The following is a 56,247-nucleotide window of genomic DNA, read 5'->3' on the forward strand; positions in this document are numbered from 1 at the left end:
CGGTGCGCGGTCTCGACGGCGTGGTCGCGGGCGCGGTCGCGGCGGTCGAGGAGCTCGCCGGCCTGGCGGGCGTGGCGGTCGGCGACCTCGTCGGCGTCGGCCTGGGCCTGCCGGGCGTCGTCGACGTGGCCGCGGGGACCGTCGAGCACGCGGTCAACCTCGGCATCGACCAGCGCGTCGCTCTCGCGGCCCTGGTCGCCGACCGCCTGAGACCCGTCCCGGTGCGGCTTGAGAACGACCTCAACGCCGCGGTCGTCGGCGCGGCGCGGTTCGTCGAGCCGCACGCCGACGGTGCGCAGCACGACCTCGCGTTCCTCGCGCTCGGCACGGGCCTGGCGGCGGGCCTGCTGCTCGACGGGCGGCTGCGCCGGGGGTCGCAGGGCGCGGCGGGGGAGATCGGGCACCTGACGTTCGTGCCCGACGGCCTGCCGTGCAAGTGCGGCCAGACGGGCTGCCTCGAGCAGTACGCGTCGGGCTCGGCGCTCGACGCCGCCTGGCCGAGCCGGACCGGCGCCCCGGCACCCGCCGAGGTCTTCGCCGCGGCCGCCGCGGGCGACCCCGAGGCGGTCGCGCTGCGCGACCAGTTCGCGGCCGCCGTCGCCGCGGGAGTGCGTGTGCTCGTCCTCACGTGCGACGTGCGGCACGTCGTGATCGGCGGGGGCGTGAGCGCTGTCGGGGCGCCGCTGCTCGACGCGGTGCGCGGCGTGCTCGACGCGGCCGCCGGCACGTCGCCGTTCCTGGCCTCGATGCGCCTGGCCGACCGCGTGACGCTGGCGCCCGAGGGCGTCCCGGTCGGGGCCGTCGGCGCGGCGCTCGTCGGGCGCGGCGAGTACGACGCATGATCGGCCGCGGCGCAGTCCCGGCCCGACAGGAGGAGTGCTGATGGAGGTCGTCATCGCCCCCGCGGCGGAGCTCGCGCGGATCGCGGCCGACGCGGTCGAGCGGCTGCTCCGGGCGCGCCCGACGGCGGTGCTCGGGCTCGCGACGGGGTCCAGCCCGCTCGCGGTCTACGACGAGCTCGCCCGGCGACACGCGCAGGACGGGCTGTCGTTCGCGCACGCGCGGGCGTTCATGCTGGACGAGTACGTGGGCCTGCCCGCGGACCACCCGGAGCGGTACCGCAACGTCATCGAGAAGGAGATCGCGTCGCGCGTCGACTTCGCCGAGGGCGCGGTGCAAGGCCCCGACGGTCTGGCCGACGACGTGCCCGCGGCGTGCGCGGCGTACGAGCAGGCGATCGCGGACGCGGGCGGCGTGGACCTGCAGATCCTCGGGATCGGCACCGACGGGCACGTCGCGTTCAACGAGCCCGGCTCGTCGCTCGCGTCCCGGACCCGGATCAAGACGCTCACGCGCCAGACGCGCGAGGACAACGCGCGGTTCTTCGGCGGCGACGTCGACCAGGTCCCGACGCACTGCCTCACGCAGGGGCTCGCGACGATCATGGCGGCGCGGCACCTGGTGCTGCTGGCGACCGGTCGGGGCAAGGCCGAGGCGGTGCACCAGCTCGCCGAGGGGCCGGTCAGCGCGATGTGGCCGGCGACCGTCCTGCAGCACCACCCGCACGTGACGGTGCTCGTCGACGACGCCGCCGCGTCCCGCCTGCAGCTCGCGGACTACTACCGCGAGACGTACGCCGCGAAGCCGGGCTGGCAGGGCCTCTGACGCGTGCCCGTGCCGTGCGTCACGGCAGCAGCGCCCGCAGGAGCGCGAAGAACGCGGCGGCGACCGCGGCCATGGCCGGCAGCAGCCACGCGAGCGCGATCCCGGCGCGCACGTTGCGGCGACGCTCGTCGCGCGGGTCCGACCCCGGCGCGACGACCACCGTGTGCTCGGGCCGGCGCACCGCGATCCAGGTCTGCCACCCTGCCTCGGCCAGCAGCAGCACGGCGCCGACGACCGCGGCGACGGCGGCTGTCGTTGTGACGAGAGGCGCGGTCGCGACGCGGTCGAGGACGACGAGCGCGACCAGCAGCGCGGCCACGGTGCCCGCGAGCGCGAGGCGGCTGCGCACCGCGACCTGGACGGTGGCGACCGCGCCGCCGACGAGCACGAGCGGCAGCAGGACGCGGCCGACTGTCACGTCGAGCGTCGGTCCGTCGGCGCCGACGGCCCACAGCAGGAGCAGCAGCCCGACGACGCCGACGGCGGCGGGGACGAGCTCGCGCCCGACCCCGGCGAACCGCGGCGCGTGGGTGTCGACGCGGCTCGCGGCGTAGGTGCGCGCGTCGCCGAACGCGTCGGCCGCGGTCTGGCCGCTGTCGGCGCAGAACTGCTCGACCTCCGCGAGCGCCTCGCCGACGGCGCGACCGTCGGCGCCGCGGTCGCGCAGCTCGAGCACGAACGTGGTGCGCCAGTGCTCGGGGACCAGCGTGGACGTGGGCGCCGACGGGTCGGTCATGCGCGTGCCTCCTCGGGGCGGTCGCGGCGGTCGGCCGCGGACGTGAGCTCGACGGTGAGCGTGGCGAAGGTCCGCCACGCGTCGGCGCGCGCGGCGAGCGCGGTGCGTCCCGCCGCCGTGAGCGCGAAGTACTTCCGGCCGGGGCCGCCCTCGCCGGGCTCCCAGCGCGTGGTGACGTGCCCGGCCTGCTCGAGGCGGGCGAGCAGCGGGTAGAGCGTGCCGCCCTTGATCGTGCCGACGCCGAGCTCGTCGAGCCGGGCAGCGAGCGCGTACCCGTAGGTCTCGCCCTCGGCGAGGACGGCGAGGACGCACAGGTCGAGGACGCCGCGCAGCCACTCGCCGGGCCAGGGGGTCGTCGTCACGAACTAGACAGTACGACTATCTAGTCAGCGTGTCTATCTAGTCGGCGCGGTGGTGTCGCACTCGGGAGCGTGGGTGCCGCGACGTAGACTCCTGCGCATGACCGAACCCCTCCCGCCGACCGGCCCCGCCGACCCGAACGACCCGGGCCAGGGCACGTCGACGAGCGTGCTCGAGCGCCAGGAGACGCACGAGCAGGTCGAGCCGGGCGATCACGAGCGCTTCGCGCACTACGTGCGCAAGGAGAAGATCATGGAGTCCGCGATGAGCGGCAAGCCCGTGGTCGCGCTCTGCGGCAAGGTCTGGGTGCCGGGCCGGGACCCGAACAAGTTCCCGGTGTGCCCCGTGTGCAAGGAGATCTACGAGGGGCTGCGCGAGCCGCAGGACGGTGAGGGTGCGTCCGGCGACGGTGGCTCCGAGGGCTCGGGCGGGGGTCGTCGCTGGGGCTTCGGCCGCGGCGGCAAGTGAGCGCGGCCGCACGCCCGTCCTCCACCACGTCCCACGCCTCCACGTCGGCGGCCTCCCACCTGCCGCCGGCGTTCCCCGGGCGTGCGCCGTGGGGGACCGCGGGCAAGCTGCGTGCGTGGCAGGCCGAGGCGCTCGACCTGTACCGGGAGCGCGCGCCGCGTGACTTCCTCGCGGTCGCGACGCCGGGAGCGGGCAAGACGACGTTCGCGCTCCGCATCGCGACCGAGCTGCTCGAGGCGCGCGCCGTGCGCCGCGTCACGGTCGTGGCGCCGACCGAGCACCTGAAGAAGCAGTGGGCGGACGCCGCGGCGCGCGTCGGGATCCGGCTCGACCCGAACTTCTCGAACGCGCAGGGCCGCCACGGCCACGGGTTCGACGGGGTCGCCGTCACGTACGCGCAGGTCGCGTCCAAGCCCGCGCTGCACGCGGCGCGGACGACCGCCGAGCGCACGCTCGTCATCCTCGACGAGGTGCACCACGGCGGCGACGCGCTCTCGTGGGGCGACGCGGTCCGGGAGGCCTTCGAGGACGCGACCCGACGCCTCGCGCTCACGGGCACGCCCTTCCGGTCCGACACCGCGGCGATCCCGTTCGTGCAGTACGCGCGGGACCACGAGGGGATCCGCCGGAGCGTCGCGGACTACACGTACGGTTACGGCGACGCGCTGCGCGACCACGTCGTGCGGCCCGTGATCTTCCTGTCCTACAGCGGCTCGATGCGCTGGCGCACGCGCGCGGGCGACGAGGTGAGCGCGCGCCTCGGCGAGCCGCTGACCAAGGACATGACCGCCCAGGCGTGGCGGACCGCGCTCGACCCGAACGGCGAGTGGATCCCGAGCGTGCTCGCCGCGGCCGACCGGCGCCTCACCGAGGTGCGGCGGGCGGTGCCCGACGCGGGCGCGATGATCATCGCGACCGACCAGACCGACGCGCGCGCGTACGCCGGCCACCTGGCGCGGCTCACGGGGGAGTCGCCGACGGTCGTGCTGTCCGACGACGACGGCGCGAGCGACCGCATCGACGAGTTCTCCGCGGGCGACTCGCGCTGGCTCGTCGCGGTCCGCATGGTGTCCGAGGGCGTCGACGTGCCGCGTCTCGCGGTCGGCGTCTACGCGACGAGCACCGCGACGCCCCTGTTCTTCGCGCAGGCCGTGGGGCGGTTCGTGCGGGCCCGCAAGCGGGGCGAGACGGCGTCGGTGTTCCTCCCGTCCGTCCCGCAGCTCCTCGCGCTCGCGAGCAGCCTCGAGCTCGAGCGCGACCACGCCCTCGACCGGCCGCAGACGGCCGAGGAGCAGGGCGTCGACTTCAACCCCGAGGACGCGCTGCTCGCGGCGGCGAACGCCGAGCAGAACGGCCCCGACGCGGTCGGGCCGGACGGCAAGCAGGGCACGTTCGAGGCGCTCGAGGCGCAGGCGTCGTTCGACCGCGTGCTGTTCGACGGCGGCGAGTTCGGCACCGAGGCCGCGGTCGGCTCGGACGAGGAGCTCGACTTCCTCGGCCTGCCCGGCCTGCTGGACGCCGACCAGGTGTCGGCGCTGCTGCGGCAGCGGCAGGCCGACCAGCTCAAGGGCAAGCGCCGCCCGGCGGCGGCCGAGCCGGCGCCCGAGATGGACCACCGCAAGCAGGCGGAGCTGCGCAAGGAGCTCGCGCAGCTGGTCGGGGCGTGGTCGCGGCGGAGCGGGCAGCCGCACGGCGCGGTGCACGCGGAGCTGCGCCGACGGTGCGGGGGACCGGAGGTCGCGCTCGCGGACCCGGCGCAGCTGACGGCGCGTGTCGCGATGCTGCGCGGCTGGTTCGTCGGCAAGAAGTGACGCGCGATACGCCTCGGTAGCGCGACCAGGCAATCCCCGTCTCACCATGTGGGACAGTGACAATTCCCTCATATGCCCAGGTCAGAGCGCTGGACGCGCGACCACATAGCAGCGTCGCTTCGTCGTGCAACTCGTCCTCTCGGCGTGCGGAGCCCTCGCGGGTTCGGCAACGTCTTCCTCGTGCTTCACGGCGCCGGGTTCCCCCGGACGCTCACGGTGACCACGAAGAAAGGGGTCGCACCATGCCCAGCTGGCTCATCCTCGTCCTCGTCGGAGCGGTTCTCCTCATCCTCGGCTTCGCCGGGGTCGGTGAGTTCCTCCTGTGGATCGGTATCGCCGTCCTGGTCGTCAGCCTGATCCTCGGCCTGGTCGGCCGCGGTCGCGGCCGCGCCCGGATCTGACCGGGCCGCGGCGCGGGCGGCGGGGGTCTAGCCCCCCTGTACCCCCGCCCCGCGTCCGCGGCCTGGTCCTCGCGCAGCGGTCTGGCCGGACGGTCCCTCAGTCCCGTCCGGCCAGCCGCAGTGTCACGGTCGGCACCGCGGCCTCGTCGGCCGACAGCCGTCGCGCACCGCGCGGCAGCTCGTCCCGCGAGGCGCGGTGCCGATCCCGTGCCCGGCGCACACCCTCGGGACCCGTCCACGACGGGTCCACCTCGCCGCCGGTCACGAGGGGCACGTGCAGCGCCCGCAGCTCGCCGCCCTCGGGCTCCCACGCCGCGACCGCCGCGTCGGGACCCGTGACCAGCACCTCCTCGACGGCCCGCCCGTCCGGCCCCCGCCGTCGCGCCGCCGTCTTGCGGCCCCCGACGCTCGTCTTCGCCGACGACCTCTTCTCGACCGGCGCGAGCGCACCGTCACGGCCCTCGCGGGCCACGAGCTTGTAGACCATGCCGCACGTCGGCGCCCCCGAGCCGGTCACGACCGACGTCCCGACGCCGTAGACGTCCACCGGTGCGGCCGCGAGCGCCGCGATCGCGTACTCGTCGAGGTCCGACGTCACCACGATCCGCGTGTCGTGCGCGCCGGCGGCGTCGAGCTGCGCGCGCACCTCCTGCGCGAGCACCCCGAGGTCACCCGAGTCGAGCCGCACCGCGCCGAGACCCGTGCCGGCCGCGGCGAGCGCGCGCTCGACCCCGCGCTTCACGTCGTAGGTGTCGACCAGGAGCGTCGTGCCCGGCCCCTGGGCCGCGACCTGCGCCGCGAACGCCGCCTCCTCGTCGTCGTGCAGCAGCGTGAACGCGTGCGCCGCGGTCCCGATCGTGTCGAGGCCGTAGCGGCGCCCCGCCTCGAGGTTCGACGTCGCCGCGAACCCCGCGACGACCGCGGCGCGGGCCGCCGACACCGCGGCCTCCTCGTGCGCGCGCCGTGCGCCCATCTCCAGCACCGGCCGGTCGACCGCGGCGCTCGTCATGCGCGACGCCGCCGACGCGACCGCGGAGTCGTAGTTGAGGATCGACAGCGCGAGCGTCTCCAGCAGCACCGCCTCGGCGAACGTGCCCTCGACGACCAGCAGCGGCGACTGCGGGAAGAAGACCTCGCCCTCGGCGTACCCGCGGATCGACCCGGTGAAGCGGTACGCGGACAGGAACTCGAGCGTCGCGTCGTCGACCACGCCCTCGTCGGAGAGCCAGTCGAGCTCGCGCGACGTGAACCGGAACGCGGGGAGCGCCTCGAGCAGCCGGCCCGTGCCCGCGACCACCCCGTACCGACGGCCGGGCGGCAACCGGCGCGTGAACACCTCGAACACGCAGCGGCGGTGCGCGGTGCCGTCGGCGAGCGCCGCCTGCAGCATCGTGAGCTCGTAGCGGTCGGTGAGCAGCGAGGTCACGGGGACGGCGGCGGGCTGCGGGTGCGTCATGCGGCCAACGTAGGGCGCCCGGGGACAGGCGGCGCGCCCGGCGCGCACGGGCACCTACAGTGGTCGGGTGCCCGTCCAGACCGCGCCCGACGAACGCGTCGAGGCCGCCGAGCAGGCGGCCGTCGCCGACCCGTGGGTCACCATCGTGTGGAACGACCCCGTGAACCTCATGTCCTACGTGACCTACGTGTTCGAGACGTACTTCGGCCACCCGCACGAGAAGGCCGAGAAGCTCATGCGCCAGGTGCACGAGGAGGGGCGGGCCGTGGTGTCGAGCGGGTCCCTCGAGGGCATGGAGGTCGACGTGCAGGCGATGCACGGGTTCGGCCTGTGGGCGACCCTGCAGCGCAGCGGGGTCTGATGCGCGCGTTCACCGAGAAGCACGGTGCATTCGTCGCACGGCTCGACGCCTCCGAGCGCGAGGTCGTCGCCGCGCTCGTCGCGGACGTCGCGCAGCTGCTGGGGGCGCCGCGGTTCGACGAGGTCGGTCCGGGTGCGGCGCCCGAGGTTCCGCTGCTCCGCACCGAGGACGTCGCCCCGCCGCAGGACCCGGCCGTGCGTCGGCTGCTGCCCGACGCCTCGCAGGACGACCCGGACGTCGCCGCCGAGTTCCGCCGCCTGACCGAGGACGACCTGCGCGCCCGTAAGGTCGCGCGCCTCGGGGTGATGTGGACGCTGCTGACGACGCCCGGCGACGGCCGACGTCAGGACCTCCTGACGGTCGCCCCGAAGGACGCCCCCGAGCTCGCGGCGGCCATCACCGACCTGCGGCTCGTGCTCGCCGAGCGCCTCGACGTGCGCACGGACCAGGACGCCGAGCAGCTGTACGACGTGCTCGCCGACGACGCACAGGGTCAGGACGTCGACGTCCGGCGCTACCTCGTGTCGCTCTACGGCGCGCTCAGCTGGCTGCAGGAGTCGCTGGTCGGGCTCATGCTCGAGCACGCGCGGCGCGGCGGTGCGTCCGGCGGCCCGTCGCACGAGGGTTAGGCTCTCGCCCGTGAACGACGCCCCGATCGGCATCTTCGACTCCGGCGTCGGCGGTCTCACGGTGGCACGGTCCATCCTCGACCAGCTGCCGCACGAGTCGACCCTCTACATCGGCGACACGCTCAACACCCCGTACGGGCCCAAGCCGCTCGCCGCGGTGCGCGCGCACGCGCTCGAGGTCATGGACGACCTGGTCGACGCGGGCGTGAAGCTGCTGGTCATCGCGTGCAACACCGCGTCGGCCGCGATGCTGCGGGACGCGCGCGAGCGGTACACGCTGCGCCGCGGCATCCCCGTCGTCGAGGTCATCCTCCCCGCGGCCCGCCGTGCGGTCGCCGCGACCCGCACCGGCCGGATCGGCGTCATCGGCACGCGCGCGACCGTCGAGTCGCGCGCCTACGACGACGCGTTCGCCGTCGCCCCGGGCGTCACGCTCACCACGCAGGCGTGCCCGCGCTTCGTGGAGCTCGTCGAGGCCGGCATCACGTCGGGGCCCGAGGTGCTGGCCGTCGCGCGCGAGTACCTGGAGCCCGTCAAGGAGGCGGGCGTGGACACGCTCGTCCTCGGCTGCACGCACTACCCGCTGCTGACCGGCGCGATCTCGTACGTCATGGGTGACGAGGTCACGCTCGTCTCGAGCGCCGAGGAGACCGCGAAGGACGTGTACCGCACGCTCGTCGCGCACGACCTCGAGCGTGACCCGGTCGCGGGCCCACCGTCGCACCGGTTCCTCGCGACGGGCGACCCGGACGCGTTCCAGTCGCTCGCGCGCCGGTTCCTCGGCCCCGAGGTCGAGTCCGTCGAGTCGCGGATGGCGCTGCGATGAGGCTCGTCGTCGTGGGCAGCGCGGGCTCGTTCCCCGGTCCCGACGCGGCCGCGTCCGGCTACCTCGTGCAGGCCGACGACGCCGACGGGCGCAGGTGGACCGTCCTGCTGGACCTGGGCAACGGCGCGCTGGGGCCGCTCCAGCGGTACGGCGACCCGACGCGGCTCGACGCGATCGGCCTCTCCCACCTGCATGCGGACCACGTCGCCGACATGGTCGTGCTCAACGTGCTCCTGCGGTACCACCCGGACGGTGCCCTGCCGCCCGTCGACGTGCACGGCCCCGGGGGCACGGCGCAGCGGCTCACGCAGATCGCGGGCGGCGACCCGGCGACCGACGTGGGCAAGCAGTTCACGTTCCACGCGTGGGACCCCGAGGCGCCCGTCGTCGTCGGCCCGCTGACGCTGACGCCGGTGCCGGTCGAGCACCCGATCCCCGCCTTCGGGATCCGGGTCACCGGTCCGTCCGAGGCCGACCCGTCGGCGACCGTGACGCTCGCGTACACCGGTGACACCGACGCGTGCGCGGGCCTCGACGCGCTCGCCGACGGCGTCGACCTGCTGCTCGCGGAGGCCGCGTTCGTCGAGGGGCGCGACGACGCGGTGCGCGGCGTGCACCTCACCGGCAGGCGCGCCGGCGAGGCCGCCGCCCGCGGCGGTGCCCGGCAGCTCGTGCTCACGCACATCCCCGCGTGGAACGACCCGCAGGTCGCGGTCGCGGAGGCGCGCGCGGTCTACGACGGACCCGTGGCGCTCGCCCGGCCGGGCGACGTGCACACCCTCTGACGCGACACCCGCGGACGCGCCCCAGCGACGACGGGCCCGGCTGGCACGCTGTGCGGTCATGCGCACCCGTACCGCCCGCCCGCCCGCGGGTCCGTCGTTCGACGTCGCCGTCCGATGGGCGCCCCGGTGGGCCCGGGTGTTCCGCCGGTTGCGCCGGTCGCACCGCCGCAGCCGGGAGGGGGCGGACGTCGCGCTCGACGGAGTGGGGGAGCTCGCGGGCGGCCTCGACGACCTCGGCGGGGTGGTCGCGTGGATCGTCGGCGCGGTCGCATTCGTGCTCGGCGTGCTGCTCGTGTGGCTCTTCCTGGTGCCGCTGCTGCTCGTCGTGCTGGACCTCCTCGTCGTGGTCGTCGTCCTGGTCCTCGCGTTCGTCGGGCGGCTGCTCCTGCGCCGCCCCTGGGCCGTCGCGGTGACGCCCGCGGGCGACGACGACGCGCCCGCCGTCGCGGTCGCCGACGTCATGGGCTGGCGTCGTGCGCTGCGCGTCCGCGACGCGATCGGTGCGCGGCTGGCCGCCGGTGCGCCGCCCGAGCAGGCGGTGCTCGACGTCGCGCTCGGCGACCCGGCGGTGACCCCGCGTGCGGTCGTCCCGTCAGTGCCGACCGCACCGGAGGCGTGAGCGGGCAGCGACCCGCCGACGCGCGGGCCGCGGTCGGACGCCCGGCCGGGGTGTCGCGCCGCGCGGTTAGGCTCGTCCGCATGACCGCCACCACCCCCGCGCTCCGCGCCGACGGGCGTCGCCCCGACGAGCTGCGCCCCGTCACGCTCACCCGCCGCTTCCTCGACGCGGGGGAGGGCAGCGTCCTCGTCGAGTTCGGCGGGACCAAGGTGCTGTGCGTGGCGTCGTTCACCGAGGGTGTGCCGCGCTGGCGCAAGGGCTCGGGCGAGGGCTGGGTCACCGCCGAGTACGCGATGCTGCCGCGTGCCACCACCACCCGGTCGGACCGCGAGTCGGTCAAGGGCCGCGTCGGCGGCCGTACGCAGGAGATCTCGCGCCTCATCGGCCGCTCGCTGCGCGCCGTCGTCGACGTGTCGGCGCTCGGCGAGAACACGATCGTCCTCGACTGCGACGTCCTCCAGGCCGACGGCGGTACCCGGACCGCGGCGATCACGGGCGCCTACGTCGCGCTGGCCGACGCGGTCGCGTGGGCGACACAGCAGCGCATCGTCAAGCCCGGCCGCACGGTGCTGCGCGACTCGGTCGCCGCGGTGTCCGTCGGCATCGTCGACGGCGTCCCGGTGCTCGACCTGCCGTACGTCGAGGACGTCCGCGCCGAGACCGACATGAACGTCGTCGTCACCGGCTCGGGCGCGTTCGTCGAGGTGCAGGGCACGGCGGAGCACGCGCCGTTCGACCGGCGCGAGCTCGACGCGCTGCTCGACCTCGCGGTCGCCGGTGGTGCGCAGCTCACCGCGCTGCAGGCCGCGGCGCTCGCGTCCGCGCCCGGCGACGGCACCGCGACGCGCCTCGTCACGGGGGTCGACGCGGTGGACGTGGACGAGGTGGGCGCGTGACCGTGCCCGCCGGCGCGCGGCTCGTCCTCGCGACCCACAACGCGCACAAGATCGGCGAGCTCCGCGCGATCCTGTCCCCGTCGCTGCCCGGCCTCGACGCCGCGGCGGTGGTCGGCGCGGGCGCCGTCGGCGCGCCCGAGCCCGTCGAGGACGGCGTGACGTTCGCCGAGAACGCGCTGCTCAAGGCGCGTGCGCTCGCCGCGTTCACCGGCCTGCCCGCGGTCGCCGACGACTCCGGGCTCGCGGTCGACGTGCTCGGCGGCGCGCCCGGCATCTTCTCCGCGCGCTGGGCCGGCCGGCACGGCGACGACGCCGCGAACCTCGACCTGCTGCTCGCGCAGCTCCGCGACGTCAAGCCCGAGCACCGGGGCGCACGCTTCGTGTGCGCCGCCGCGCTCGTCACGCCCGACGGGTTCGAGCACGTCGAGACGGGCGCGCTCGTCGGCACGCTCGCCGCCGCACCCCGGGGCGCGCACGGCTTCGGCTACGACCCGGTGCTCGTCCCGCTCGGCGAGGAGCGCACGTGCGCCGAGCTCGACCCGGCCGAGAAGAACGCGATCAGCCACCGCGGCCAGGCGTTCCGCGCGCTCGCCCCGACGCTGGTGCGGGTGCTGGGCGGATGACGCTGCCCGCCCGGCGGGACGTGCACGCGGTCGTCGACCACGTGCACGTCGCCGCCGACGCGGTGACGTTCGCCTACGGGGAGCAGGTCGTCCTCGACGCCGTCGACCTCGTCGTGTCCGCGGGTGACCGTGTGGGGCTCGTCGGGGAGAACGGCGCGGGCAAGACGACGCTGCTGCGGCTGCTCGCGGGCGACCTCGCGCCGCTGTCCGGGTCCGTGCGTCGCGCGGGCACGCTCGCGGTCGTCGAGCAGGAGCTCGACGAGCCCGCGGGGACCACGGTCGGGTCGCTCGTCGAGCGGGCGCTCGCGGCCGTGCGGGCCGCGTCGGCCGAGCTCGAGGCCGCGATCGAGGGTTTCGACCACGAGTCCGGCGACCTGACCCGGCTGACGGCCGCGATGACGCGGTACGAGCACCTCGCCGCGTGGGACGCCGACCGGCGCGTCGACGAGGCGCTCACGCGGTTCGGCGCGCCGCGCGACCGCGACCGGGCGCTCGACCGGCTCAGCGTGGGGGAGCGGTACCGGGTGCGGCTCGCGTGCCGGATCGGCGAGCGCGCGGACGTGCTGCTGCTCGACGAGCCGACCAACCACCTCGACGCCGCCGGGGTCGACTACCTGACGGCCCAGCTGCGGGACTGGCCGGGGGCGGTCGTCATCGTCACGCACGACCGGCGGCTGCTCGACGACGTCATGACGGCCATCCTCGACCTCGACCCGTCGATGGACGGCCGCCCGGCGCTGTACGGCGCGACGCGCTACGCCGACTACCGGTTCGCGAAGGACCAGATGCTGCGGCGCTGGCGGGCCCGGTACCGCGCGGAGCGCAAGCGCGCGCAGGCGCTGGCCGAGCGGCTCGACACCGCCTACGAGGGGCTGTCCGACGAGTGGCGCCCGCCCAAGGGGTCGCAGAAGCACCGCCGTGGCACGCGCGCCCGCATCCACGTGAAGGCCGCCGACCGGCTGATCCAGCGCCTGGAGGCCGACGCCGTCGAGGTGCCCGTGCCGCCGCCCGCGCTCGCGTTCCCCGACCTGCCGTCGGTGCCCAAGCCGCTCGCGGGTGACCGCGGCGGCGGCGGACCGCTGCTGGAGCTGCGCGCGCCGCGCGTCGACGGCGGCCCCGGCGGGCGTCCCCGGCTCGACCTGCCCGGGCGGCGCATCGAGGTCCCGCCGTGCGGCCGGCTGCTCGTCACGGGCCCGAACGGGTCCGGCAAGTCGACGCTGCTCGCGGCGCTGGCGGGCACGGTCGCGCTCGACCGCGGGACGCGCGCGCTCGCGCCGGGGGCCCGGCTCGGGGTGCTCGCGCAGGAGGGTCCGACCGAGCACGCCGCCCCGGCGGCCGCCGACGGGTCGTCGCCAAGCGCGTTCGACGCGTACGCGCGGCACGCGCTCGACCTGCTCGACGCCGGCCGCATCGACCCCGAGCAGCTCGTGCCCGTCGCGGCGCTCGGGCTGCTGAGCGAGGAGGACCTCGAGCGGCCGTTGCGCGAGCTCTCCGTCGGTCAGCGCCGCCGGTTCGACCTCGCGTGCGCGCTTCTCGCCGCGCCGCACCTGCTGATCCTCGACGAGCCCACGAACCACCTGTCCGTCGGGCTGGTCGACGAGCTCACCGACGCGCTGCGGCTCACGTCAGCGGCGGTCGTCGTCGCGACGCACGACCGCAGGATGCGCGCCGACCTGGCGGACTGGCCGGAGCTCACGCTCGGCTGAGCGACGGACGCACCGGCGGGCGCGCCCGTCGCGTCGTCACGTCAGGGTCAGGGCAGGCGGCCGACGTGCGCCATCGCCTGGCGCAGCAGCAGCCCCTGGCCGCCGTTCATCTCGACCTGCACCTGCTCGGCGCACGCCTCCTCGGGCGTGAGCCACGCGAGGTCGATCGCGTCCTGCTGCGGGCGGCAGTCGCCCGACACGGGCACGACGTACGCGAGCGAGACCGCGTGCTGGCGGGGGTCGTGGTACGGCGTCACGCCGGGCGTGGGGAAGTACTCGGCGACGGTGAACGGCTGCGGCGACGCGGGGATCTGCGGGAGCGCGACGGGCCCGAGGTCCTTCTCGACGTGCCGCACGAGCGCGTCGCGCACCCGCTCGTGGTACATGACCCGGCCGCTGACCAGCGCGCGCGACATCACGCCCTCGGGCGTGACGCGCAGCAGCAGCCCGACGGCGACCACGTCGCCCGAGTCGTCGACGCGCACGGGCACGGCGTCGACGTAGAGGATCGGGATCTGCGAGCGGACCTTGGCGATGCGCTCGGGGCTGAGCCAGCCCGCGGGGCGCTCGGGTCCGGGTGGGAACTCGGCGGTGTCGGTCACGGTGCAGTTCTACCGCGAGCCGCGGGCGGTCGCGGCCAGGCGCGCGTGCCCGGGTGCTCACAGCGGCCGCGGGAATATCGGCCGGGGCGCGTGCGCTCTACGTGGCGGACCTGACAACCAGGAGGTGCCACGTGGCGACGACCACGCTGACGGCCGAGACGATCGGCCAGGTCATCAACGAGAACGACATCGTGCTCATCGACTTCTGGGCCGAGTGGTGCGGACCGTGCAAGATGTTCGGCCCCATCTTCGAGAAGTCGTCGGAGGAGCACCCCGACGTGGTGTTCGGCAAGGTCGACACCGAGGCCGAGCAGCTCATCGCGGCCCAGCTCCAGATCTCCGCGATCCCGACGATCATGGCCTTCCGCGAGGGCGTGCCGGTCTACCGGCAGTCCGGCGCCCTGCCGGGCCCGATGCTGGAGAAGGTCGTGGCCGCGGTGAAGGATCTCGACATGGACGAGGTGCGCGAGAAGATCGCCGCCGCCGAGCAGTCGGCGACCGCCGAGGCCTGACGCGTGCGGCGTCGCGCGACCCGCACGGGTCGGCGCGGCGCTGACGAGCCAGGACGTGCATGACGGCCCGGCCGCAGGGGTTCCGCCCCCGCGGCCGGGCCGTCGTCGTACCCGGCGTGCCGCTGCCAGACCCCCGGGTTACGGTTTCCTGACACCGCTCTCACACCGAGCGCGTCCAGAGGGGGCCGCGCGGGGAGCGGTGCGGTGGGCCGCAACGAGGCGGCCGGCCGATCACGCAGGGGCTGCCGCACGACGTCGTGCCGCTCACCCCTGCCCAGAGGGGCTGACATGAGCACATCACCATCCCGGCGTCGTCCGGGAACGACCGCACTGGTCCTCATCGCCGCCGGCCTGCTGGCCGGTTCCGTCGTCGTCGCACCGGCCGCCACCGCGGCGGACACGGTGCCCGTGGGGCGGGGGAGCTATCTCACGTCGCCGCCCGGGCCGACGCCGGAGGGCTGCGACGCCCTGGAGGCGGACCCGCGCGCGTACCTCACGGACGACGCGCCCGCCGGGCCGCTGCCGACGAACGACTGGTGGTCCTCGCTGCTGTTCAAGCGGTGGAACTGCACGGCGTCCGAGCCGCTGCACGCCCACCCGGTGTCGTACCAGCCGACGGAGTCCGGCCTCGGGCTCTCGGTGACACGTGACACCGTGGTGTCCGGCACCCCCGGCGGGGTCGGCGAGTTCCACTACCCGTACAGCCAGGACGTGCTCGTCGGCGTCGCCGGCCTGCGCGCACCGGTCGTCGAGGTCGCCGACTGGAGCGACTGGACCGTGACGCCGTCGTGGGAGAGCGGCGGCAAGCGGCTGCGCGCCACGATCGGGCACGGCCTGCCGATCAGCTGGTACCACCTCACCGGCGGTGACGCCGTGCTGACCGCGGCGGACGACCTGCGCGTCTGGCTGCGCGACGGCTCGACCCTGGGCTTCACGGCGGGCGGCAGCGACTACGTCGCCTACGCGCCGAGCGGCGCGTCCTGGACGGTCTCCGGCACGACGCTCACGAGCGGGCTCGCGGGTCGCGGCTTCCTCGCCGTCGCGGCGCTCACGACCGCGTCGGGATCGACCGACGCGCAGCGCACCACCGAGGCCCGGGCGCTCGCGCCCTACGCGTTCGACGAGGTCACCGACTCACGCGTGTCGTGGACGTACGACGAGGGCGCGTCCCGCGTCCGCACGACGTACGCGCTCACGACGACCGCGCTGCAGGGGAAGTCGCGCGGCACGGTCGTCGCGCTCTACCCGCACCAGCAGCGGTACGTGGCGGACACGGAGGGCCCGGGGACGACCAGCGAGCTCGGCACCTACGTGTCACCGCGCGGCACGATGACGGCCTACGCCGGCGCCACGTCGTTCACCACGACGACGCCGTTCACGGGCATCCTCCCCGAGGTGCCGGCCGTCGCGACGTCGACCGGCCCCGCGCGCGACCGGCTCGACGCCCTGCTCGACGAGGCCGCGACCGACGACCTCGGGGTCCTGCGCGCCGACACCTACTGGACGGGCAAGGCGCTCGGGCGGGCCGCCCGCATCGCCGAGATCGCCGACCAGCTCGGCCGCACCGACGTGCGCGACCGCACGCTGACCGCGATGCGCACCACGCTCACCGACTGGTTCACCGCGACCGGCGGCAAGACCGAGCGCGTGTTCGCCTACGACGCGCGCTGGGGCACGCTCATCGGATACCCCGCGTCGTACGGCTCCGACACCGAGCTCAACGACCACCACTTCCACTACGGCTACTACGTGGCCGCCGCGGCGACGCTCGCGCGGTTCGACCCGCAGTGGGCCGCCGACTACGGCGGCATGGTCGACGTGCTCGTGCGCGACGCCAACGGCTACGACCGGTCCGAGAAGCGGTTCCCGTTCCTGCGCGACTTCGACCCGTACGCCGGGCACGACTGGGCGTCCGGCCACGGGGCCTTCGCCGCCGGCAACAACCAGGAGTCGAGCTCCGAGGGCATGAACTTCGCCGCTGCGCTCGTCCAGTGGGGAGAGGCGACGGGGCGGCAGTCCGTCCGCGACGCGGGCGCCTACCTCTACGCGACGCAGGCCGCCGCGATCCAGGAGTACTGGTTCGACCGCGCCGAGGCCATCCCCGACGGCTTCGGGCACAGCACCGTCGGCATGATCTGGGGCGACGGCGGGGCGTACGCGACGTGGTTCAGCGGCGAGGCCGAGATGATCCAGGGCATCAACACCCTGCCGATCACGGGCGGGCACCTCTACCTCGGGCTGCGTCCCGACGACGTGCGCGCCAACTACGCCGAGCTCGTCCGCGCCAACGGCGGCCCGCCGACCGTCTGGCAGGACATCCTGTGGAGCTACCTCGCGCTCGGGGACGGTCCCCAGGCGCTGCGCGAGCTCGAGGCGAACCCGGGCTACACCGTCGAGGAGGGCGAGTCGCGGGCGCACACGTACCACTGGATCGCCAACCTCGCGGCGCTCGGGACGCTCGACGCGACCGTCCGGGCCGACCACCCCCTGGCCGCGGTGTTCCGCGGGTCGCAGGGGCGGACGTACGTCGCGTCGAACGTGACGGCGGCGGCGCTCACCGTGCGGTTCTCCGACGGCACGACGCTGCGCGTGCCCGCCGGCCGGACCGTCACGTCCGGTGCGCACACGTGGAGCGGCGGCAACGGACCGGGCGGTCCGACGACCACCCCGACTCCCAGCCCCACGCCGACCGCGACGCCGACGCCGACCCCCACACCGACGCCGACGCCCACGCCCACGCCGAAGCCCACGCCGAAGCCGACGCCCACGCCGACCCCGACACCGACGGTGCCGTCGTCGGACGCCTCGACGCTCTACCTCGACGGGGACGGCGGGCTCGTCACGAGCCCGGTGACGTCACCGGCGACGGTGACGCTCCCGCGCGCCGCGGGCATCGACACGGCGACCGAGCCGGCCGCCGCGGTCGTCGCGACGGTCGAGGGCGTGAGCGGCGCGCCCACCACGGCAGGGACCCGGTTCGACCTCGCGCTCGACGCGGGCGGCGTGGTCGGCAACGGCACGCGCGTGTCGGTGTCGTACGACCTCACGGGCGACGGCACGTGGGACCGCGTCGAGGTCTACCGGTACTTCGCGACCGACCCGGTGCCGGGCGTCGAGCGGTACACCGAGGTCGTCGGCACCGAGCGGGTCACGGGCACGCTCGGGCGGCTGACGAACGGCACGGTGCGCGTCGCGGTGTGGAACGCGATCGGCTCCGGCCCGTCGACGGTCCGCCTGGCCGACTCGGTGGTCCGTCTCCCGCTGCGCCCCGCGAGCTGACGGTCTGACGCGCGACGGCCCGGCACGGGGGAGCTCCCCGGTGCCGGGCCGTCGTCGTGGTGCGGGAGACGGGACTCGAACCCGCACGCCCTCTCGGGCACCAGGACCTAAACCTGGCGTGGCTACCGTTTCACCACTCCCGCGCGCCCGAGTGTGGCACACGTCGCGGTGGTCACCGGGGTCCGCCGGGGCGGCCGCACGGTCGGTGGGGTCTCGGCCCGCGGTCAGGCGATCTTGAGGTCCCGGCGCAGCTTCGCGACGTGCCCGGTCGCCTTCACGTTGTACTGCGCGAGCTCGACCTTGCCCTCGGGGTCGACGACGACCGTCGAGCGGATCACGCCCGTCACGGTCTTGCCGTAGAGCGACTTCTCGCCCCACGCGCCCCACGCCTCGAGCACGCCGCGCTCGGTGTCCGACGCGAGCGGGAAGGTCAGGTGCTCGGCCTCGGCGAACTGCGCGAGCTTGTCGACCGGGTCGGGCGAGACGCCGATGACCTTGTACCCCGCGCCCTGCAGCGACGCTAGCGAGTCGCGGAAGTCGCACGCCTGCGTCGTGCAACCCGGCGTCATCGCGGCCGGGTAGAAGTACACGACGACGTGCTCGCCGCGCAGGTCGGACAGCGTGACGCTGCCGCCGTCCGCGGTGGGCAGCGTGAAGTCGGGGGCGAGGTCGCCGACGGCGAGACGAGGCACGAGGACGCTCCGGTGGTCGCAGGGGAGGCGTCGGCCGGTCGACGCCGCGGTCAGCCTACGTCGCGCGCACGGTAGCGTCGTGCGGGTGACCGCTCCCGCTCCCGACGCCCGTCCCGGGCTGCCGATCCGCATGCTCAACGACCGTCTCCTCGTGTCCGTCGACGGCGACCCCGCCGAGCGCCGGTCGTCCGCGGGCATCGTCATCCCGGCCACCGCGGCCGTCGGCAAGCGGCTCGCGTGGGCGTCGGTCGTGGCGGTCGGCCAGCACGTGCGCCAGGTCGAGCTGGGGGACCGCGTGCTGTTCGACCCCGAGGACCGTGCCGAGGTCGAGCTGGCCGGCGCGACGTACCTGCTGCTGCGTGAGAAGGACGTGCACGCGGTCGCGACCGAGCGCGGCTCCGGTGAGGGCACCGGGCTGTATCTGTGACGATCCTGGGGAACCGGACACCGACCTTGCACGACGCGTCCCCGTGGTGTGCCATGGAGACAGCCGGACGCCTGACCAAGGACCACCAGGAGCCCCCGATGAGCGACGACCAGCCCGAGACCCTCGCCGTGCCCGACGCCGAGCGTGTCCGTGAGCTGCTCGAGGCGCACGTGCCGCTCACCCTGATCGCCGACCTGACGGCCGCCGAGGCCGTGCCCTCGCAGGAGATCCTCGAGAAGGAGGGCCTGCCCGAGGAGGAGTGGTGGCAGCCGGAGAACGGCACCCCGCAGGCCAGCGGGGACGGCCGTTCCTGACGTCGCGTGACGGTCGTCACGACGGCCCGATCCGATTGGCTTCCCGGGCCGGACGGCTGCTAACGTTCTCAACCGCGCGCCATTAGCTCAATTGGCAGAGCAGCTGACTCTTAATCAGCGGGTTCGGGGTTCGAGTCCCTGATGGCGCACCAGCACGAAGGCCCTTCACCGCACGGTCGGTGAGGGGCCTTCGTCGTGCTGCGAGGGGACCTCGTGGTGCGGGACGACGTCGCCGTCGGCTGCCGCGGGCGCCCGGTCGCGCGCGGACTCGACGGGCAGCAGGACGGCCCCGACGAGGAAGCAGACCGCCCCGACGAACGTCCCCGCGTTGACGAGCGCCACGTTCGCCATCTCGTCGGTGCCGTGCAGGTAGCGGGCCGCGACGGCGGCCACGCCGAACGCGATCGAGCCGGCCAGGTTGAGGGCGGCGATCGTCCACCCGACCGACCGGTCCGGGCGGGGGAGCGCGCCGCGGTTCACCTCCGCGTAGGCGAACCAGCTCGCCACGAGGAAGCACACCGAGCCGAGCACGTCGGGCGCCCACACGAGCGTCTTCTCGCCCGCGACCGCGAGGCCCGCGCGGGTCGCGCTGAACGTGCTGACGTTGAACAGCACCGTGCCGACCAGCTGCACGGCGGACGCCCACAGGTCGATGCGGTCCGGTCGGAAGCCCACGAGGGCTGCGAGCCGGCCGCGCGGAGGCGTGGTCGCGAGGACGTCCCGCGGTGCGCGCGCGGCCTCGTCGTACTGCAGGTACGCGGCGCTCGTGAAGAACACCGACCCGACCGCGAACGTCCACGCCGTGACCGCCGGCGCCACGGCGTCGACGTACGCCGGCAGCGACCCCAGCGCGAAGCACACCGAGCCGATCGCGAAGAGCGCGCCGATCCACCAGCTCCACGCGTCGGCGCCGCGGTGGCCGCCTGCGGCCGTGGGAGCCGCCGCTGCGGGTGCGCGCAGGCCCAGGCCCTTGCGGTGCCGCCGCGACGTCCACTCCACCTCGGCGCCGTCCGGGCGCCGCAGGACGGCGTGCGTGACGAACGGACCCGGGCCGCGGGCGTCGACCGCGGTCCAGCCGTCCGGCAGGTCGGGCAGCGCCGAGGTGCGCGTCACGCCCGCAGACCGGTACGCGCCTTCGCGTGGGCGGCGGCCTTGTCGGGCGCCGTCCACACGTCCGGCTTGGCGGCGGAGCGGACGGTCGGCTGCTCGGCGGCGAGCGACTCCCACGCGTGGTCGAGGTCGCGCAGCAGCATCTCGATCATCGTGCGGCTCAGGTCGAGGCGGACGACGACGCGCATCAGGTGCACGTCCTGCGCGTCGGCCGGGAGGCTGTAGGCGGGCACGATCCAGCCGTTCTCCCGCAACCGGGCCGACATGTGGTAGACGTCGAAGCCGGGATCGTCCTTGATGCGGAAGGTCACGACGGGTTCGGCCAGGCCGGGGTTGAGGATCTCGAACCGGCCCGACGCCGTGAGCGCCTCGTTGAGGTGGCGGGCGTTGGCGAGCATCGTCTCGACGATCGCGGTGTACCCGTCCCGGCCGAGCCGCAGGAAGTTGTACATCTGCGCCTGGATCATCGCGGACCCGCGCGAGAAGTTGAACGTGTACGTCGGCTGCGCGCCGCCCAGGTAGTTGACGCTGAACACGAGGTCCTCGGGAAGCCGCGACGCGTCGCGGAAGATCAGCCAGCCGACCCCCGGGTAGACGAGCCCGTACTTGTGCCCGGACGCGTTGATCGACGCGACCTGCTCGAGGCGGAAGTCCCACCGCAGGTCAGGCTCGGCGAAGGGCGCGACGAACGCACCGCTCGCGCCGTCGACGTGCAGCGGGATGTCCCAGCCCTTCTCCGCCTTGATCCGCACGAGCAGGTCGTTGATCTCCTCGATCGGGTCGGCCTCGCCGATGTGCGTCGTCCCCAGGACGGCACCGACGGCGATGGTGTTCTCGTCGACCTGCGCCTCGACGTCGGCCGCGCTCAGCACGTAGCGGTCGGGCCGCATGGGGATCTTGCGCATCTCGACGTCGAAGTAGTTCGCGAACTTGTCCCACACGACGTGCGTCTCCGCACCGAACACCACGTTCGGCCGGTCCGCGGGCCGGCCCGCCGCGAGCTGACGGTGCCGCCACGCGCGCTTGTGCGCCAGCAGGCCGAGCATGATCGCCTCGGACGAGCCGATCGTCGCGACCCCCACGACCTTCGCCGGGTCCGGCGCGTGGAACAGGTCGCCCAGCATGTGCACGCAGGCCTCCTCGACGAGCGACGCCGCCGGGTACTCCTCGTGGTCGATGTGGTTCTTGCGCAGCGAGTCGTGGATCAGCTGCTCGGCCTGGGGCTCCATCCACGTCGTGACGAACGACGCCAGGTTGAGCGTCTCGCGCCCGTCGAGCATGAGCCCCGTGTGCAGGAGCTCGTAGACCTCGTCGGACCCGAGGCCGTGCTCGGGGAACCGCGACCTGTCGAACTGCTCGCGGAAGCTCGGCCGCCCGTGGATCGGTCCGAGCGCAGCGCTGCCCTGGGATGTCTCGCTCACGTCGCCCCTCCGTCGTCGACGCCGGGAGCTCACGGCCGGTTGCCGTCTCCGGCGGACCCTCGGTGCGAACGTAGCAGCGCGGTCCGGACGAAAGCACCCACGACGGACACGCCGACGGCGCCGCAACCTGCGGACGGGCCCGCGGCCCGCCACGATGGGGCGATGCCGAGTCAGCAGGAGTTCGACGTCGTGGTGGTGGGCGGCGGAGCCGTCGGCGAGAACGTCGCCGACCGTGCGAGCCGCACCGGGTTGAGCGTGGCGCTCGTGGAGCACGCGCTCGTCGGGGGCGAGTGCTCCTACTGGGCGTGCATGCCGTCGAAGGTGCTGCTGCGCGCGGGCGCGGTGCTCGCAGCGGCGCGTGGCGTGCCGGGCGCGAAGGCCGCGGTCGCCGACTCCACGGTCGACGCGGCCGCCGTGCTCGCACGGCGTGACGAGATCGTGCACCACTGGGACGACGCCAGCCAGGTGTCGTGGGTCGAGTCGGCCGGGCTCACGCTGCTGCGCGGCCACGCGCGGCTCACCGGCCCGCGCACCCTGCTCGTCTCGGGCGAGACCGAGACGGAGGTGCGCGCGCGGCACGCGGTCGTGCTCGCGACCGGCTCCGAGCCCGTCGTCCCCGACGTGCCCGGCCTGGCCGAGGCCGGCTTCTGGACGAGCCGCGAGGCGACCGCCGTCCGCGAGGTCCCGGCGCGGCTCGCGGTCCTGGGCGGCGGCGTCGTCGGGGTCGAGATGGCGCGCGCCTACGCCGACCTCGGCTCGGAGGTGACGATCGTCGTGCGGGGCGGCCGTCTCCTCGGCAACGCCGAGCCGTTCGCGGGCGAGGCCGTGGCCGACGACCTGCGCGCGGCCGGCGTGCGCGTCCTGCTGCACGCCGAGACGACCGCCGTCCGGCGCGACGACGGCGGTGTGCACCTCGAGATCGGCGCGACCTCGGGCGGCCCGCACCCCGACGCGAGCGTCGTGCACGCGTCCGAGGTGCTCGTCGCGACCGGGCGCCGCCCCCGCACGGGGCAGCTCGGCCTCGAGACCGTCGGCCTGACACCGGGGGAGCCGCTGCGTGTCGACGACGCGCTCCAGGTCGTCGGCGTCGACGAGGGCTGGCTGTTCGCCGCGGGCGACGTCACGGGCCGCACCGCGACCACCCACCAGGGCAAGTACGACGCGCGCGTGGTGGGCGACGTGGTCGCCGCGCGCTTCCACCCGGACGGCGCCGACGCGGACGGCGGACCGGGCGCGGAGCGCGACGCCGCGCCGTGGAGCCGCTACCGGGCGACCGCCGACGTCGCCGCCGTGCCGCAGGTCGTGTTCAGCCGGCCCGAGGTCGCGTGGGTCGGCCGCACCGAGGCGCAGGCGCGCCGCGACGGGATCGACGTGCGGGTCCTGCGGTACGACCTCGCCGACGTCGCCGGAGCGTCCGTGGCCTCCGAGGACTATCCGGGCGTCGCGCAGCTCGTCGTCGACCAGGGACGGAACGTGGTCGTGGGCGCGACGTTCGTGGGGCCGGACGCCGCGGAGATGCTGCACGCCGCGACGATCGCCGTCGTCGGCGAGGTGCCGCTCGACCGCCTGTGGCACGCCGTGCCGTCGTACCCGACGGTCTCCGAGGTGTGGCTGCGGCTCCTCGAGGCCGCGGGCCTCTGAGACGACGGACGGCCCCGTCGGCGGCGGGTGAGCCGCCGGCCGGCGGGGCCGTCGTGTCGAGTCGCTCGCGGGTCAGTCGGTCGCGAGCGAGCCGTCGCTCGACAGCACGAGGCCGATGGCCGCGTCACCCTGGCGCACCGCGGCGCCGATCAGGCCGAAGTCGTACGACTTGAACTCGCCGATCTCCAGGCCGTACGTCTCCTCGAGGCCGGGCTGGCAGAACGGGCGCTCGGGGCACTCGGGCGGCCCGGCGAGGACGAGGCCACCGCACGCCTCGGCGAGCTCGGTCAGCGTGGTCACGTCGTGCTCGTCGGCGAAGGCCTGGGTGACCGCGAACGCGTTCTGGTCCTGCGCGGCCGACGGCTGCCCGACCGCGAGACCCGACTGCTCGGCGAGCGGCGTCAGGGCCGCGACGGTCTCGTCGACGTCGTCGCTCGACACCGACGGCGCGTCGGCGCCGTTCACGCGCGCGTTGAGGAAGTCGGCGAGCGTCGCCGCGTACTCGGGCACGGTCGAGAGCGTGCCGTCGACGAGCGCCGGCAGGTAGGTGTCGCGGTTGCCGATGGTGCGGACCTCGACCTGGTAGCCGGCCGAGCGCAGCACCTCGCCGTAGATCTCGGCGAGCGTCGCGCTCTCGGAGAAGTTCGCGGCGCCGACGACGAGGGACTGGCCGGCACCCGCGGACGCGTCGCTCGCGGCGAGGCCCTCGTCGGCGACGAACTCCTTCGCGACCTCGCTCGACGTGCGGCGGTCGATGTCGACGGCCTTGTTGAGGTCGATCAGCTTGTCGGTGTCGAGCGCCGCCGACACGGTGTCGAGCAGCTCGATCACCGCCGGGCTCTGCTGCGCCACGCCCGCGTTGACCGCGGGGATGATGTTGTCGGCGTTCTGCAGGCCCCCGTCGTCCTCGAGGACGACGAGCTGCTCACCCGCGACGGGGTCGCAGACGGGCTTGCCCGAGGTGCCGGACGAGGTGGGGTCGGCCTCGCCGCCCCCGGAGCCGGGAGTGCCGCACGCGCCGAGCACGAGCACGGCGGCGGCGAGGATCGCGAGACGGGCGGGACGGGTCGTGCGCATGGCGGTCTCCTGACGTCTGCCGACGACGGTCACGGGTGGGTAGCCCCGCTGGTCGAGGGTGCGGAGCGGGTCATCTCGAAGGGGCGGGTTCATTGGACAGGTCGGGGGTGGTGGCGGCAACCGGGGCAGCGGCACCGTGGGCCGCGTCACGTCGACGACCGCGGCGCGCGCCCGTCGGACGCGCGGCCCGGTCGCGGGAGCGCAGGCCGGCTGGCGTGACCGCGCGCTGGGCGAGCGCGAGCAGCCCTTCGGCGATCAGGCACAGGGCGGCGACGAGCAGGCCGCCCGCGAGCACCTGCCCGTAGCGCTGCGTGCCGAAGCCGGTGACGACGATCGTGCCGAGGCTCCGACCGCCGACGAGCGCGGCGAGCGGCACGGTCGCGAGGACCTGGACGGCCCCGGTGCGCACGCCCGCGGCGAGCAGGGGCACGGCGAGCGGGAGCTCGACGGCCCACAGCCGCCGCGTCCCGGACATGCCGACGCCGCGTGCGGCGTCCCGGATGCCCGGGTCGACCTCGCCGAGACCGGTGACCGCGCCGGACAGGAGCGGCGGCACGGCGAACACGGCGCACGCGAGGACCGTCGCGGGGTTGCCGAACAGCCCGCTCGCGGCGAGGAGCGTGAGCAGCGCGAGCGTGGGCAGCGCGCGCGTGGTGTTCGCGACGACGACGCCGACCGTCGCGCCGCGACCGCGGTGCCCGAGCCACAGCCCCAGCGGCAGCGCGACGACCGCGGCGAGCAGCACGGCCTGCACCGACACCACGACGTGCGCCCAGGTGAGCGCGAGCACGCCGTTGCGGCCCGTCCAGTTGAGCGGGTCGTTGAGCCAGGCGAACGCCTCGGCCAGGATCTCCACGCGTCGCCCCCCTCAGACCGGCCGCGCCGTGCGCGCCCACGGCGTGACGAGCCGCCCGAGCCCGGCCAGGACGAGGTCGCACACCAGGGCCAGCAGCAGGCACAGCACCGTCGCCGTCATGATCTCGGCGTGGTAGTTGGAGCGGAAGCCCCGGAACATCAGCTGCCCGAGGCCGCCGTACCCGACGACGACCCCGACGGTCACCAGCGCGACGGTGGTCACCGTCGCCAGCCGCAGTCCCGCGACGATGCTCGGGAGGGCGTTCGGCAGCTCGACCGTGAGCAGCAGCCGCGCGCGCCCGTACCCCATGCCGCGCGCGGCGTCGCGCACCGCGGGGTCGACCCCTTCGAGCCCGACGACCACGTTGCGCGTGAGGACCAGCAGCGCGTACACGACGAGCCCGATGAGGACGGTGGTGCGGCCGATGCCCGTGTACGGCGCGAGGACGGCGAACAGGGCGAGCGACGGGATCGTGTACAGGACGCCCGCGACGCCCAGCACGGGACCCGCCCAGCGCCGCCGGACGTGCGCCCACGCGCCGAGGGGCAGCGCGACGAGCGTCGCGATGACGACGGCCTGGACGGTGAGCGACGCGTGCTGCGCGAGGAACCCGAGGACGTCCTCGGCGTTGCGCTGCAGGTACTCCCAGGAGAACCACGGGTTGTCGGGCTGTGCTGCTGACAGCATCCGCCGACGGTAACCGCGACCACCGACAGCCGCACCCGGCGTCCGCTCCGCGGCCCGTCCGCCGACCTGCTGCGACGCCCGGGGGAGGCGGCCGTCGGAGGTGGGCAGTAGCGTCCGGGGGGTGGTCCAGCCTGCCATCGCGTTCGAGCACGTGCGCAAGGAGTACCCCGCCGCCCACGGCCGCGGCGGTGCCGCCGTCGACGACCTCTCGCTCGAGGTCCGCCCGGGGGAGGTGCTCGTGCTCGTCGGACCGAGCGGCTGCGGCAAGTCGACGACCCTGCGCATGGCCAACCGGTTGGTCGAGCCGACGTCCGGCCGGATCGTGCTGGAGGGCGACGACGTCACGCACGTCGACCCCGTCGCGCTCCGGCGCCGCATCGGCTACGTCATCCAGGACGTCGGCCTGTTCCCGCACCGCACGGTCGCGCAGAACGTCGCGACCGTCCCGCGCCTGCTCGGCTGGGACCGCCGCCGCACCTCCGCGCGTGTCGACGAGCTGCTCGCGCTCGTCGGCCTCGACCCCGCGAAGTACGCGCGCCGCTACCCGCACGAGCTCTCGGGCGGCGAGCGGCAGCGGGTCGGCGTGGCGCGCGCGCTCGCGACCGACCCGCCCGTGCTGCTCATGGACGAGCCCTTCGGGGCGGTCGACCCGGTCGGCCGGCGGAGGCTCCAGACCGAGTTCGCGCGCATCCAGCGCGAGGTCGGCACGACGGTGATGCTCGTCACGCACGACATCGACGAGGCCGTCCGCATGGGCGACCGCGTCGCCGTCCTGTCCGCCGGCGCGCACGTCGAGCAGCTCGCGACACCGCTCGACGTGGTCGCGCGCCCGGCCACGGACGCCGTCGCGGACCTCGTGGGGCGCGGCCGGCTCGCCCGCCTGCTGGCGCTGGGCCGGCTCGCGCGGGAGGACCTGGACCCGCCGCGCGGTCCCGCGGACGCCGGCCCGACCGACGCGCGGCCCGCAGGGGCGGTGCCGGGCGACGCGCCGGCGGTCGCCGTCGGCGACGAGCTCGACGACGTCCTCGCGGCCATCCTCGACGGGCCGGACGCCGCCTCCGACGGCCGTGTGGACGTGCGCGAGCAGGGCCGGGTCGTCGGGTCGGCGTCGGCCGCCACGGTGCTGCGCGCGCTGCGTCGGCTCACGGACGAGGCCCCCGCCGACGGCGCCTCCGGTGGGACCGCGGGTGACCGCCTGCCGGACCGGTCGGCCGACGCGGCGACGGGCGGCGACCCCGTCGGTACGCTGCCAGCGTGACCACGCCCACGACCGCCCGGCTCGCCATCGCGACCTGCTCCGCGCTCCCGGACCTGGACCCCGACGACCAGCCGCTGCGGGAGGCGCTGCTCGCCCGCGGCGTCGCGACCGACGTCGTCGTCTGGGACGACCCGACCGTCGACTGGTCGACGTACCCCCACGTGCTGATCCGCTCGACGTGGGACTACACCGAACGCCCGCGCCTGTTCACGGAGTGGACGCGCCGCGTCGGGCGGTCGAGCGTGCTGCTCAACCCCGCCGACGTCGTCGTGTGGAACATCGACAAGACGTACCTGCGCGACCTCGAGCAGCGCGGCCTGCCGATCGTCCCCACCATCTGGCTCGACCCCGAGCGCAACTTCGACGCGCGCGCGATCCACACCCGGTTCCCGGCCTTCGGCGACTTCGTCGTGAAGCCCACGGTGAGCGCCGGCTCGCGCGACACGGGCCGCTACCAGGCCGACGAGACCCCCTCCCGGGCCCTGGCCATCCGGCACGCGAAGAACCTGCTCGGCGTCGGTCGGCACGTGATGATCCAGCGCTACCTCAAGCAGGTGGACACCGTGGGCGAGACGGCGCTCGTGTACGTCGACGGGCAGTTCAGCCACGCGGTCCGCAAGGGCGCGCTGCTCGAGGGCCCGTACCGCGAGGGCGAGACCGAGGGCGTGCTGTACCGCCGCGAGGTCATGTCGGCGCGCGAGGCGAGCGACGCCGAGCGCGAGCTCGCGGACGGCGTGGTCGCGGCCCTGGCCGAGATCTTCCCCGAGCACGGGAACCCGCTGCTGTACGCGCGCGTGGACCTCATCCCCGACGACGAGGGCCGCCCCGTGGTCCTCGAGGTCGAGCTCACCGAGCCGTCGTTCTTCTTCGGCTACGCGCCCGGGTCCGTCGACGTGTTCGCCGACGCGCTGGTCCGCCGTCTCTGAATCGGGTTCCGGACCACCCTCCGGCACCCGGTACACTTCTCGTCGGCCCCGACGTTCGCGTCCGGGACCGGTCCGTGGGTACCACCACCTGCGGGCGGATCGTGGTGGCTATAGCTCAGGTGGTAGAGCACCTGGTTGTGGTCCAGGGGGTCGCGGGTTCAAGTCCCGTTAGCCACCCCAGCACGAAGGGCGTCGACGGTTCCCCGTCGGCGCCCTTCGTCGTCCCCCGGCCGGGCCGGTCAGCTCGCGGGGGTCGAGCCCTTGACCGACGTGGCGACGACCTGCGCGGCGATCTGCCGGGCGGTCGCGGAGTCGGGTCCGGGCTGCGCGGGCAGGAGGGCCGCGCGGTAGTACCGCAGCTCGTCGATCGACTCGAGGATGTCGGCGAGCGCCCGGTGGCCGCCGTTCTTGCGCGGCGACGCGAAGTACACGCGCGGGTACCAGCGGCGCGCGAGCTCCTTGATCGACGACACGTCGATGACGCGGTAGTGCAGGTGCGCGACGAGCTCGGGCATGTCCCGGTCGAGGAACGTCTTGTCCGTGCCGACCGAGTTGCCCGCGAGCGGCGCCTTCGACGGCTCGGGCACCCACGTGCGCACGTAGTCGAGCACCTGCGCCTGCGCGTCCTCGAGCGTCGTGCCCGCCGCGAGCTCGTCGAGGAGGCCCGACGTCGTGTGCATCGCGCGCACGAAGTCGTTCATCTGCTCGAGCGCCGCGTCGGGCGGTCGGACGACGACGTCCACGCCGCCGCCGAGGACCCGCAGCTCGGAGTCCGTCACGACGGCGGCGACCTCGACGAGCGCGTCGGCGCCGAGGTCGAGGCCCGTCATCTCGCAGTCGATCCACACGATGCGCTCGGCGCTCTCGTGGCCGTTGGAGGTCGTGGCGGGGGACGTCGCGGGGGTCGGCGTGCTGGTCACCGGGCCAGCCTACGGGGGGAGGGGCGCCGACCGGCGAACCCGCGCGAAGCGGGCGGTCCCGTCAGCGCCGGGCGTCGTCGCCCGGGTGCGGTGACGGGACGGTCGAGGCCAGCGCACCGGCCACGAGCACGAGCACCGCCACGCCGCCGACGCACCACCATGTCGTCGTCCACCCGACGCCGGTCCAGCGCAGGACCGCGAGCGTCGCGGCACCGGCACCGACCGCGAGGACCAGGCGCTCGAGCCACCGGACGGCGGACGCCCGCACGCGCTCTCCGCGGCTGCGGGGGACCGGGCCGCCGGCGGTGGCGTGCCGCCCCATCAGCGCGCCTTCCTCGTGCGGCGGCGGGGGTCGAGCGGCATGGCGGACATCGTGGCACGGCGGCGGGGTGCGGGAGGACGCGGTCCTCCCGCCGGGTGACGCGCATCCCGCGGCTGAGGGCGCGGCCGCACACGACCGAGGCCGGCGCCCCGGGTGGGGCACCGGCCTCGGTGCGGCGGCGTCAGCGGGCGACGGCGCCGGAGTAGCTGCCGGCGATCAGACCGGCAAGGACCAGGGGAAGCGCGGCGCGCTCGGTATGCGGCGGACGCCTCGTGGCGTCGGACGCGTGTCTCGCGGCGGTCACACGCGCACGGGCGCGGGCGATCGTCGCCTCCTCGAGGCGGCGGGCGTTCTCCTGGCGGGCGAGCTCGTGGGTCATGGTGGGATGCACGGTGGGCTCCTCGGGCACGACGACGGGACCGTCGCCGGTGGGTGTGGGGTGATGTGGGCATGACGAAGCCGGGCCTTGTCGGCCCGGTCGTCGGTGGATCAAGGACACCGAACCACTCGCCAGATACGCGTGTCACACGCTTTTCCGACGGGTTCGCGCCGCGTCCCGGCGGGTGTCCGCGGGTGATCTCTGCCGCACCGGGCGCCGCACTCCGGGAGGAACCGGACAACGGGCGGGCGTCCAGATGCCGCTGTTCGTCGCCCGTGGCTACCGTCGGTCGCATGGGGGTGGAGACCACAGAGGACGCGCGGCTCGCCGCGCTCGCCCAGCTCGACATGCTCGACACGGCGCCGGAGGAGCGGTTCGACCGGGTCGTGCGGCTCGCGCAGCAGCTCTTCGGCGTGCCGACGGTCTTCGTGTCGCTCGTCGACCGCGACCGCCTGTTCTACAAGGCGAAGGTCGGGCTCGAGCAGGACGAGGCCGAGCGGGACACGTCGTTCTGCCGGTTCACCATCGAGCAGCCCGACACGTTCGTCGTCGAGGACGCGACCGCGGACCCGCGGTTCGTCGAGAACCCGTGGGTCGTCGACGACCCGCACCTGCGCTTCTACGCGGGCCACCCGCTCGTCGCGCCCGGCGGTCACCGGGTCGGCACGTTCTGCCTCATGGACGTGCAGCCGCGCGAGTTCGGCCCGCAGGACGCCGTGCTGCTGCGCGACCTCGCGTCGTGGGTCGAGCAGGAGCTCGTCGTCGACGACGAGCTGCAGCGCGCGGCCCAGGTCCAGGCCGGGCTGCTGCCGCGCACCGTTCCCGACGTCCCGGGCTACGGCATCGCGGGCGCGTGCCTGCCGGCGCGCGGGGTCGGCGGCGACTTCTTCGACTGGGCGCTCACCGACGGTCGGCTCGCGTTCACGCTCGCCGACGTCATGGGCAAGGGCGGGGGAGCGGCGATCATCGCGGCCACCGTCCGCGCGGTGCTGCGCGCGGCGTCCCGACGGGGGAGCGTCTCGGACGCCGTGGCGACCGCCGAGGAGAGCCTCGCGCTCGACCTCTCGGGCACGTCGATGTTCGCCACCGCGTTCCACGCGCACCTCGACCCCGGCACCGGTCGCGTGGACTACGTGGACGCGGGTCACGGGCTCGCGGTCGTGGTCCACGCCGACGGCACGACGACGCGCCTCGAGCCCGGCGGTGCGCCGCTCGGCTTCGCGGCCGCGCTCGACCCGGACGCCCCGCCGCCGGTGCGCGACGCCGCGCACGTCCTGCTGGCTCCGGGCGACCTGCTCGTCACGTTCAGCGACGGCGTGCTCGACGTGCTCGACGGCACGCTCGCGTCCGTCGACGAGGTCGCGCGGCGGCTCGGCGGGGCGTCGAGCGCACGCGACGCCGTCGACCGCGTGCTCGGGCTCGCGCGCGGGACGTCCGACCGGCCCGACGACCTCACGGTCGTCGCCGTGCACCGGGAGCCGTGATGGGGCGGCTCCTGCTGCTGCGCGTCGTCGTCGCGCTGACCATCTTGCTCGGCGCGAACTACGTCGTCTGGCGCTGGCTCGAGTCGGTCAACTGGTCCGCGTGGTGGATCGCCGTGCCGCTCGTGATCGCCGAGACGTACAGCTTCGTCGACGTCGCGCTGTTCGGCGTGACGATGTGGCGGGCGAGGGCCCGCCCTCAGCCCGACGCACCGGCGCCGGGCCTCACCGTCGACGTGTTCATCACGACCTACAACGAGCCGCTCGACCTCGTCATGAGGACCGCCGTCGCCGCGCGCGACATCCGGTACCCGCACCGCACGTGGATCCTCGACGACGGCGCCCGGCCGGCCCTCGCGGCCGCCGCGCAGGACGCCGGCGTCGGCTACCTGGTGCGCAGCGACGACTGGCAGGACCGGCCGCGGCACGCCAAGGCCGGCAACCTCAACAACGCGCTGTTCCAGACGGACGGCGAGTTCCTGGTCGTGCTCGACGCCGACCAGATCCCCGACCCGGCGCTGCTCGACCGGACGCTCGGCCACTTCGACGACCCGCAGGTCGCGCTCGTCCAGACCCCGCAGTGGTTCACGAACGTGCCCGACGCCGACCCGCTCGGCAGCCAGGCACCGCTGTTCTACGGCCCGATCCAGCAGGGCAAGGACGGCTGGAACGCGGCGTTCTTCTGCGGCTCGAACGCGATCCTGCGGCGCGACGCGCTCATGCAGCTCGGCCTCGTCGGGTACGTGCGGGCCACCGAGGCAGCCGTCCGGGACGCGCTGCGCACGTCGCGCGCCGTCCTGGCGCGGGCCCGCCGCCGTGCCGACGACCCGCGCGTCGCCGCCGCGGTCGACCAGGTCTCGGTCGCCGCGCGCACCTCGCTCGCCGAGCTCGACGCGGGCCGGCCGCTCGGCGAGGTGACCTACGCGTTCCAGCGGCGCGTCGACGAGGTCTCGGGCGGGCTCGTCGACACCGACCTCGCGGCGATCCGCGCCGACCTCGACGCGATCGGCGCGTGGCCCGTCGACACGGACACCGAGCTCGGTGCGACGGTCGTCGACGACGCGGCCCTCGCCCGGCTCGCCGACCGCGAGCTGTCGCCGCTCGGGGCGCTCGCCTCCGTGCAGGCGCTCGTCAAGGCGGTCGACGTGGACCGTGGCGACGAGGCGCAGCCCGTCATGCCCGTCGCGACCCTGTCCGTGACCGAGGACATGGCGACCGCGATGCGCCTGCACGCGCTCGGCTGGCGGACCGTGTACCACCACGAGGTCCTCGCGCACGGGCTCGCTCCCGAGGACCTCGGCACGATGATCACGCAGCGCCTGCGGTGGGCGCAGGGCACGATGCAGGTCTTCCTGCAGGAGAACCCGCTCACGGTGCGCGGCCTGCGGCTCTGGCAGCGGCTCATGTACTTCGCGACCATGTGGAGCTACCTGTCGGGCTTCGCCGCGATCGTGTACCTCGCCGCACCGGTGATCTTCCTGTGCTTCGGCGTCCTGCCCGTGACCGCGTGGACGTGGGACTTCTTCGCGCGGTTCCTGCCGTTCCAGATCGCGAGCCAGGTGCTGTTCCTCGTCGCCGCCCGCGGGATCCGGACGTGGCGCGGGCAGCAGTACTCGCTCGCGCTCTTCCCGGTCTGGATCAAGGCGACGTGGACAGCCGCGGCCAACGTCTGGTTCGGACGGCCGCTCGGGTTCGCCGTCACCCCGAAGGTGCGGCAGGACGGCGGCGGGTCGTGGCGGCTCGTCGTGCCGCAGCTCACCGCCATGGCGGTGCTCGTCGTCGCGGCGGTCGTCGGGATCGTGCGCTGGGGGCTCGGGTACGCGCCGTGGGTCGGCACGTCCGTCAACCTGGTGTGGGTGGTCTACGACCTCGTCGTGCTCAGCGTGATCGTGCAGGCGCTCCGGTACCGCGGATACCAGGGCGCGGAGAGGATGGACTGATGGAGATCGAGACCGACCTGCGACCCGACGCCGCCGTGCTGCGCCCGGCCGGGCGCCTGACCATGGTGACCGCGTCCGAGCTGCGCGCCCGCGTCGACGAGACGGTGGCCGCCGGGCACCGCGTCGTCGTGCTCGACCTGGCCGACACCACGTTCATGGACTCGTCCGGGCTCGGCGCGCTCGTCGGCGGGCTGCGGGCGACGCGCGAGGTCGGCGGCGACCTGCGCATCGCCCGGCCCGGCGCGCAGATCCGCACGGTCCTCCAGCTCACGACCATGGACCGCGTGCTGAAGCCCTACGACACGGTCGAGGACGCGCTGCGTGCCTCCTGACGCCCGCGTCGAGGCGGACCTCGGCGGACCGGACGGCTCCGTCGTCCTCGAGCGCGTCCACGACGCGCTCGAGAAGCTCTGGCGCGCGGTCGACGTCGGCGAGACCGACCGGATCGCGCTCGAGACCGCTGTGGTCGAGGTCGCCGGGAACGTCCTGCGGCACGGGAACGACGACGGGGGCGGGCACCTGCTGCTGCGTGCCGACGAGGGCAGCCTGGTCGCCGAGATCACGCAGCCCGGGCGGCCGCCGCAGGTCGACCTCGATGCCGCGATGCCCGGCGCCGACGCCGAGTCGGGCCGCGGGCTCGCCCTGACCCGCATGCTCGTCGAGCTCACGTGCTCCGAGCGGGACGGTGCGACGCTCTGGACGCTGTCCCGCCCGCGCGGCTGAGCGTGGACACGCGACTGCGGAGGTCTCGACCGTGTGGCGCCCCCGGCAGGACTCGAACCTGCAACCGACGGATTAGAAGGCCGTTGCTCTATCCGTTGAGCTACGGGGGCCAGCGACGCCCCAGCCTAGTGTTCGCCGCGCCCCCCGAGCGTCCCGGCGGGGTCCCCGACGGCACCGCACGGAGAGCTGCACAACCCGCATCCGGTCAGGATCGGGGCACGCCTCACAGCGTGGCGCGTTTGTCCAGGTCAGATCGCGCCACGACAATGAGCGCGTGAGCGCGCAGCCCGGCACCGTCCCCGCGCCGCCGGCGCACGGGTCGCACGCGGCGCCGCCCAGCCGTGCGCGGCACGCCGCGAGCGACCCGCGCGAGGTCCTCGCGCGTCCCCTGGCGGCCACCTCGCTGCTGGACGCGGTCAAGGACCTGCGTCGCGACGTCGAGCGCACCGGCTTCCCGCTGGACCTCGACGGCACCGCGTCGGCGCGGGCGTCGCGCGCCCGGCTCGTCGACCAGCTCACCGAGCACCTCGTGCCGCGCCTCACCGAGCTGTCCGCCCCGGCCGTGGTCGTCGTGTCGGGGTCCACGGGCGCCGGGAAGTCCACGCTCGTCAACTCGCTCGTCGGGCGCGAGGTCAGCGAGGCGGGCGTGCTGCGCCCCACGACGCGCCGGCCCGTGCTCGTGCACCACCCGCTCGACGACGAGCTGCTGTCCCACCACCCGGTGCTCGAGCTCGTCGAGGTCGTCGCCGACGAGGCGGTGCCCCGCGGCATCGCGCTGCTCGACGCGCCCGACCTCGACTCGGTGCTCGACTCGAACCGCGAGCAGGCGCACCGGCTGCTCGAGGCCGCGGACCTGTGGCTGTTCGTCACCACCGCCGCCCGGTACGGCGACGCGCTGCCGTGGCGCGTCCTCGAGGCGGCCGTCGAGCGCGGCACGTCCATCGCGATGGTCCTCAACCGCGTCCCGCCCGCCTCGCTGCCGACCGTGCGCGGCGACCTCCTCGACCGGCTCCGCACGCACGGTCTCGAGGGTTCGCCGCTGTTCGTCGTGCCGGACCTCGGACCGCACGAGGGGATGCTCTCGTCGGCGGTGGTCGCGCCCGTGAAGCGCTGGCTCATGATGCTCGCCGGGCCCGACCGGGCGCGGACCGTCGTCGGTCGCACGCTGCGCGGGTCGCTGTCCGCGCTGCGGCCCTGGGTCGACGAGCTCGCCGAGGCCGTGCAGGCGCAGTCCGACGCCGCCGCGCGCATCGCCCGCACGCTCGACGACGCGCTCGACGCCCCCACGCGGCAGGCGGTGGCCGCGCTGCGGCAGGGTGCCGTCGCGGACGGTGCGGTGCGCGCCCGCTGGGCAGAGCTGACCGCCGACGGGGCGCCGCTCGCGTCCGTGCTGCGTGCGTCGGGCCGCGTCACCGGGTCGTCGCGCGAGGGCCGCGCACGTGCCGCCGCGGTCGGGCCGCTCGTGGAGGACCTCATGCGCTCGGCCGCCGCCGTGCTGGGCGCGGCGGGTGCGCACGCACAGGAGGTGCTGCACGAGACCCTGACCGGTCCCGACGCCCCCGCGGGCGGTCCGTCGGTCGACGCCGCGTGGGACGTGCAGGCCGACCGGCCCGTGCGCCTGCGCAGCGCCGAGCTCACCGCCCGCGCGTGGACCGCGCAGGGTCCCCGGGCGCTGCGCGCCGCGCTCGCGGTGCCGCCGCCGACCAGCGACGAGGACGGGCGCCCCCGCAAGCCGCGGGACGTCGCGCGCGAGGGGCGCCGCCGCCAGAAGGCCGAGAAGGCGCTCGGCACCGAAGGGCTCGCCGCGCTCGCGCTCGCGGGCGCCGCGGGCGTCGACGAGGCGACCGAGCTGCTCGTCGACCTCCTGGGTGCCGCGGGGCGCAAGGCCGTCGCCGACCTGCGCGACGACGTGGAGTCGCGGGTCGAGGCGCAGGTCGCGCTCGAACGCGCGTCGGTCGGCAAGGTGCTCGCCGACCCCGACCTCGCCGAGGACGCGGCGTCGCTGCTGCGCCTGCGGCTCGCCGTGCTGAAGGGACTGACGTGACGACCGAGGGGACCCGGAGCCACGCCGTGCACCGGCACGTGCTGGACGCGGCGCTGCACGGCGACGAGACCGTCCGTCTGGAGGAGCGCGTCGGTGCGCTCGACCAGGCGCTCGTCGTCGGCGGGGCGCGGCTCGAGCCGCCCGTCGTGGCGCGCGTCGGGCAGACCATCGATCGCGTGCGCGAGCGGCTCGAGCTCGGCGTCGACCACGCCGTCGTCGCGCTCGTCGGCGGCACCGGGTCGGGCAAGTCCAGCATGTTCAACGCGGTGTGCGGGCTCCCGCTCGCCGACGTGGGCGTCAAGCGCCCGACGACCTCCGACGTGACCGCGTGCGTCTGGGCGACGGACGGCGGGGCGCTCCTCGACTGGCTCGGCGTCCGGCCCGACCGACGGACGGTGCGCGAGAGCCTGCTCGACGGTGAGAGCGAGGCGCCGCTGCGCGGCCTCGTGCTGCTCGACCTGCCCGACCACGACTCGATCGCGCCCGAGCACCGCGAGGTCGTCGACCGGCTGCTGCCGCAGGCCGACCTGCTCGTGTGGGTCGTCGACCCGCAGAAGTACGCGGACGACGCGCTGCACTCCGGCTACCTGCGCCGGCTCGTCGGGCACGAGGCGTCGATGCTCGTCGTGCTCAACCAGGTCGACACCGTGCCGCCCGAGGTCCGCCCCGAGCTCGTCGCGGACGTCGCGCGGCTGCTCGAGGAGGACGGGCTGACCGGCGTGCCCGTGCTCGCCGCGTCCGCGCGGACGAACGAGGGCGTGGCCGCGCTGCGCGAACGGCTCGCGCGCACCGTCGAGGGACGCTCGGCGGCCGCGCGCCGGGCCGGTGCCGAGGTGAGCGACGCGGCGACCGCGCTGGGCGGGCAGGTCGCGGACCGTGAGCCGCCGCCCGCGGCGCTCGCGCTCGGCGGGGTGGTCGACACGCTGGCCGACGCGGCGGGCCTCCCGGCCGTCGCGGGCGCCGTGGCCGCGGTCGTCCGGGGCGGTGCGTCCGCGTCCCCGACCTTCGGGCCCGTGCAGGAGGACTCGGTCGCGCTCGCGCGCTCGGACTGGCTCGCGGCGGCGACCGCCGGGCTGCCGCGCTCGTGGAAGCAGGACGTCGCGCACCGGGTCGCGACGACACCCGAGCTCCGGCTGGCCGTGACGGACGCGCTCGCGCAGGTGACGGTCGTCGCGCGGCGGTCGGTCGCGGCCGCGTGGCTGCTGGGCCTCGGCGTGCTGCTCGCGGCCGGCGCCGTGACGATCGGGTCGGTCGCGCTCGGGTCGGGGTTCGCGAGCGTGCGCGCGAACCCGTGGGCACCGGCGCTCGCGCTCGCGCTGCTCGTGGCGGCCGTGCTCGCTGTGGTCGCGTCGTTCTCGACGAGGCGTGCGGCGGCGCGTCGACGGGCGTCGCGGGTGCTGCGCGACGGGCGGGCGGCGCTCGAGCGGGTCGCGCGCGGTCGGCTCGCGGACCCGACGCTCGCGGTGCTCGACGAGCACCGGGCGGTGCGCGAGCTCGTGGACGCGGCGCGCGGGTGACCCGAGCCGCGGCTTACGTCGCGCATCCGGCCTGACGCGGCTCCGGACCGATGCGTGGTGCGGCGCTGTCGCCGGGCGACGGTGCGGTGAGCCGTCCACAGCCCGCCGCCCGCCGCACCGGCCCACCGGTCCGCGCCGCGCCCCGTCGGCGGGCCGCGCGCGGGGCCGACGCTGGCGCCACACGCCCCGCACCGGCGGGGCCGCGCCACAGGAGACCAGCATGAGCACGCACTCCCTCGACCTGACCCTGGTGGGCTGGGTCGGCAGCGACGTCCGCCACTTCACCGGCCCCGGCACGGTGCCGTTCACGTCGTTCCGCATGGCCAGCACGCGGCGGTGGTTCGACCGGCGCGAGGGCGCCTGGCGCGACGGCCGGACCGAGTGGTTCACCGTGAAGATCTGGCGGTCCGGCGCGCTCAACGTCGCCGAGTCGCTGCGCAAGGGCGACCCCGTCGTGGTGCACGGGCGCCTGTCCACCGAGGAGTGGCAGGCCGACGACGGCCCGCGCACGTCGCTCGTCGTCGAGGCGAGCGCCGTCGGCCACGACCTCACGTTCGGCACGTCGCGGTTCGCGCGCACGGTGACCGCCGGGACCGACGCGGGCGAGGCCGAGCCGGCCGGCGCCGGCCGGGACGGCGAGCGCACGCCCGTCGACGTCACCGGCTACGCGGAGGTCGGCGACGACCTCGTCCCCGGTGAGCACGTCGACGACGACGGGCCCGGCGTGGTCTCCGGGCGCGTCGACGGGCCGCTCGCTCCGGTCGTCGTGGCCTGATCGCCTAGGCTGGGGGACCGCAACCGACGACGCGGCCGGGCCGCCGGGTGGCCGACACCCAGGGCGGCCCGCCGACGTCGTCCACCATCCACGACACCGAGGCGGACGACAGGCCAGTGGCTGAGTTCATCTACACCATGTACAAGGCGCGCAAGGCGCACGGCGACAAGGTCATCCTCGACGACGTCTCCCTGAACTTCCTGCCCGGCGCGAAGATCGGCGTCGTCGGCCCCAACGGCGCCGGCAAGTCGACGATCCTCAAGATCATGGCCGGGCTCGACCAGCCGTCGAACGGCGAGGCGCGCCTGAGCCCGGGCTACACGGTCGGGATCCTCCAGCAGGAGCCGCCGCTCAACGACGACAAGACCGTGCTCGGCAACGTCGAGGAGGGCGTCGCCGAGATCAAGGGCAAGCTCGACCGCTACAACGAGATCTCGGCCCTCATGGCCGACCCGGACGCGGACTTCGACGCGCTCCTCGCGGAGATGGGCCAGCTGCAGGAGGCCATCGACGCCGCGGACGCGTGGGACCTCGACGCGCAGCTCGAGCAGGCGATGGACGCGCTGCGCTGCCCGCCGCCGGACGCCGACGTCAAGGTGCTCTCCGGTGGTGAGCGCCGCCGGGTCGCGCTCTGCAAGCTGCTCCTCGAGAAGCCCGACCTGCTGCTCCTCGACGAGCCCACCAACCACCTGGACGCCGAGTCCGTGCAGTGGCTCGAGCAGCACCTCAAGTCGTACCCGGGCGCGATCCTCGCGGTCACGCACGACCGGTACTTCCTCGACAACATCGCCGAGTGGATCTGCGAGGTCGACCGCGGTCGCCTCTACCCCTACGAGGGCAACTACTCGACGTACCTGGAGAAGAAGCAGGAGCGCCTGCAGGTCCAGGGCAAGAAGGACGCCAAGCTCGCGAAGCGCCTCAAGGACGAGCTCGACTGGGTGCGTCAGAACGCCAAGGGCCGCCAGACGAAGTCGAAGGCGCGTCTGGCCCGCTACGAGGAGATGGCGGCCGAGGCGGAGCGCACGCGGAAGCTGGACTTCGAGGAGATCCAGATCCCGCCGGGCCCGCGCCTGGGCAACGTCGTGCTCGAGGCGTCGAACCTCGAGAAGGGCTTCGACGGCCGCGCGCTCATCGACGGGCTGTCCTTCACGCTGCCGCGCAACGGCATCGTCGGCGTGATCGGCCCGAACGGCGTCGGCAAGACGACGCTGTTCAAGACGATCGTCGGCCTCGAGCCGCTCGACGGCGGCGACCTGAAGATCGGCGAGACCGTGTCGATCTCCTACGTCGACCAGTCGCGCGGCGGCATCGACCCGAAGAAGACCCTGTGGGAGGTCGTGTCCGACGGGCTCGACTTCCTCAAGGTCGGCAACGTCGAGATCCCGTCGCGCGCGTACGTCGCGTCGTTCGGGTTCAAGGGCCCGGACCAGCAGAAGCCCGCGGGCGTGCTGTCGGGTGGTGAGCGCAACCGCCTCAACCTCGCGCTCACCCTCAAGCAGGGCGGCAACCTGCTGCTGCTCGACGAGCCCACCAACGACCTCGACGTCGAGACGCTCGGCTCGCTCGAGAACGCGCTGCTCGAGTTCCCCGGCTGCGCGGTCGTCGTGTCCCACGACCGGTGGTTCCTCGACCGCGTCGCGACGCACATCCTCGCCTACGAGGGCACCGAGGAGGACCCGGCGAACTGGTACTGGTTCGAGGGCAACTTCGCGTCCTACGAGGAGAACAAGGTCGCGCGCCTGGGTGCCGACGCGGCGCGCCCGCACCGCGTGACGTACCGCAAGCTGCGTCGCGACTGACCCCTGCGACGACGGGCCGTGCGGAGTGATCCGCACGGCCCGTCGCCGTTCCCGTCCAGGCGTGGTCGGCGCGCGGTGCACGACTCGGTCGGCGCGCGGTGCACGACGTGACGAGGCAGGCTGGGGCGGCACGGCCGACAGCAGGTGCTGAGCGGCCGACCGACGACGGAAGGACGGCGCGTGACGACGAGCGAGACCAAGAGCCTCGTCGACGCGCTCCTCGGCCTGCGTGACGCGCTCGACGCGGTGTCGCTGCCGTTCGTGACGCCGGTCGCCGCCCCCGCGGAGGCGGAGCGCCGGCGGCTGCTGGACCAGCTCGACGACCACCTGCTGCCGCGCGTGCGCGACCCCGACGCCGCGACGCTCGTCGTCGTGGGTGGCTCCACGGGGGCGGGCAAGTCCACGCTGCTCAACTCGCTGCTCGGCGAGCACGTGAGCACGGCGGGCGTGCTGCGGCCGACGACGCGCAGCCCGGTGCTCGTGCACCACCCGGACGACGCGCCGGACGTCGACGCGGCGCGCGTGCTGCCCGGCCTCGCGCGGCTGCGCGAGCACACGGGCGGCTCCCGGGCGTCCGACGGGCCGCGTCACCGGGGCTCCGAGGCGACCGGCGATCCGCGCCGCGGTGACCTGGGCACGGACGGTCGCGCGCTGCGGACCGTGGCCTCGACGACGCTCCCGCGCGGGCTCGCGCTCGTCGACGCACCGGACGTCGACTCGGTCGAGGAGGCGAACCGGGACCTCGCCGGCCAGCTGCTGCGTGCCGCGGACGCGTGGCTGTTCGTCACGACGGCCGCGCGCTACGCCGACGCCGTCCCGTGGGAGCTGCTCGCCGAGGCGCAGCGCCGCCGCACGCACCTGGCGATCGTGCTCGACCGCGTCGACGCCGGCACGGAGGACGCCGTCACCGCGGATCTGCGCCGCATGCTCGCGGACCGCGGGCTCGGCGACGCGGCGGTGCACGTCGTCCGCGAGAGCACGCTCGAGGCCGGCCTGCTGCCGGAGGTCGAGATCGCCGGCGTGGCCGACTGGTTGATGGCGCTCGCGCTCGACCCGGACGTGCGTGCGCGCGCGGTGGCCGCGACACGCGACGGCGCCGTGCTCGACGTCGCCGTGCGTGCGCGGGTGGTCGCCGACGCCGCCGACGACCAGCGGGTCGCCGCGGACCGGCTGCGCGACGCGGTCGCCGCCGCCTACGACGCCGCGCGCACACGGGTCGCCGAGCAGACGTCCGACGGCACGATGCTGCGTGGCGAGGTGCTGGCGCGGTGGCAGGACGTCGTCGGGACCGGCGAGTGGTTCCGCCGTCTCGAGGCGGGCGTGTCGCGTGTCCGCGACCGCGTCGTGGGCGCGATGACGGGTCGCCGGGCCGCCGACCCGGGGCTGGCGCAGGCCGTCGGGCACGGCGTCACGGCGCTGGTCGTCGACGCCGCGGAGGACGCCGCGTCGCGCGCCCACGCCGACTGGCACCACGACCCCGCGGGGCAGCCGCTGCTGCAGGGCCTCGCGCTGTCGCGCGCGTCGGCGGACCTGCGCGTGCGGGCGGAGGAGCAGGTGCGGGCCTGGCAGGACGACGTGCTCGAGCTCGTGCGCGGCGAGGGCGCGGAGAAGCGGGCGACGGCGCGGGCGGTCTCGTTCGGCGTCAACGGGCTCGGTGCGGCGCTCATGGTGGCGGTGTTCGCGTCGACCGGCGGGCTCACGGGCGCGGAGGTGGGCATCGTCGGCGGCACCGCGCTGCTCGCGCAGCGGCTGCTGGAGGCCGTCTTCGGCGACGAGGCGGTGCGGCGCCTGACGCGCACGGCGCACGAGCGGCTCGACGCGCGCGTGGCCCGGCTGCTCGACACCGAGGCGTCGCGGTTCACGTCGGTGCTCGAGCCGCTCGCGGCGGGCGTCGTCGACGGCGGGGCGTTGCGCGCACGCGCGTCGCTGGTCGAGGTCGCGGCGCGCGCGGCGACCGGCGACGGCGGCGAGCCGGCGGCGGGTGCTGCGGCACGCACCCCGGGGTCGACGCCGACGGCAGGACCCGGCGGACGGTTGCGCGGGTCGGGGCTCGGGGACCGGCGGCGTGACGGGCCGCGACGGGACGCCGACCGCGGCGATGCCACCGGCGTGGAGCCCGCCGGGACGGACGAGGGAGGCTTGCGCGGGTGGTGGGCGCGCGTGCGCCGGGGCGGCCGCGCATGAGCCCCGCGGACGTGGACCCCGCGACGCGGCTGGCCGCGCTCGAGGAAGCCGTGCGGCTCGCGTCGGGTCGCGTCGACCCGCAGGTGGAGTCGTCGGCCGCGGACGTGCTGGGCCGGGCGCGCGAGCGGCTCGCGCTGTCGGGCGAGTACACGGTCGTGGCGCTCGCGGGCGCGACCGGGTCGGGCAAGTCGTCGCTGTTCAACGCGCTCGTCGGGGCGGAGATCGCGCGCCCGGGCGTGACGCGTCCGACGACCGGCCGCCCGCTCGCGGTGGTGCTGCCGCCGCCCGGATCCGGGGCGGCGTCCTCGTCCGGTCCGGACGACCTGCTCGACTGGCTCGAGGTGCGCGACCGCGTCGTGGTGGGCGGTGAGTCGCAGGACGCCGCCGGCGCCGACGTCGTCAGGGCCACGGGCCGGACAGGCGGCCTCGGCGGCCTCGGCGGCCTCGGCACGCTCGTGCGGCGGCGTCCGCGCGCCGTCGACGCACCGCCCGCCCTGCCGACCGGTGCGGTGCTGCTCGACCTCCCGGACCACGACTCGGTCGTCGCCGAGCACCGGGCGGTCGCCGAGCGCCTCTACCAGCGCGCCGACCTGCTGGTGTGGGTCGTCGACCCGCAGAAGTACGCCGACGCCGCCCTGCACGTGCGCTACCTGCGACCGATGGCGGGGCACGCGGCGGTCCTGCTGCTCGCGCTCAACCAGGTCGACCGCCTGACGCCGCACGAGGTCACCGAGGTCGTGGCCGACGTCCGCCGGATCGCCGCGCAGGACGGGCTGCGGGACGTCACGGTCGTGCCGGTCAGCGCGGTCACGGGCGAGGGCGTGGACGCGCTGCGCGACCACCTCGCGGACGCGGCGCGACGTCGGCGGGCTGCGACGCAGCGGGTCGTCGCCGACGTCCGTGCCGCGGGTGCCGCGCTCCTGGAGGCGAGCGGCACGGCGCCGACGACGGGGTCCGGGGTGGACCGCGCGTCGTCGCGCCTCGTCGGCGCGCTCGAGGTCGCGGCCGGCGTCCCGCTCGTCGTCGACGCGACCCGTCGCTCGACGGCCCGGCAGGCGCACGCGGTCACGGGCTGGCCGGTGACGCGGTGGGTCGGACGCCTGCGCGCGGACCCGCTACGGCGCCTGGGGCTGGGGCGCCCGGCCGCGCTGGACGCGATCACGGGCCGGTCGACCGCCGCCACCGTGTCCGAGGACGAGGTCGCGTCCCGGCGCTCGTCGCTACCGCGGCCCGCGACGACGGCGGGTGCGCAGGTCTCGATCGCGGTCCGCGACTTCCTCGACGTGGCCACCGCGGGCGTGCCCGACGCGTGGACCCTCGCGGCGCGTGCCGCGGTGCCGCGCGACGCGATCCCCGACGCGCTCGACCGCGCGGTCGTCGCCTCAGCCCCGGCCGGTTCGCGGGACCCGCGCTGGTGGCGCGCGGTCGGGACCCTGCAGTGGGTGCTGCTCGCGGTCGCGGTCGCGGGCGCGGTGTGGCTCGCGGCGCTGGCGGGCCTGGCCTACCTGCGGCTGCCCGAGCCGCCGACGCCGACGTGGGGCGAGGTCCCCTGGCCGACCGTGCTCACGGTCGGCGGCCTGCTGCTCGGCGTGCTGCTGGCCCTCGTGTCGCGCCTGCTGGCCGGGATCGGCGCACGGCGGCGGGCCGCACGGGTGCGCCGGCGGCTGCGCGCGGGCGTCGAGGACGTCGCGCAGGAGCTCGTGGTGCGGCCCGTCGCGGACGAGCTGGCGGCGTGGGCGGCGTGCGGCGCGGCGGCCGCACGAGCGGCGGCCTGAGCAGCCCCGCGGTCGGCCGCCCGCGCAGCCGGACGTCCCCGCACGGGCGGTGGGACGTCCGGGCCGCAGGGGAGCGGCGGTGCCCTCGTAGGATCACGGACGGCGAAGGAGGTCGTGTGGCTCGGCTCGAGGTCCCCGTGCAGCTGCGCTGGTCCGACATGGACGCGTACGCGCACGTCAACAACGTGGAGATGCTGCGGCTGCTCGAGGAGGCGCGCATCGAGGCGTTCTGGCGTCATCCCGAGGCGCAGGACGGCACGCGGCCGGACGGCACGTGGCCGACCGCGGTGCTCGACGCCGGTCCGGGTGCGCAGACGTCGACGCTCGTCGCCCGGCAGGAGATCGAGTACCTCGTGCCGCTCGGGTACCGGCGCTCGCCGGTGCTGGTCGAGATGTGGCTGGGTCACCTGGGCGGCGCAAGCCTCGACGTCTGCTATGAGGTCCGCGACCGCCCGGCGGCCGACCCGGGGAGCACGGTGTACGCGCGGGCGACCACGACGCTCGTCCTGGTCGATGCCACGACCGGCCGCCCTCGGCGTCTCGGTGACGCCGAGCGGGAGGCCTGGCAGAAGTACGTCGAGGAGCCCGTGCGGCACCGGCGGCGTCCCGGGTCCTGAGGGCGCGATCGCACACGGGCGTGCACGCCCGGCAGGCGCACGCCTGAGCAGCCGGGCGGTTCAGGCCGGTGCGCGTCCCGGTCGCGCCCGCCAGCGGCGCAGGTGCCGGCGGGACGGTGCGTCGTCGGGGCGGTGCAGGTCGATCGTGCGCAGCGCCCGCCGCACGCGTCCCCACAGCCCGCGCCAGTCCCGCAGCGGTCGCGCGGAGATGCCGACGACGAGCGTCGGGTCGTGCCGGATCGTCCCGACGTCGCCCACGTGGTAGCTGAGGTCGACGTCGTCGTGCAGGTCCTGCCGCGTCCGGTGGACGGACCCGGCGACGCGTTCCCACACGCTGCGGCGCATCGCGAGGTTCGAGCCGAACAGCGGCGGGTGCGCGAGCGCGCCCCCCATGAGCACGCGGTACGCGCGCATGTACAGGACGTCACCGAGCACGCGGACGAGCCGGGACGGCCCGACGAAGCGCCCCGGGCCGGTGACGGCCGCGAGCGCGGGGTCGTCGGCGAACGCGGACGCGAGGCGCTCGACCCAGTCCGGCGGCGGGACGCTGTCGGCGTCGCAGCGCGCGATGACGTCGCCGACGGCGGCGTCGTAGCCCGTCGCGGACGCGGCCCAGATGCCCGTCGTGCCCTCGTGCAGGCACCGTGCACCGTGCCGGCGGGCGACGTCCGCGGTGTCGTCGCGCGACCCGTTGTCCACGACGACGACCTCGAGCGGGGGCACGGTCTGCGCGGCGAGCGCGGTCAGGCACCGGTCGAGCAGCGTCGCGTCGTCGCGCGACGGGACGACGACCGAGACCGTCGGCGGCGTCATGCGCGGGCCTCCGCCGCAGGCACGGTCCTGTCGGTGCGCGCTCGCTCGGCGCGCTCGGCCGCGCGCGCCATGTTGCGCTGCATGCCGCCGAACACGACGCCGTGGAAGGGGGCGACGGACCACCAGTAGAGCTGCCCGAGCAGGCCGCGCGGGTGGAACAGCGCGCGCTGCGCGAACACGGCGGGCGGGCGGCGCCACCGGTCCCGGTCGAGCGTCGCCCCGGTCGGCGGGGCGCCGTCGCCCGCCCCGTCCGGGTCGGGCGCGTCGTCGTCGACCTCCACGCGCAGCTCGAGCCAGGCCAGGCCGGGCACGCGCATCTCTGCGCGCAGCCGCAGGAGCCGGCCGGGCTCGACCTCCTCGACGCGCCAGAAGTCCACCGCGTCGTCGACGAGGAGGCGCCACGGGTCGCGTCGCCCCCGGCGCAGGCCGGGCCCGCCGACGAGCCGGTCGCCCAGCCCGCGCACGCGCCACGCGAGGGGCCACGAGTACCACCCGTTCTCGCCGCCGACGGACTCCAGCACGCGCCACAGCGCCGCGGGCGACGCGTCGACGGTGACCCGGCGCTCGTCGACGTAGAGCGAGCCGCCGGCCCAGCCGGGGTCGGACGGCAGCGGGTCGCTCGGCGTGCCGGGCGCGGACGCGGACGACCAGCGCGTCGAGACGGCCGCGTCGTGGACACGCCGCAGCGCGAGGCGGACCGCCCGGTCGAACCCGACGAGCCCGTCGGGCGGGTCGGGCACCCAGCGGGCGATGTCGTGCTCGTCGCAGACGACCTCGTGCACGAGCGACTCGACGAGCGGGCGGGCGAGGCCGCCCGGCACCGGCGTCACGAGCGACACCCACAGGCTCGACAGGCGGGGCGTGAGCACCCCGACGCCGACGATCACCCGTCGCGGGAGGCCCGCGACGGCGGCGTAGCGCTGCATCATGTCGCGGTACGTGAGGACGTCCGGGCCACCGATGTCGAACCCGCGGCTCACCTCGGGCGGCATCGCGGCGGCGCCCACGAGGTAGCGCAGCACGTCGCGGATCGCGATGGGCTGGATGCGGTTCTCGACCCAGCGCGGCACCGTCATCGCCGGCAGGCGCTCGGTGAGGTAGCGCATCATCTCGAACGACGCCGAGCCCGACCCGAGGATGACGGCCGCGCGCAGCACCGTCGTCGGCACGCCCGACGCGAGCAGGATCTCGCCGACCTCCGTGCGCGACGCGAGGTGCGGCGACAGGTCCTCGCCCTCGGGGTAGAGCCCGCCGAGGTAGACGATGCGGCGCACACCGGCCTCGCGCGCGGCGCGCGCGAACGTCAGCGCCGTCATCCGGTCCCGCGACTCGAACGTCCGGCCCGAGCCGAGCGAGTGGATGAGGTAGTACGCGACGTCGACGCCCTCGAGCGCCGCGCGGATCTGGTCGAGGTCCGACGCGTCGGCCTCGACGGCCTCGACGTCGTCGATCCACGGCCGGCCGCGCAGCCGCTGCGGCGAGCGCGCGAGGGCACGCACGCGGTAGCCCGCGGACAGCAGCTCGGGCACGAGCCGGCCGCCGACGTAGCCCGTCACGCCGGTGACCGCGACGAGCGGCGCGTCGGGACGCGGGCGCCCGTCCGGACCGGTCCCCGGGACCAGGCCCGGCAGCGTGGCGGCGACGGGCTCGGGCGCGAGCGCGGAGTCGTCGGCGCCCGGCGCGTCGGCCACCATCGAACCGTCCGACGGCGGGGTCGGCGGCGGTGCGGCGTCGCTGGGTGTCATCGAGGCAGTCTCCGTGGGGTGCGGGCGGTGCGCACGTCGGGGGGCGCGTGCGGGCGCGCGGGGCGGGACGACGGCGGGGTGGATCACGACGACAGCAGCCGCAGCGTCTCGCGCTCGGCGACGCGCTGCGACCGGGTCGGCCGGATCGTCTCGCCCCGCTCCCACAGGTCGACGACGCGCGGGTCGATGTACGACGCCCGGCACACCGCGGGCGTGTTGCCGAGCTCCTCGGCGACGTCCTTGACGACCCGCGTCACGACCGTGCGGCGTGCCCGGTCGCTGCGCGGGGCCGCCCCCGCCGCCGCGAGCCCGCGCGCGGCCAGGACCGTTGCGTGCCACGTCCGGAAGTCCTTCGCGGACGCGTCGTCGCCCAGCCGCAGCTTCACGTACTGGCCGACGTCGGCGCTCGTGACGTCGTGCCAGACGCCGTCGTCGTCCTGCCATGCGAGCAGGTCCTCCATGTCGTCGCGGCGCCGCACGAGCGTGCGCACGAGCGTCGCGACCGCGTCGTCCTCCACGACCGTGTCGCGCACCTGCCCCGACTTCGCCGGGAAGTGCAGGTGCACGCGCCCCTCGTCCGACCCCGGCTCGGGCGGCAGCACCCGCACGTGGTCCTTGCGCAGCGTCGCGAGGCCGTAGGAGCCGTGCCTCGCGGCGTACCCCTCGCCGCCGACCCGCAGGTACGCCAGGTCGAGCAGCCGGAACGCGAGCGCGAGCGCCTTCTGCTTCGGCATCCCCGGCAGCGCCAGGTCGCGCTCGACGTGCTTGCGCGCGGTCGGCAGGCGGCGCGCGACGTCGAGCACGTGGTCGTGCTTGAGCCGGTCGCGCCGCAGGCGCCACTGCGCGTGGTACAGGTACTGGCGGCGTTCGGCGTCGTCGAGCCCGGCCGCCTGGATGTGGCCGTTCGGCCACGGGCTGATCCACACGTCGCGCCACGCCGGCGGGATCGCGAGGCTCGTGATCCGCTCGAGGTGCTCGACCTCCGTGATGCGCACGCGCTGCACGTCGAGGTAGACGAACCCCTTGCCCGCGCGGCGGCGGGTCCAGCCGGGGGCGTCGATGCGGACGCGGCGGAGGCGGACCATGCCGGGAGTGTCACCCGGCGGCGGCCGTCCCGCGCGCCGAGCGTCGCGAGCGCCCCGACCGGCCGTCCCGGTCGGGGCGGCCCGTCAGTCCGGGAAGCGGACCATGCCCTCCTGCGCGATGGACGCGACGAGCGTCCCGTCGCGCGTGAAGACCCGCGCCGCCCCGAGACCACGACCACCCTGCGCGCTCGGCGACGTCTGGACGTACAGGAGCCAGTCGTCGACGCGCGCGTCCCGGTGCCACCACATCGCGTGGTCCAGGCTCGCGATCGACATCCCCGGCGTCACCCACGAGCGTCCCGACCGGCGCAGGACCGGCTCGAGCATGACCTGGTCGCACGCGTACGCGAGCAGCGCGCGGTGCAGCAGGCGGTCGTCCGGGAGCGGGTCGCGCGCGCGGAACCACACCTGCTGACGTCCGGTGGCCTCGGCGGCGCGGCCCAGGTAGATCGAGCCGTCGACGTGCCGCACGTCGAAGGCGGACTCCTGCGCCCAGAACTTCGCGGCCGGGTGGTCGATCGTCCCGAGCAGGTCGAGCGCCGACGGCACGTCCTCCGGCGCGGGGACGCCGTCCGGCATCGCGTCCGCGTAGTCGACGCCGTCCTGCTCGGTCTGGAACGACGCGATGAGCGACAGGATCGGCGCACCGCCCTGCAGCGCGTGCGTGCGGCGGGCCGTGAACGACCGGCCGTCCCGCAGCCGCTCGACCGCGAACGTGATCGGCTCCGTCACGACGCCCGCGCGCAGGAAGTACCCGTGCAGCGAGTGCGGCAGCCGATCCGCGTCGACCGTGCGGCCCGCGGCGAGCAGCGCCTGGGCGAGCACCTGCCCGCCGAACACCCGCCCGTTGGGCTGCGGGAGGCTGTGCCCGGAGAACTGGTCGGGCACCGCCGGGTCGGGCGTCAGGGCCAGCGCGTCCAGGACGGCGGCGGTGGGGGAGACGGGCGCGTCGCTCATGCCCCGAAGCGTGCCACGGCTGCTCCCCGGAGCGTGCTCAGCGGCGCGTGAGCCGCGCTACTCCTCGAAGGTGTTCAGCAGCGAGTGCGCCGCGCGCTCCAGGTAGTCCCACAGCTCGGCCTTGTGCAGGGGTGCCAGGTCGAGGCTGTCGACGGCGACGCGCATGTGGCGCAACCAGCGGTCGCGCGCGTCGGGGTTGACCTTGAACGGGGCGTGCCGCATGCGCAGGCGCGGGTGGCCCCGCTGCTCGCCGTACGTCGTCGGACCGCCCCAGTACTGCTCGAGGAACATGGTCAGCCGCTCGGCGGCCGGCCCGAGGTCCTCCTCGGGGTACATCGCGCGCAGCACCGGGTCGTCGGCCACGCCGCGGTAGAACTCGTCGACGAGCCGCACGAACGTGTCGTGCCCGCCGACGGCTGCGTAGAACGAGTCGGGTCTCACGCCGTCCATCCTCACACGCACGCGCCTGCGCCAGGACGAGGCGTCGGTCACCCCGCCCGGACGCCGGTACGCCCCGTCGCGCCCGGCGTCAGAGCCCCAGCTCGGCGAGCACCGGCAGCCCGGCGCGCACGACGTCGTGCGCGTCGGCGGCGGTGGACGCCGCGAGCGCCAGGCTCGCGAGCCGGCGGCACTCGTCGAGCGGGGTCGCGGCGAGCACGGCGGCGACGTCGGGCAGCGCGCGCGGGGTCATGGACAGCGACGTGACCCCGAGCCCGACGAGGACGACGGCCAGTGCCGGCACGGCGGCGGCCTCGCCGCAGACCCCGACGGGCCGCCCCTGCTGGGCGCCGCCGCGGCACGTCGCCGCCACGAGCTGGAGGACGGCGGGCTGCCACGCGTACGACAGGTGCGCGACGGCACCGAGCACGCGGTCGGCGGCCATCGTGTACTGCGTGAGGTCGTTGGTGCCGATGCTGGCGAACGACGCGTGCGCGAGGATCGGCCCGGCGAGCAGCGCGGCGCTCGGCACCTCGACCATGACGCCCGCGGTCTCCAGGCCGTGCCGGGCGCACGCGGCGACGAACTCCTGGGCCTCGTCGACGGTCGCGACCATGGGCGCCATGACCCACACCGTCGCGGACTCGGCCGCGGCGGCCCGCGCGATCGCGGTGAGCTGGTCGTCGAGGACCTCGGGGTGCGCGACGGACGTCCGCAGGCCCCGCACGCCGAGCGCGGGGTTGGCCTCGGGGTCGCCCGCGAGGAACGGCAGGGGCTTGTCGGCACCGGCGTCGAGCGTGCGCACGACGACCTTGCGGCCCGGGAAGGCGGCGAGCACCTGCCGGTAGGCGGCGACCTGCTCGTCGAGGCCGGGCGCCTCGTCGTGGTCGAGGAAGACGAACTCCGTGCGGAACAGCCCGACGCCCTCGGCGCCCTGCGCGGCGGCGTCGAGCGCGTCCTGCGGGCTGCCGACGTTCGCGAGCAGCTCGACGCGGTGCCCGTCGGCGGTACGGCCGTGGCCGTCGAACGTGCGGACCTGCGCCGCGAGCGCCCGGGCGGCGGTGACCTGCGCCTCGTCGGGCGCGACCGTCACCGTGCCCGCACCGCCGTCGACGAGCACCTCGTCACCCTCGTCGACCGTGGTCTCGATCCTGCGCGCGGCGACGACGCACGGGATGCCGCGGGCTCGCGCCAGGATCGCGGTGTGCGACGTCGGGCCGCCCGCGCCCGTGACGATGCCCAGCACATGGGCGGGGTCGAGCGTCGCGACCAGCGCGGGCGCGATGTCCGTGGCGACGAGGACGTACGGGCGGTCACGCTCGGGCAGGCCGGGCGCGGGCCGCCCGGTGAGGTCGGCGACGAGCCGGTCGCGCACGTCCTCGATGTCGCGCACGCGCTCGGCGAACAGCCCGCCCAGGGCGGCGAACTGCTCGGCGACCGCGTCGGCGGCCTCCCACACGGCACGCTCGGGCACGAGCCGGTCGGTGAGCACCCGCTGCTCGGCGTCGGCGACGAGCGTCGGGTCGGCGGCGATCGCCGCGGTCGCGTGCAGCAGGTCGGCGCTCTCGCCGTCGGCGCGCGTCGCAGCGGCGTCGAGCGCGGCCTGCACCCGCGCGGACGCCTCCCCGATGCGCGCGGCCTGCGCGGCGTAGTCGGTCCCGGGCGGGAGGCGGCGTCCCGACGGCGGCTCGGCGACGGGCTCGGGCAGGAAGGCCGCAGGCCCGACGGCACGGCCGGGGCCCACCCCGATGCCGGTGACGACGGTGGGCGGGTGGGGGCTCACGGTGCTGCGACCTCCTCGTCGACGTTGCAGGGCAGTCTCATCCGTCGGGGTGCCGCAGTGCCAGCGGACACGCACCGGCCCCGCGGCCGGACCGGGGTTAGGCTTGACGATGCGCGCCGACCGGCCGGCGCCGATGACCTGGGGAGTTCCATGAGCAAGGCAGAGCAGATCCTCGCTGCGCTGGGCGGCGACGGGAACGTCGTCGACCTGGAGCCGTGCATCACGCGGCTGCGCGTGGAGGTCAGCGACGCCCACCTGGTCGACGAGACGGCTCTCAAGGCCAGCGGCGCGTTCGGCGTCGTGCGGTCCGGGCACATCGTCCAGGTGATCGTCGGCCCGGAGGCCGACAACCTGGCGGCGGAGCTCGAGTCGCTGCGCTGACCTGACGTCCTTCCCGGCCGGACCGCTGCTGCGGCCCGGCCGGTGGCGTCCCTGGACCCTGACGCCGTCAGACGGAGTCGCCGGGAGGCGCCGCACGTCGCGCGTCGCGCTGCTCCACGGCGTCGTGGACGGGCGTGTCGTGCGGGTCGCGCGGAGGCGGCGCGTCCTGCGTCTCCTCGTCCTGCGGTTCCGTGGCCCGGTCCGGGTCGTCCTGACCCTCGCCGGGCTCGGCCGCCTGCGCGGACGGCTCGACGCCCGCGAGCTCGTCGCGGTGGGCCTTGAGCAGGTCGCGCTGACCCGCGAGCGGCACCCCGGCACGCTCGAGCACGTCGCGCGTCGCCGTCCGCAGCGACCGCGCCACGTCCCACTGCATCGCCGGCGACGTGCGGACCTTGAGCCGCAGCGTGATCGCGTCGGCGCTGAGCCGCTCGATACCGGTGATCGTGGGGGTCCCCTGCAGGTGCGCGCCCAGGGCGGGGTCCGACTCGACGCGCGCCGCGGCCTCGCGCAGGAGCGTGCGCACCTCGTCGAGGTCCGCGAAGTAGTCGACGTCGATCTCGACGACGGCCGTCGCCCAGCCCTGCGTCTTGTTGCCGACGCGCAGCATCGTCCCGTTGGGGACGTACCAGAGCGTGCCGTCGGAGTCGCGGATCTTGGTGACGCGCAGCGTCACGGCCTCGACGGTCCCGGTCGCGGGTCCGACGTCGACGATGTCACCCACCCCGTACTGGTCCTCGAGCAGCATGAACAGGCCGGTGAGGAAGTCCTTGACCAGGCTCTGCGCGCCGAAGCCGAGGGCGACACCGACGATGCCGGCGGACGCGATGAACGGCGCGATGTTCACGCCGAGCTCGGCGAGGATCAGCAGCACCATGATCGTCCCGACCACGACCGTGGCGGTCGACCGCAGGACGGACCCGAGGGTGCGGGCCCGCTGCGCGCGGCGGGCCGACGCGAGCGGGTCGGCGGCGCGCAGCAGCGTGCGGGCGACGTCGGACTCGCCGAGCGGCCGCATGACGCCGCGCTGGAACCACGGGGTGCCCTCGGCGACGTGGTCGGTGACGCCGCGGATCGCGCGCCGCAGCAGCACGAGGGCCAGGCTGCCGACCGCGACGATGATGAGGATGCGCAGCGGCAGCCCGAGGAACCACTCGAGCCACGCGTTGGGCGACGTCTTGTCGCCGGGCAGCAGATCCGGGTCGGACTCGGACGGGCTGGGCGCGGGTGTCGCGGCGAGCGCGAGGGCGAGCGCGCGGCTCATCGGGCCGCCCCCGTGCGGTCGGCGACGAACTGCAGCTGCTCGACGGTCAGCGCGACGGACCGGGACAGCGCGCGGGCGCCGTGGCCCACGCCCGTCTCCCGGCGGACGAGCACGGGTGAGCGGCCCGGGTCGGCGCTCGTCGCGGCCTGGAGCGCGGCCGCGAGCTTGCGCGCGTGCAGCGGGTCGACGCGCGTGTCGCCCTCGAACACGGTGAACAGCGTCGCCGGGTACGCGGTGCCGTGGACGACGCGGTGGTACGGCGAGTACCCGAGCAGCCAGCCGAGCTCGACGGGGTCGTCCGCGTCGCCGTACTCCTCGGTCCACGTCACGCCCAGCCCGAATCGCTGGTAGCGCACCATGTCGAGCAGGGGCGCGGAGCACACGACGGCCGCGAAGAGGTCGGGGCGCTGCGTGAGCGCGGCGCCGACGAGCAGGCCGCCGTTCGACCCGCCCCAGCACGCGAGCCGGTCGGGGGTCGTCCACCCGGCCGCGACGAGGTGCTCGGCGACGGCGTGGAAGTCGTCGAACACGTTCTGCTTGTGCGCGCGCATGCCGGACCGGTGCCAGTCCTCGCCCTCCTCGCCGCCGCCGCGCAGGTTCGCGACGACGTACACGCCGCCGGCCTCGACCCAGGCGAGCGTCGCGGCGGAGTAGGCGGGGTCGAGCGAGATCTGGAAACCGCCGTAGCCGTAGAGGATCGTCGGCGCGGGGGCGAGCGGGCGTCCGGCGGCGTCGAGCGCGTCGGTCCGGGCGAGCACGAACGCGCGCACGACCGTCCCGTCGGCGCTCGTGACCTCGACCTGCTGCGCGCGCACCGGCGGCACGTCCGCGACGGTCCCGGGCGGCGCGGCCCACAGCGAGGTCGTGCGGGTCGTCGCGTCGAAGCGCCGCACGCTCGGCACGGTCGTGTGGTCGGTGTAGGAGAACCACACGTCGGCGCCGCCGTCGGGCCGCGTGACGAGACCCGAGACCGAGCCCAGCCCGGGCAGGTCGACCGTGCCCAGCACGGCGCCCGTCGACGGGTCGTGCAGCGTCACCTCCGACACCGTGTGGCGGCGCCAGGACGCGACCAGCAGCGTCGGCGTCCGGTCGTCGCCGCCCCCGTCGGTGAACGCGACGTCCTCGAGGACCGCGGTCTCGTCCTCGGCGAGCAGCGTGCGCCAGTGCGGCACCCCGGGGCTCGTCGGGTCGGTCACCGCGACCCGGCCGCGCGGCGCGTCGAGGTCCGTGTGCACGTACAGGCGCCCGTCGCGCCCGACCCACGCACCCGTCTGCGCGTCGAGCCCGACGGCGACCTCGACGAACGACGGCGCCTCGACGCCCCCGGACGCCGTGAGGTCGGCGATCCACACGTCGGTGCGCGGCGCCGTCCCCGCCGACGCGGACACGATCAGCCACCGGCCGTCGCGGGAGACCGACACGCCGTAGTAGTTCGTGCGGTCCAGCCCCTCGCCGAACACCTGCACGTCGTCGTCGGGCGACGTCCCGACGCGGTGCAGCCACACCCGCCGGTGGTACTGCTGCTCGTCGGCCGGCACCAGGTCGGGCGCGAGCCGGCGCACGTAGAAGAACGCCTCGCCGCCCGGCAGCCACGCGACGGGCGAGTAGCGCGCGCGGTCGACGGGGCCGTCGACGAGCTCGCCCGTCGCGACGTCGAGCACGTGCAGCACGCTCTCCTCGGTGCCGCCGTGCGACACCTGGTACGCGAGCAGCCGGCCCTCCTTCGACGGCTGCCACGAGTCGAGCGTCGTCGTGCCTGTGGGGTCGAGCGCGACCGGGTCGATCAGCACGCGCTCCCGGCGACCGCCGCTGGCGTCCGGGTCCGGCTCGGAGACGAGCACGACGGCGTGCTCCTGCTCGCCCGTGCGCCGCACGAAGAAGTACCGGTCGCCGCGCCACGCCGGGGCGCCCACCACGCCCGCCCCGAGCAGCTCGCGCAGCCGGGCCGTGAGCCGGTCGGCCGACCACGGGCCGTCGCCGACCCGTGCGGTGAGCGCCTGGCGGTACTCGGCGTACAGCTCGTCCTGCGCGTGCGACCACGCGCTGGTCGCGTCGTCGTCGGCGTCCTCGAGCCAGCGGTACGGGTCGGCGACGCGGTGACCGTGCAGGTCCTCGACGAGATCCAGGCGGTGGGCGGACGGGTAGGGGCGCAGAGCGGGGACCGTCATGGTCCGCAAGGCTACGACGCGCTCCTGGCCGCCCGCGTCGGGGCTCGCGCGCGTCCGCCGACGGCGGAGAGGTGCGGGTCCGCCCGTGTCGCCGCTGGTCGGCGGCCTCTCGTCCTGCGGTCCGCGGGGGGCCTCTGGCAGGATCGGTGCGTGGCCGACGACCAGCAGACCCCCTCCGACGCGCTCCTGCGCCTCGCGGCCGCCTACGACATCACCCCCGACTACTGGGGGTTCGACGGGCAGCACAAGATCGCGTCGGCCGCGACCCTGCAGGGCGTGCTCAAGGCGCTGGGCGTCGACGCGTCGTCGCCCGAGCGCATCGAGCTCGCGCTCGCGCACCGCGAGGACCAGCCGTGGCGGCGCACGCTCCCGCCGGTCGTCGTCGTGCGGGAAGGGCGGCAGGCGCACGTGCCGGTCCACGTGACGCATGAGGACCCGGTCGAGGTCTGGCTCGAGCTCGACCCGGAGGCCGGCGGCGGCCGGCGCGAGGTGACGCAGGCCGACGTGCCCGTGCCGCCGCGCTCCGTCGACGGCCGCCTCGTCGGGCGCGCGACGTTCACGCTGCCGGCCGACCTGCCGCTCGGCTGGCACGAGATCCACGCCGAGGGTCCCAGCGCGCGGGCGCGCAGCACGGTGATCGTCACGCCCGACCGCCTCGAGCTGCCCGACACGCTCGACGCCGGCCGCGCGTGGGGCTTCATGGCGCAGCTCTACTCGGTGCGCTCGCGCCGGTCGTGGGGCGTCGGCGACCTGGTCGACCTCGCCGACCTCGGCGCGATGACGGCCCGACGCGGTGCCGACTTCCTGCTCATCAACCCGCTGCACGCCGCCGAGCCGCAGGTCCCGCTCACGCCGTCGCCCTACCTGCCGACCACCCGACGGTTCGTCAACCCGCTCTACATCCGCGTCGAGGAGGTGCCCGAGGCCGCGTACCTGTCGGCGGCCGACCGCACGCTCGTCGAGTGGGCGGGCGAGCAGGCCATCGCCCTCGACACC

At 75.4% G+C, this 56,247-nt stretch carries 54 protein-coding genes and 4 tRNA genes (1 of these 58 only partly in view); 35 read left to right on the forward strand and 23 right to left on the reverse strand.

Annotated elements, in window-relative coordinates; all coding sequences use genetic code 11:
* Together OMK64_RS11240 and nagB are read left to right on the forward strand one after the other, a co-directional pair.
* Positions 1-842 (forward strand): ROK family protein (locus OMK64_RS11240; protein ID WP_272728477.1); only part of this gene is annotated, 842 nt, incomplete at its 5' end.
* Between the two features lie 40 nt (positions 843-882).
* Positions 883-1,665 carry a glucosamine-6-phosphate deaminase gene (gene nagB, locus OMK64_RS11245; RefSeq protein WP_272728478.1) on the forward strand — a complete coding sequence of 261 codons (783 nt, stop codon included), beginning with the start codon at positions 883-885 and terminating at the stop codon, positions 1,663-1,665.
* Positions 1,666-1,684: 19 nt separating this feature from the next.
* Here nagB and OMK64_RS11250 read toward each other — a convergent pair whose 3' ends face one another.
* Positions 1,685-2,401 (reverse strand): hypothetical protein, encoded by a 717-nt coding sequence (locus tag OMK64_RS11250; protein ID WP_272728479.1) that lies wholly within the window; start codon positions 2,399-2,401, stop codon positions 1,685-1,687.
* Positions 2,398-2,763, reverse strand: coding sequence for a PadR family transcriptional regulator (locus OMK64_RS11255; protein WP_272728480.1), 366 nt, complete (start codon positions 2,761-2,763; stop codon positions 2,398-2,400). The genes OMK64_RS11250 and OMK64_RS11255 overlap by 4 nt, the downstream gene beginning before the upstream one ends.
* Before the next feature lie 97 nt (positions 2,764-2,860).
* On the opposite strand from OMK64_RS11255, the gene OMK64_RS11260 reads away from it, so the two are divergent.
* The 3 genes from OMK64_RS11260 (at position 2,861) to OMK64_RS11270 (ending at position 5,441) form a co-directional block, all read left to right on the forward strand.
* A complete protein-coding gene (locus OMK64_RS11260; RefSeq protein WP_272728481.1) occupies positions 2,861-3,229 on the forward strand; it encodes a DUF3039 domain-containing protein in 369 nt (122 codons plus the stop codon).
* Positions 3,226-5,040, forward strand: a complete 1,815-nt coding sequence (locus OMK64_RS11265) for a DEAD/DEAH box helicase (RefSeq protein WP_272728482.1) — start codon at positions 3,226-3,228, stop codon at positions 5,038-5,040. The genes OMK64_RS11260 and OMK64_RS11265 overlap by 4 nt, the downstream gene beginning before the upstream one ends.
* A 242-nt stretch (positions 5,041-5,282) precedes the next feature.
* Positions 5,283-5,441 carry a hypothetical protein gene (locus tag OMK64_RS11270; RefSeq protein WP_168679405.1) on the forward strand — a complete coding sequence of 53 codons (159 nt, stop codon included), beginning with the start codon at positions 5,283-5,285 and terminating at the stop codon, positions 5,439-5,441.
* Between the two features lie 97 nt (positions 5,442-5,538).
* Here the strand turns inward: OMK64_RS11270 and OMK64_RS11275 are convergent, their stop codons facing one another.
* Positions 5,539-6,897, reverse strand: coding sequence for a nicotinate phosphoribosyltransferase (locus OMK64_RS11275; RefSeq protein WP_272728483.1), 1,359 nt, complete (start codon positions 6,895-6,897; stop codon positions 5,539-5,541).
* A gap of 67 nt (positions 6,898-6,964) precedes the next feature.
* Here OMK64_RS11275 and clpS point away from each other — a divergent pair, with 67 nt between their 5' ends.
* From clpS to OMK64_RS11315, 8 genes are all read left to right on the forward strand, one after another.
* Positions 6,965-7,258, forward strand: coding sequence for an ATP-dependent Clp protease adapter ClpS (gene clpS / locus OMK64_RS11280; protein ID WP_124344637.1), 294 nt, complete (start codon positions 6,965-6,967; stop codon positions 7,256-7,258).
* Complete coding sequence (locus OMK64_RS11285; protein ID WP_272728484.1) at positions 7,258-7,887, forward strand: DUF2017 domain-containing protein; 630 nt, start codon at positions 7,258-7,260, stop codon at positions 7,885-7,887. Before clpS ends, OMK64_RS11285 begins: the two co-directional genes overlap by 1 nt.
* Before the next feature lie 10 nt (positions 7,888-7,897).
* Positions 7,898-8,713: a glutamate racemase gene (gene murI / locus OMK64_RS11290; protein ID WP_272728485.1), complete on the forward strand. Its 816-nt coding sequence runs from the start codon at positions 7,898-7,900 to the stop codon at positions 8,711-8,713.
* Complete coding sequence (locus tag OMK64_RS11295; protein WP_272728486.1) at positions 8,710-9,498, forward strand: MBL fold metallo-hydrolase; 789 nt, start codon at positions 8,710-8,712, stop codon at positions 9,496-9,498. Before murI ends, OMK64_RS11295 begins: the two co-directional genes overlap by 4 nt.
* Positions 9,499-9,556: 58 nt before the next feature.
* Entirely contained in the window at positions 9,557-10,117 is a 561-nt protein-coding gene (locus OMK64_RS11300; RefSeq protein WP_272728487.1) for a hypothetical protein, read from the forward strand.
* A gap of 80 nt (positions 10,118-10,197) precedes the next feature.
* Positions 10,198-11,013: a ribonuclease PH gene (gene rph / locus OMK64_RS11305; protein ID WP_272728488.1), complete on the forward strand. Its 816-nt coding sequence runs from the start codon at positions 10,198-10,200 to the stop codon at positions 11,011-11,013.
* Positions 11,010-11,636, forward strand: coding sequence for an RdgB/HAM1 family non-canonical purine NTP pyrophosphatase (gene rdgB / locus OMK64_RS11310; protein WP_272728489.1), 627 nt, complete (start codon positions 11,010-11,012; stop codon positions 11,634-11,636). Before rph ends, rdgB begins: the two co-directional genes overlap by 4 nt.
* Positions 11,633-13,342 (forward strand): ABC-F family ATP-binding cassette domain-containing protein, encoded by a 1,710-nt coding sequence (locus OMK64_RS11315; protein WP_272728490.1) that lies wholly within the window; start codon positions 11,633-11,635, stop codon positions 13,340-13,342. The genes rdgB and OMK64_RS11315 overlap by 4 nt, the downstream gene beginning before the upstream one ends.
* A gap of 47 nt (positions 13,343-13,389) precedes the next feature.
* On the opposite strand, the gene OMK64_RS11320 is transcribed toward OMK64_RS11315, so the two are convergent.
* Complete coding sequence (locus OMK64_RS11320; RefSeq protein WP_124344645.1) at positions 13,390-13,944, reverse strand: NUDIX hydrolase family protein; 555 nt, start codon at positions 13,942-13,944, stop codon at positions 13,390-13,392.
* A 131-nt stretch (positions 13,945-14,075) separates the two neighbouring features.
* Between OMK64_RS11320 and trxA the strand changes: the two genes are divergently transcribed.
* Complete coding sequence (gene trxA, locus OMK64_RS11325) at positions 14,076-14,456, forward strand: thioredoxin (protein WP_272728491.1); 381 nt, start codon at positions 14,076-14,078, stop codon at positions 14,454-14,456.
* Between the two features lie 288 nt (positions 14,457-14,744).
* On the forward strand, positions 14,745-17,735 hold the full coding sequence (locus OMK64_RS11330; protein WP_272728492.1) for a glycosyl hydrolase: 2,991 nt from the start codon (positions 14,745-14,747) through the stop codon (positions 17,733-17,735).
* Between the two features lie 57 nt (positions 17,736-17,792).
* On the opposite strand, the gene OMK64_RS11335 is transcribed toward OMK64_RS11330, so the two are convergent.
* Both OMK64_RS11335 and bcp read right to left on the reverse strand, forming a co-directional pair.
* Positions 17,793-17,878, reverse strand: a tRNA-Leu gene (locus OMK64_RS11335).
* A gap of 81 nt (positions 17,879-17,959) precedes the next feature.
* Complete coding sequence (bcp, locus tag OMK64_RS11340) at positions 17,960-18,427, reverse strand: thioredoxin-dependent thiol peroxidase (RefSeq protein ID WP_272728493.1); 468 nt, start codon at positions 18,425-18,427, stop codon at positions 17,960-17,962.
* Between the two features lie 130 nt (positions 18,428-18,557).
* Here bcp and OMK64_RS11345 point away from each other — a divergent pair, with 130 nt between their 5' ends.
* The 3 genes from OMK64_RS11345 (at position 18,558) to OMK64_RS11355 (ending at position 19,320) form a co-directional block, all read left to right on the forward strand.
* Complete coding sequence (locus OMK64_RS11345) at positions 18,558-18,854, forward strand: GroES family chaperonin (protein ID WP_168677177.1); 297 nt, start codon at positions 18,558-18,560, stop codon at positions 18,852-18,854.
* A 98-nt stretch (positions 18,855-18,952) separates the two neighbouring features.
* Positions 18,953-19,168 (forward strand): hypothetical protein, encoded by a 216-nt coding sequence (locus OMK64_RS11350; RefSeq protein WP_272728494.1) that lies wholly within the window; start codon positions 18,953-18,955, stop codon positions 19,166-19,168.
* Positions 19,169-19,244: 76 nt separating this feature from the next.
* Positions 19,245-19,320 (forward strand) — tRNA-Lys (locus tag OMK64_RS11355).
* 13 nt (positions 19,321-19,333) lie between these two features.
* Here the strand turns inward: OMK64_RS11355 and OMK64_RS20900 are convergent.
* Positions 19,334-20,281 carry a YrhK family protein gene (locus OMK64_RS20900; RefSeq protein ID WP_272728495.1) on the reverse strand — a complete coding sequence of 316 codons (948 nt, stop codon included), beginning with the start codon at positions 20,279-20,281 and terminating at the stop codon, positions 19,334-19,336.
* A complete protein-coding gene (gene gad / locus OMK64_RS11365) occupies positions 20,278-21,699 on the reverse strand; it encodes a glutamate decarboxylase (RefSeq protein WP_272728496.1) in 1,422 nt (473 codons plus the stop codon). The genes OMK64_RS20900 and gad overlap by 4 nt, the downstream gene beginning before the upstream one ends.
* Before the next feature lie 162 nt (positions 21,700-21,861).
* Here gad and OMK64_RS11370 point away from each other — a divergent pair, with 162 nt between their 5' ends.
* The gene (locus OMK64_RS11370; protein WP_272728497.1) at positions 21,862-23,340 is read left to right on the forward strand and encodes a dihydrolipoyl dehydrogenase family protein; all 1,479 of its coding nucleotides are present in this window, start codon (positions 21,862-21,864) and stop codon (positions 23,338-23,340) included.
* 72 nt (positions 23,341-23,412) lie between these two features.
* Here the strand turns inward: OMK64_RS11370 and OMK64_RS11375 are convergent, their stop codons facing one another.
* From OMK64_RS11375 to OMK64_RS11385, 3 genes are all read right to left on the reverse strand, one after another.
* Entirely contained in the window at positions 23,413-24,417 is a 1,005-nt protein-coding gene (locus tag OMK64_RS11375) for a glycine betaine ABC transporter substrate-binding protein (protein WP_272728498.1), read from the reverse strand.
* Positions 24,418-24,487: 70 nt separating this feature from the next.
* Positions 24,488-25,273, reverse strand: coding sequence for an ABC transporter permease (locus tag OMK64_RS11380; protein WP_272728499.1), 786 nt, complete (start codon positions 25,271-25,273; stop codon positions 24,488-24,490).
* A gap of 12 nt (positions 25,274-25,285) precedes the next feature.
* Positions 25,286-25,960 (reverse strand): ABC transporter permease, encoded by a 675-nt coding sequence (locus tag OMK64_RS11385; protein WP_272728500.1) that lies wholly within the window; start codon positions 25,958-25,960, stop codon positions 25,286-25,288.
* Positions 25,961-26,081: 121 nt separating this feature from the next.
* On the opposite strand from OMK64_RS11385, the gene OMK64_RS11390 reads away from it, so the two are divergent.
* The 3 genes from OMK64_RS11390 to OMK64_RS11400 all read left to right on the forward strand — a co-directional run bounded on the left by OMK64_RS11390 (position 26,082) and on the right by OMK64_RS11400 (position 28,324).
* Entirely contained in the window at positions 26,082-27,218 is a 1,137-nt protein-coding gene (locus tag OMK64_RS11390) for an ABC transporter ATP-binding protein (RefSeq protein ID WP_374694087.1), read from the forward strand.
* The gene (locus tag OMK64_RS11395) at positions 27,215-28,144 is read left to right on the forward strand and encodes an ATP-grasp domain-containing protein (protein WP_272728501.1); all 930 of its coding nucleotides are present in this window, start codon (positions 27,215-27,217) and stop codon (positions 28,142-28,144) included. Before OMK64_RS11390 ends, OMK64_RS11395 begins: the two co-directional genes overlap by 4 nt.
* Before the next feature lie 104 nt (positions 28,145-28,248).
* Positions 28,249-28,324 (forward strand) — tRNA-His (locus OMK64_RS11400).
* A 59-nt stretch (positions 28,325-28,383) separates the two neighbouring features.
* Here OMK64_RS11400 and orn read toward each other — a convergent pair.
* The 3 genes from orn to OMK64_RS11415 all read right to left on the reverse strand — a co-directional run bounded on the left by orn (position 28,384) and on the right by OMK64_RS11415 (position 29,777).
* Positions 28,384-29,064: an oligoribonuclease gene (gene orn, locus OMK64_RS11405; protein WP_272728502.1), complete on the reverse strand. Its 681-nt coding sequence runs from the start codon at positions 29,062-29,064 to the stop codon at positions 28,384-28,386.
* Positions 29,065-29,125: 61 nt separating this feature from the next.
* Positions 29,126-29,332 carry a hypothetical protein gene (locus OMK64_RS11410; RefSeq protein ID WP_272728503.1) on the reverse strand — a complete coding sequence of 69 codons (207 nt, stop codon included), beginning with the start codon at positions 29,330-29,332 and terminating at the stop codon, positions 29,126-29,128.
* Positions 29,333-29,567: 235 nt separating this feature from the next.
* Entirely contained in the window at positions 29,568-29,777 is a 210-nt protein-coding gene (locus OMK64_RS11415) for a hypothetical protein (RefSeq protein WP_272728504.1), read from the reverse strand.
* A 281-nt stretch (positions 29,778-30,058) separates the two neighbouring features.
* On the opposite strand from OMK64_RS11415, the gene OMK64_RS11420 reads away from it, so the two are divergent.
* From OMK64_RS11420 to OMK64_RS11435, 4 genes are read left to right on the forward strand one after another with little or no spacing between them, the layout of a single operon-like run.
* The gene (locus OMK64_RS11420) at positions 30,059-31,249 is read left to right on the forward strand and encodes a PP2C family protein-serine/threonine phosphatase (protein WP_272728505.1); all 1,191 of its coding nucleotides are present in this window, start codon (positions 30,059-30,061) and stop codon (positions 31,247-31,249) included.
* On the forward strand, positions 31,249-33,186 hold the full coding sequence (locus OMK64_RS11425; RefSeq protein WP_272728506.1) for a glycosyltransferase family 2 protein: 1,938 nt from the start codon (positions 31,249-31,251) through the stop codon (positions 33,184-33,186). The genes OMK64_RS11420 and OMK64_RS11425 overlap by 1 nt, the downstream gene beginning before the upstream one ends.
* Complete coding sequence (locus OMK64_RS11430) at positions 33,186-33,518, forward strand: STAS domain-containing protein (protein ID WP_272728507.1); 333 nt, start codon at positions 33,186-33,188, stop codon at positions 33,516-33,518. Before OMK64_RS11425 ends, OMK64_RS11430 begins: the two co-directional genes overlap by 1 nt.
* Positions 33,508-33,909: an ATP-binding protein gene (locus OMK64_RS11435; RefSeq protein ID WP_272728508.1), complete on the forward strand. Its 402-nt coding sequence runs from the start codon at positions 33,508-33,510 to the stop codon at positions 33,907-33,909. The genes OMK64_RS11430 and OMK64_RS11435 overlap by 11 nt, the downstream gene beginning before the upstream one ends.
* A gap of 34 nt (positions 33,910-33,943) precedes the next feature.
* On the opposite strand, the gene OMK64_RS11440 is transcribed toward OMK64_RS11435, so the two are convergent.
* Positions 33,944-34,019, reverse strand: a tRNA-Arg gene (locus OMK64_RS11440).
* 164 nt (positions 34,020-34,183) lie between these two features.
* On the opposite strand from OMK64_RS11440, the gene OMK64_RS11445 reads away from it, so the two are divergent.
* The 7 genes from OMK64_RS11445 to OMK64_RS11475 all read left to right on the forward strand — a co-directional run bounded on the left by OMK64_RS11445 (position 34,184) and on the right by OMK64_RS11475 (position 44,620).
* Positions 34,184-35,953: a dynamin family protein gene (locus OMK64_RS11445; RefSeq protein ID WP_272728509.1), complete on the forward strand. Its 1,770-nt coding sequence runs from the start codon at positions 34,184-34,186 to the stop codon at positions 35,951-35,953.
* Positions 35,950-37,470, forward strand: coding sequence for a GTPase (locus tag OMK64_RS11450; protein ID WP_272728510.1), 1,521 nt, complete (start codon positions 35,950-35,952; stop codon positions 37,468-37,470). Before OMK64_RS11445 ends, OMK64_RS11450 begins: the two co-directional genes overlap by 4 nt.
* Positions 37,471-37,690: 220 nt before the next feature.
* Positions 37,691-38,245 carry a single-stranded DNA-binding protein gene (locus tag OMK64_RS11455; RefSeq protein ID WP_272728511.1) on the forward strand — a complete coding sequence of 185 codons (555 nt, stop codon included), beginning with the start codon at positions 37,691-37,693 and terminating at the stop codon, positions 38,243-38,245.
* A gap of 116 nt (positions 38,246-38,361) precedes the next feature.
* Positions 38,362-40,044: an energy-dependent translational throttle protein EttA gene (gene ettA / locus OMK64_RS11460; RefSeq protein WP_272728512.1), complete on the forward strand. Its 1,683-nt coding sequence runs from the start codon at positions 38,362-38,364 to the stop codon at positions 40,042-40,044.
* Positions 40,045-40,224: 180 nt separating this feature from the next.
* A complete protein-coding gene (locus OMK64_RS11465; protein ID WP_272728513.1) occupies positions 40,225-42,228 on the forward strand; it encodes a dynamin family protein in 2,004 nt (667 codons plus the stop codon).
* On the forward strand, positions 42,225-44,003 hold the full coding sequence (locus tag OMK64_RS11470; protein ID WP_272728514.1) for a GTPase family protein: 1,779 nt from the start codon (positions 42,225-42,227) through the stop codon (positions 44,001-44,003). Before OMK64_RS11465 ends, OMK64_RS11470 begins: the two co-directional genes overlap by 4 nt.
* A gap of 116 nt (positions 44,004-44,119) precedes the next feature.
* Positions 44,120-44,620, forward strand: a complete 501-nt coding sequence (locus OMK64_RS11475; RefSeq protein WP_272728515.1) for an acyl-CoA thioesterase — start codon at positions 44,120-44,122, stop codon at positions 44,618-44,620.
* Between the two features lie 60 nt (positions 44,621-44,680).
* Here the strand turns inward: OMK64_RS11475 and OMK64_RS11480 are convergent, their stop codons facing one another.
* From OMK64_RS11480 to ptsP, 6 genes are all read right to left on the reverse strand, one after another.
* Complete coding sequence (locus OMK64_RS11480; RefSeq protein ID WP_272728516.1) at positions 44,681-45,433, reverse strand: glycosyltransferase family 2 protein; 753 nt, start codon at positions 45,431-45,433, stop codon at positions 44,681-44,683.
* Positions 45,430-47,127 carry an SDR family oxidoreductase gene (locus OMK64_RS11485; RefSeq protein ID WP_272728538.1) on the reverse strand — a complete coding sequence of 566 codons (1,698 nt, stop codon included), beginning with the start codon at positions 47,125-47,127 and terminating at the stop codon, positions 45,430-45,432. Before OMK64_RS11485 ends, OMK64_RS11480 begins: the two co-directional genes overlap by 4 nt.
* Positions 47,128-47,261: 134 nt before the next feature.
* Positions 47,262-48,263: a DNA topoisomerase IB gene (locus tag OMK64_RS11490; protein WP_272728517.1), complete on the reverse strand. Its 1,002-nt coding sequence runs from the start codon at positions 48,261-48,263 to the stop codon at positions 47,262-47,264.
* 84 nt (positions 48,264-48,347) lie between these two features.
* The gene (locus OMK64_RS11495; protein ID WP_272728518.1) at positions 48,348-49,220 is read right to left on the reverse strand and encodes an acyl-CoA thioesterase; all 873 of its coding nucleotides are present in this window, start codon (positions 49,218-49,220) and stop codon (positions 48,348-48,350) included.
* Positions 49,221-49,277: 57 nt separating this feature from the next.
* Positions 49,278-49,661 (reverse strand): globin, encoded by a 384-nt coding sequence (locus OMK64_RS11500; RefSeq protein ID WP_272728519.1) that lies wholly within the window; start codon positions 49,659-49,661, stop codon positions 49,278-49,280.
* An 88-nt stretch (positions 49,662-49,749) separates the two neighbouring features.
* On the reverse strand, positions 49,750-51,441 hold the full coding sequence (gene ptsP, locus OMK64_RS11505) for a phosphoenolpyruvate--protein phosphotransferase (protein WP_272728520.1): 1,692 nt from the start codon (positions 51,439-51,441) through the stop codon (positions 49,750-49,752).
* A 150-nt stretch (positions 51,442-51,591) separates the two neighbouring features.
* Here ptsP and OMK64_RS11510 point away from each other — a divergent pair, with 150 nt between their 5' ends.
* Positions 51,592-51,822, forward strand: coding sequence for a PTS sugar transporter subunit IIB (locus OMK64_RS11510; RefSeq protein WP_124343219.1), 231 nt, complete (start codon positions 51,592-51,594; stop codon positions 51,820-51,822).
* A 67-nt stretch (positions 51,823-51,889) separates the two neighbouring features.
* On the opposite strand, the gene OMK64_RS11515 is transcribed toward OMK64_RS11510, so the two are convergent.
* Entirely contained in the window at positions 51,890-53,083 is a 1,194-nt protein-coding gene (locus OMK64_RS11515; protein WP_272728521.1) for a mechanosensitive ion channel family protein, read from the reverse strand.
* Complete coding sequence (locus OMK64_RS11520; protein WP_272728522.1) at positions 53,080-55,251, reverse strand: prolyl oligopeptidase family serine peptidase; 2,172 nt, start codon at positions 55,249-55,251, stop codon at positions 53,080-53,082. The genes OMK64_RS11515 and OMK64_RS11520 overlap by 4 nt, the downstream gene beginning before the upstream one ends.
* A 150-nt stretch (positions 55,252-55,401) precedes the next feature.
* On the opposite strand from OMK64_RS11520, the gene malQ reads away from it, so the two are divergent.
* On the forward strand, positions 55,402-56,247 hold the 5' portion of the coding sequence (gene malQ, locus OMK64_RS11525) for a 4-alpha-glucanotransferase (RefSeq protein ID WP_272728523.1). Its footprint extends 1,311 nt past the window's final position; the window shows 846 of its 2,157 coding nt (coding positions 1-846); the start codon lies at positions 55,402-55,404; its stop codon lies beyond the right edge, outside the window.

The organism is Cellulomonas fimi (genome assembly GCF_028527925.1).
Lineage (GTDB): Bacteria > Actinomycetota > Actinomycetes > Actinomycetales > Cellulomonadaceae > Cellulomonas > Cellulomonas fimi_C.

Coding starts and splice junctions, on each gene's coding strand:
- nagB (WP_272728478.1), top strand. CDS start 883: ATGGAGGTCGTCATCGCCCCCGCGGCGGAGCTCGCGCGGATCGCGGCC.
- OMK64_RS11250 (WP_272728479.1), bottom strand. CDS start 2,401: ATGACCGACCCGTCGGCGCCCACGTCCACGCTGGTCCCCGAGCACTGG.
- OMK64_RS11260 (WP_272728481.1), top strand. CDS start 2,861: ATGACCGAACCCCTCCCGCCGACCGGCCCCGCCGACCCGAACGACCCG.
- OMK64_RS11270 (WP_168679405.1), top strand. CDS start 5,283: ATGCCCAGCTGGCTCATCCTCGTCCTCGTCGGAGCGGTTCTCCTCATC.
- OMK64_RS11275 (WP_272728483.1), bottom strand. CDS start 6,897: ATGACGCACCCGCAGCCCGCCGCCGTCCCCGTGACCTCGCTGCTCACC.
- OMK64_RS11285 (WP_272728484.1), top strand. CDS start 7,258: ATGCGCGCGTTCACCGAGAAGCACGGTGCATTCGTCGCACGGCTCGAC.
- OMK64_RS11295 (WP_272728486.1), top strand. CDS start 8,710: ATGAGGCTCGTCGTCGTGGGCAGCGCGGGCTCGTTCCCCGGTCCCGAC.
- OMK64_RS11300 (WP_272728487.1), top strand. CDS start 9,557: ATGCGCACCCGTACCGCCCGCCCGCCCGCGGGTCCGTCGTTCGACGTC.
- rph (WP_272728488.1), top strand. CDS start 10,198: ATGACCGCCACCACCCCCGCGCTCCGCGCCGACGGGCGTCGCCCCGAC.
- OMK64_RS11315 (WP_272728490.1), top strand. CDS start 11,633: ATGACGCTGCCCGCCCGGCGGGACGTGCACGCGGTCGTCGACCACGTG.
- OMK64_RS11330 (WP_272728492.1), top strand. CDS start 14,745: ATGAGCACATCACCATCCCGGCGTCGTCCGGGAACGACCGCACTGGTC.
- OMK64_RS11345 (WP_168677177.1), top strand. CDS start 18,558: ATGCTCAACGACCGTCTCCTCGTGTCCGTCGACGGCGACCCCGCCGAG.
- OMK64_RS11350 (WP_272728494.1), top strand. CDS start 18,953: ATGAGCGACGACCAGCCCGAGACCCTCGCCGTGCCCGACGCCGAGCGT.
- OMK64_RS11370 (WP_272728497.1), top strand. CDS start 21,862: ATGCCGAGTCAGCAGGAGTTCGACGTCGTGGTGGTGGGCGGCGGAGCC.
- OMK64_RS11375 (WP_272728498.1), bottom strand. CDS start 24,417: ATGCGCACGACCCGTCCCGCCCGTCTCGCGATCCTCGCCGCCGCCGTG.
- OMK64_RS11385 (WP_272728500.1), bottom strand. CDS start 25,960: ATGCTGTCAGCAGCACAGCCCGACAACCCGTGGTTCTCCTGGGAGTAC.
- OMK64_RS11420 (WP_272728505.1), top strand. CDS start 30,059: ATGGGGGTGGAGACCACAGAGGACGCGCGGCTCGCCGCGCTCGCCCAG.
- OMK64_RS11425 (WP_272728506.1), top strand. CDS start 31,249: ATGGGGCGGCTCCTGCTGCTGCGCGTCGTCGTCGCGCTGACCATCTTG.
- OMK64_RS11430 (WP_272728507.1), top strand. CDS start 33,186: ATGGAGATCGAGACCGACCTGCGACCCGACGCCGCCGTGCTGCGCCCG.
- OMK64_RS11455 (WP_272728511.1), top strand. CDS start 37,691: ATGAGCACGCACTCCCTCGACCTGACCCTGGTGGGCTGGGTCGGCAGC.
- OMK64_RS11470 (WP_272728514.1), top strand. CDS start 42,225: ATGAGCCCCGCGGACGTGGACCCCGCGACGCGGCTGGCCGCGCTCGAG.
- OMK64_RS11480 (WP_272728516.1), bottom strand. CDS start 45,433: ATGACGCCGCCGACGGTCTCGGTCGTCGTCCCGTCGCGCGACGACGCG.
- OMK64_RS11485 (WP_272728538.1), bottom strand. CDS start 47,127: ATGGTGGCCGACGCGCCGGGCGCCGACGACTCCGCGCTCGCGCCCGAG.
- OMK64_RS11490 (WP_272728517.1), bottom strand. CDS start 48,263: ATGGTCCGCCTCCGCCGCGTCCGCATCGACGCCCCCGGCTGGACCCGC.
- OMK64_RS11495 (WP_272728518.1), bottom strand. CDS start 49,220: ATGAGCGACGCGCCCGTCTCCCCCACCGCCGCCGTCCTGGACGCGCTG.
- OMK64_RS11510 (WP_124343219.1), top strand. CDS start 51,592: ATGAGCAAGGCAGAGCAGATCCTCGCTGCGCTGGGCGGCGACGGGAAC.
- OMK64_RS11515 (WP_272728521.1), bottom strand. CDS start 53,083: ATGAGCCGCGCGCTCGCCCTCGCGCTCGCCGCGACACCCGCGCCCAGC.
- OMK64_RS11520 (WP_272728522.1), bottom strand. CDS start 55,251: ATGACGGTCCCCGCTCTGCGCCCCTACCCGTCCGCCCACCGCCTGGAT.